General features: G+C 57.8%; 53 protein-coding genes and 3 tRNA genes (2 of these 56 running past the window's edge). 43 read left to right on the top strand and 13 right to left on the bottom strand.

The annotated features are described in order from the left end of the window. Both B9Z39_RS01115 and B9Z39_RS01120 read left to right on the top strand, forming a co-directional pair. On the top strand, positions 1-291 hold the 3' portion of the coding sequence (locus B9Z39_RS01115; RefSeq protein WP_100146202.1) for a CoA transferase subunit A. Its footprint begins 411 nt before the window's first position; 291 of the gene's 702 nt are visible here — the last part of the coding sequence; its start codon lies off the left edge, out of view; the stop codon is at positions 289-291. 9 nt (positions 292-300) lie between these two features. Further along, entirely contained in the window at positions 301-939 is a 639-nt protein-coding gene (locus tag B9Z39_RS01120; protein ID WP_100146201.1) for a 3-oxoacid CoA-transferase subunit B, read from the top strand. A 103-nt stretch (positions 940-1,042) separates the two neighbouring features. Here B9Z39_RS01120 and B9Z39_RS01125 read toward each other — a convergent pair whose 3' ends face one another. The 4 genes from B9Z39_RS01125 to B9Z39_RS01140 all read right to left on the bottom strand — a co-directional run bounded on the left by B9Z39_RS01125 (position 1,043) and on the right by B9Z39_RS01140 (position 4,044). Beyond that, the gene (locus tag B9Z39_RS01125) at positions 1,043-2,062 is read right to left on the bottom strand and encodes a tripartite tricarboxylate transporter substrate binding protein (RefSeq protein ID WP_108300431.1); all 1,020 of its coding nucleotides are present in this window, start codon (positions 2,060-2,062) and stop codon (positions 1,043-1,045) included. Between the two features lie 22 nt (positions 2,063-2,084). Beyond that, positions 2,085-2,972 carry an oxaloacetate decarboxylase gene (locus tag B9Z39_RS01130; protein ID WP_108300432.1) on the bottom strand — a complete coding sequence of 296 codons (888 nt, stop codon included), beginning with the start codon at positions 2,970-2,972 and terminating at the stop codon, positions 2,085-2,087. Positions 2,973-3,047: 75 nt separating this feature from the next. Beyond that, positions 3,048-3,121 (bottom strand) — tRNA-Gly (locus B9Z39_RS01135). Positions 3,122-3,141: 20 nt separating this feature from the next. Beyond that, a complete protein-coding gene (locus tag B9Z39_RS01140; protein ID WP_108300433.1) occupies positions 3,142-4,044 on the bottom strand; it encodes a LysR substrate-binding domain-containing protein in 903 nt (300 codons plus the stop codon). Between the two features lie 109 nt (positions 4,045-4,153). Here B9Z39_RS01140 and B9Z39_RS01145 point away from each other — a divergent pair, with 109 nt between their 5' ends. From B9Z39_RS01145 to B9Z39_RS01160, 4 genes are read left to right on the top strand one after another with little or no spacing between them, the layout of a single operon-like run. Beyond that, positions 4,154-5,017 carry a class II aldolase/adducin family protein gene (locus B9Z39_RS01145; RefSeq protein ID WP_108300620.1) on the top strand — a complete coding sequence of 288 codons (864 nt, stop codon included), beginning with the start codon at positions 4,154-4,156 and terminating at the stop codon, positions 5,015-5,017. A 25-nt stretch (positions 5,018-5,042) separates the two neighbouring features. After that, complete coding sequence (locus tag B9Z39_RS01150; RefSeq protein WP_108300434.1) at positions 5,043-6,596, top strand: Rieske 2Fe-2S domain-containing protein; 1,554 nt, start codon at positions 5,043-5,045, stop codon at positions 6,594-6,596. Positions 6,597-6,598: 2 nt separating this feature from the next. Then, complete coding sequence (locus B9Z39_RS01155) at positions 6,599-7,576, top strand: PDR/VanB family oxidoreductase (RefSeq protein ID WP_108300435.1); 978 nt, start codon at positions 6,599-6,601, stop codon at positions 7,574-7,576. 37 nt (positions 7,577-7,613) lie between these two features. Next, positions 7,614-8,966 carry an NAD(P)H-dependent oxidoreductase gene (locus B9Z39_RS01160; protein WP_108300436.1) on the top strand — a complete coding sequence of 451 codons (1,353 nt, stop codon included), beginning with the start codon at positions 7,614-7,616 and terminating at the stop codon, positions 8,964-8,966. 74 nt (positions 8,967-9,040) lie between these two features. Here B9Z39_RS01160 and B9Z39_RS01165 read toward each other — a convergent pair whose 3' ends face one another. Then, positions 9,041-9,388, bottom strand: coding sequence for a hypothetical protein (locus B9Z39_RS01165; RefSeq protein ID WP_100146193.1), 348 nt, complete (start codon positions 9,386-9,388; stop codon positions 9,041-9,043). Positions 9,389-9,506: 118 nt separating this feature from the next. Then, on the bottom strand, positions 9,507-10,979 hold the full coding sequence (locus B9Z39_RS01170; protein WP_199172948.1) for an NAD-dependent succinate-semialdehyde dehydrogenase: 1,473 nt from the start codon (positions 10,977-10,979) through the stop codon (positions 9,507-9,509). Positions 10,980-11,064: 85 nt separating this feature from the next. Here B9Z39_RS01170 and alaS point away from each other — a divergent pair, with 85 nt between their 5' ends. The 3 genes from alaS to B9Z39_RS01185 all read left to right on the top strand — a co-directional run bounded on the left by alaS (position 11,065) and on the right by B9Z39_RS01185 (position 15,598). Further along, entirely contained in the window at positions 11,065-13,689 is a 2,625-nt protein-coding gene (alaS, locus tag B9Z39_RS01175) for an alanine--tRNA ligase (RefSeq protein ID WP_108300437.1), read from the top strand. Positions 13,690-13,712: 23 nt separating this feature from the next. Further along, positions 13,713-14,342, top strand: coding sequence for a TlpA disulfide reductase family protein (locus B9Z39_RS01180; protein WP_158269438.1), 630 nt, complete (start codon positions 13,713-13,715; stop codon positions 14,340-14,342). 113 nt (positions 14,343-14,455) lie between these two features. Continuing rightward, positions 14,456-15,598: a transglutaminase-like domain-containing protein gene (locus B9Z39_RS01185; RefSeq protein WP_108300439.1), complete on the top strand. Its 1,143-nt coding sequence runs from the start codon at positions 14,456-14,458 to the stop codon at positions 15,596-15,598. Positions 15,599-15,637: 39 nt separating this feature from the next. On the opposite strand, the gene B9Z39_RS01190 is transcribed toward B9Z39_RS01185, so the two are convergent. Together B9Z39_RS01190 and trmB are read right to left on the bottom strand one after the other, a co-directional pair. Next, a complete protein-coding gene (locus B9Z39_RS01190) occupies positions 15,638-16,558 on the bottom strand; it encodes a pseudouridine synthase (RefSeq protein WP_108300440.1) in 921 nt (306 codons plus the stop codon). A 20-nt stretch (positions 16,559-16,578) separates the two neighbouring features. Then, entirely contained in the window at positions 16,579-17,289 is a 711-nt protein-coding gene (gene trmB / locus B9Z39_RS01195) for a tRNA (guanosine(46)-N7)-methyltransferase TrmB (protein ID WP_108300441.1), read from the bottom strand. 93 nt (positions 17,290-17,382) lie between these two features. On the opposite strand from trmB, the gene B9Z39_RS01200 reads away from it, so the two are divergent. Genes B9Z39_RS01200 through B9Z39_RS01230 form a run of 7 tightly spaced genes read left to right on the top strand, consistent with a single transcriptional unit; the run spans position 17,383 to position 27,357 of the window. Further along, positions 17,383-17,760 carry a nuclear transport factor 2 family protein gene (locus B9Z39_RS01200; protein WP_100146187.1) on the top strand — a complete coding sequence of 126 codons (378 nt, stop codon included), beginning with the start codon at positions 17,383-17,385 and terminating at the stop codon, positions 17,758-17,760. A 19-nt stretch (positions 17,761-17,779) separates the two neighbouring features. Continuing rightward, complete coding sequence (locus tag B9Z39_RS01205) at positions 17,780-20,251, top strand: class I SAM-dependent DNA methyltransferase (RefSeq protein WP_108300443.1); 2,472 nt, start codon at positions 17,780-17,782, stop codon at positions 20,249-20,251. Further along, a complete protein-coding gene (locus B9Z39_RS01210; protein ID WP_108300444.1) occupies positions 20,241-21,407 on the top strand; it encodes a restriction endonuclease subunit S in 1,167 nt (388 codons plus the stop codon). The genes B9Z39_RS01205 and B9Z39_RS01210 overlap by 11 nt, the downstream gene beginning before the upstream one ends. Before the next feature lie 31 nt (positions 21,408-21,438). Beyond that, a complete protein-coding gene (locus B9Z39_RS01215; protein ID WP_108300445.1) occupies positions 21,439-22,101 on the top strand; it encodes a DUF4145 domain-containing protein in 663 nt (220 codons plus the stop codon). 17 nt (positions 22,102-22,118) lie between these two features. Beyond that, the gene (locus B9Z39_RS01220) at positions 22,119-23,516 is read left to right on the top strand and encodes an RNA-binding domain-containing protein (RefSeq protein WP_108300446.1); all 1,398 of its coding nucleotides are present in this window, start codon (positions 22,119-22,121) and stop codon (positions 23,514-23,516) included. Then, on the top strand, positions 23,513-26,641 hold the full coding sequence (locus tag B9Z39_RS01225) for a type I restriction endonuclease subunit R (RefSeq protein WP_108300447.1): 3,129 nt from the start codon (positions 23,513-23,515) through the stop codon (positions 26,639-26,641). Before B9Z39_RS01220 ends, B9Z39_RS01225 begins: the two co-directional genes overlap by 4 nt. Continuing rightward, entirely contained in the window at positions 26,641-27,357 is a 717-nt protein-coding gene (locus B9Z39_RS01230) for a M48 family metallopeptidase (RefSeq protein WP_108300448.1), read from the top strand. The genes B9Z39_RS01225 and B9Z39_RS01230 overlap by 1 nt, the downstream gene beginning before the upstream one ends. Here B9Z39_RS01230 and gluQRS read toward each other — a convergent pair. The 3 genes from gluQRS to B9Z39_RS01245 are packed head-to-tail and all read right to left on the bottom strand — an operon-like array spanning position 27,316 to position 30,285. Further along, positions 27,316-28,227 carry a tRNA glutamyl-Q(34) synthetase GluQRS gene (gene gluQRS / locus B9Z39_RS01235; protein ID WP_108300449.1) on the bottom strand — a complete coding sequence of 304 codons (912 nt, stop codon included), beginning with the start codon at positions 28,225-28,227 and terminating at the stop codon, positions 27,316-27,318. The genes B9Z39_RS01230 and gluQRS overlap by 42 nt on opposite strands. Next, the gene (locus tag B9Z39_RS01240; RefSeq protein WP_108300450.1) at positions 28,228-29,298 is read right to left on the bottom strand and encodes an NAD(P)/FAD-dependent oxidoreductase; all 1,071 of its coding nucleotides are present in this window, start codon (positions 29,296-29,298) and stop codon (positions 28,228-28,230) included. It lies immediately after the preceding gene. Between the two features lie 9 nt (positions 29,299-29,307). Beyond that, complete coding sequence (locus tag B9Z39_RS01245; RefSeq protein ID WP_100146184.1) at positions 29,308-30,285, bottom strand: LysR family transcriptional regulator; 978 nt, start codon at positions 30,283-30,285, stop codon at positions 29,308-29,310. Positions 30,286-30,391: 106 nt separating this feature from the next. On the opposite strand from B9Z39_RS01245, the gene B9Z39_RS01250 reads away from it, so the two are divergent. Genes B9Z39_RS01250 through B9Z39_RS01265 form a run of 4 tightly spaced genes read left to right on the top strand, consistent with a single transcriptional unit; the run spans position 30,392 to position 32,850 of the window. Further along, positions 30,392-31,087, top strand: a complete 696-nt coding sequence (locus B9Z39_RS01250; RefSeq protein WP_100146183.1) for a pirin family protein — start codon at positions 30,392-30,394, stop codon at positions 31,085-31,087. Positions 31,088-31,125: 38 nt separating this feature from the next. Next, positions 31,126-31,527, top strand: coding sequence for a DoxX family protein (locus tag B9Z39_RS01255; RefSeq protein ID WP_100146182.1), 402 nt, complete (start codon positions 31,126-31,128; stop codon positions 31,525-31,527). A gap of 55 nt (positions 31,528-31,582) precedes the next feature. Then, positions 31,583-32,116, top strand: a complete 534-nt coding sequence (locus B9Z39_RS01260) for a flavodoxin family protein (RefSeq protein WP_100146181.1) — start codon at positions 31,583-31,585, stop codon at positions 32,114-32,116. Positions 32,117-32,154: 38 nt separating this feature from the next. Further along, positions 32,155-32,850, top strand: a complete 696-nt coding sequence (locus B9Z39_RS01265; protein ID WP_108300451.1) for a DUF599 domain-containing protein — start codon at positions 32,155-32,157, stop codon at positions 32,848-32,850. A 12-nt stretch (positions 32,851-32,862) separates the two neighbouring features. Here the strand turns inward: B9Z39_RS01265 and B9Z39_RS01270 are convergent, their stop codons facing one another. Further along, positions 32,863-33,597: a sulfurtransferase gene (locus B9Z39_RS01270; protein ID WP_100146179.1), complete on the bottom strand. Its 735-nt coding sequence runs from the start codon at positions 33,595-33,597 to the stop codon at positions 32,863-32,865. A 52-nt stretch (positions 33,598-33,649) separates the two neighbouring features. On the opposite strand from B9Z39_RS01270, the gene dnaE reads away from it, so the two are divergent. From dnaE to B9Z39_RS01310, 8 genes are all read left to right on the top strand, one after another. After that, positions 33,650-37,111: a DNA polymerase III subunit alpha gene (gene dnaE, locus B9Z39_RS01275; RefSeq protein WP_100146178.1), complete on the top strand. Its 3,462-nt coding sequence runs from the start codon at positions 33,650-33,652 to the stop codon at positions 37,109-37,111. 5 nt (positions 37,112-37,116) lie between these two features. After that, positions 37,117-37,680 carry a CDP-diacylglycerol--glycerol-3-phosphate 3-phosphatidyltransferase gene (gene pgsA / locus B9Z39_RS01280; protein WP_100146177.1) on the top strand — a complete coding sequence of 188 codons (564 nt, stop codon included), beginning with the start codon at positions 37,117-37,119 and terminating at the stop codon, positions 37,678-37,680. Between the two features lie 5 nt (positions 37,681-37,685). Next, positions 37,686-38,573 carry a DMT family transporter gene (locus tag B9Z39_RS01285; protein WP_100146176.1) on the top strand — a complete coding sequence of 296 codons (888 nt, stop codon included), beginning with the start codon at positions 37,686-37,688 and terminating at the stop codon, positions 38,571-38,573. Between the two features lie 16 nt (positions 38,574-38,589). Next, positions 38,590-39,675 (top strand): tartrate dehydrogenase, encoded by a 1,086-nt coding sequence (locus tag B9Z39_RS01290; RefSeq protein WP_108300452.1) that lies wholly within the window; start codon positions 38,590-38,592, stop codon positions 39,673-39,675. Between the two features lie 235 nt (positions 39,676-39,910). Further along, positions 39,911-40,183 (top strand): HU family DNA-binding protein, encoded by a 273-nt coding sequence (locus B9Z39_RS01295; RefSeq protein ID WP_100146174.1) that lies wholly within the window; start codon positions 39,911-39,913, stop codon positions 40,181-40,183. A gap of 16 nt (positions 40,184-40,199) precedes the next feature. Beyond that, positions 40,200-40,275: transfer RNA gene (locus tag B9Z39_RS01300), tRNA-Val, on the top strand. A 68-nt stretch (positions 40,276-40,343) separates the two neighbouring features. Next, positions 40,344-42,242, top strand: a complete 1,899-nt coding sequence (locus tag B9Z39_RS01305) for a SurA N-terminal domain-containing protein (protein ID WP_108300453.1) — start codon at positions 40,344-40,346, stop codon at positions 42,240-42,242. 13 nt (positions 42,243-42,255) lie between these two features. After that, positions 42,256-42,331 (top strand) — tRNA-His (locus B9Z39_RS01310). A gap of 306 nt (positions 42,332-42,637) precedes the next feature. Here B9Z39_RS01310 and B9Z39_RS01315 read toward each other — a convergent pair. Then, positions 42,638-42,817 carry a hypothetical protein gene (locus B9Z39_RS01315; protein ID WP_108300454.1) on the bottom strand — a complete coding sequence of 60 codons (180 nt, stop codon included), beginning with the start codon at positions 42,815-42,817 and terminating at the stop codon, positions 42,638-42,640. 175 nt (positions 42,818-42,992) lie between these two features. Here B9Z39_RS01315 and B9Z39_RS01320 point away from each other — a divergent pair, with 175 nt between their 5' ends. From B9Z39_RS01320 to B9Z39_RS01390, 15 genes are all read left to right on the top strand, one after another. Then, entirely contained in the window at positions 42,993-43,907 is a 915-nt protein-coding gene (locus tag B9Z39_RS01320) for a polyprenyl synthetase family protein (RefSeq protein ID WP_108300455.1), read from the top strand. 37 nt (positions 43,908-43,944) lie between these two features. Continuing rightward, a complete protein-coding gene (locus B9Z39_RS01325; protein WP_108300456.1) occupies positions 43,945-45,159 on the top strand; it encodes a methyltransferase in 1,215 nt (404 codons plus the stop codon). A 37-nt stretch (positions 45,160-45,196) separates the two neighbouring features. Continuing rightward, positions 45,197-46,150 (top strand): chlorophyll synthesis pathway protein BchC, encoded by a 954-nt coding sequence (gene bchC, locus B9Z39_RS01330; protein WP_108300457.1) that lies wholly within the window; start codon positions 45,197-45,199, stop codon positions 46,148-46,150. Continuing rightward, a complete protein-coding gene (locus B9Z39_RS01335) occupies positions 46,147-47,151 on the top strand; it encodes a chlorophyllide a reductase iron protein subunit X (protein ID WP_100146168.1) in 1,005 nt (334 codons plus the stop codon). The genes bchC and B9Z39_RS01335 overlap by 4 nt, the downstream gene beginning before the upstream one ends. 36 nt (positions 47,152-47,187) lie before the next feature. Next, positions 47,188-48,741, top strand: a complete 1,554-nt coding sequence (gene bchY / locus B9Z39_RS01340; protein ID WP_108300458.1) for a chlorophyllide a reductase subunit Y — start codon at positions 47,188-47,190, stop codon at positions 48,739-48,741. After that, positions 48,738-50,243: a chlorophyllide a reductase subunit Z gene (gene bchZ, locus B9Z39_RS01345; RefSeq protein ID WP_108300459.1), complete on the top strand. Its 1,506-nt coding sequence runs from the start codon at positions 48,738-48,740 to the stop codon at positions 50,241-50,243. Before bchY ends, bchZ begins: the two co-directional genes overlap by 4 nt. A gap of 143 nt (positions 50,244-50,386) precedes the next feature. Further along, positions 50,387-50,530 carry a light-harvesting antenna LH1, beta subunit gene (gene pufB, locus B9Z39_RS01350; RefSeq protein ID WP_081499349.1) on the top strand — a complete coding sequence of 48 codons (144 nt, stop codon included), beginning with the start codon at positions 50,387-50,389 and terminating at the stop codon, positions 50,528-50,530. A 44-nt stretch (positions 50,531-50,574) separates the two neighbouring features. Next, positions 50,575-50,799, top strand: a complete 225-nt coding sequence (locus tag B9Z39_RS01355) for a hypothetical protein (RefSeq protein ID WP_100146165.1) — start codon at positions 50,575-50,577, stop codon at positions 50,797-50,799. A 10-nt stretch (positions 50,800-50,809) separates the two neighbouring features. Next, positions 50,810-51,019 (top strand): light-harvesting antenna LH1, alpha subunit, encoded by a 210-nt coding sequence (pufA, locus tag B9Z39_RS01360; RefSeq protein ID WP_100146164.1) that lies wholly within the window; start codon positions 50,810-50,812, stop codon positions 51,017-51,019. An 83-nt stretch (positions 51,020-51,102) separates the two neighbouring features. Next, a complete protein-coding gene (pufL, locus tag B9Z39_RS01365; protein WP_108300460.1) occupies positions 51,103-51,939 on the top strand; it encodes a photosynthetic reaction center subunit L in 837 nt (278 codons plus the stop codon). Between the two features lie 49 nt (positions 51,940-51,988). Then, positions 51,989-52,966: a photosynthetic reaction center subunit M gene (pufM, locus tag B9Z39_RS01370; RefSeq protein WP_108300461.1), complete on the top strand. Its 978-nt coding sequence runs from the start codon at positions 51,989-51,991 to the stop codon at positions 52,964-52,966. After that, positions 52,963-54,042 (top strand): photosynthetic reaction center cytochrome PufC, encoded by a 1,080-nt coding sequence (gene pufC, locus B9Z39_RS01375; RefSeq protein ID WP_233202560.1) that lies wholly within the window; start codon positions 52,963-52,965, stop codon positions 54,040-54,042. The genes pufM and pufC overlap by 4 nt, the downstream gene beginning before the upstream one ends. 32 nt (positions 54,043-54,074) lie before the next feature. Next, complete coding sequence (locus B9Z39_RS01380; protein WP_233248888.1) at positions 54,075-54,890, top strand: hypothetical protein; 816 nt, start codon at positions 54,075-54,077, stop codon at positions 54,888-54,890. Continuing rightward, on the top strand, positions 54,883-56,415 hold the full coding sequence (crtD, locus tag B9Z39_RS01385; RefSeq protein WP_108300462.1) for a 1-hydroxycarotenoid 3,4-desaturase CrtD: 1,533 nt from the start codon (positions 54,883-54,885) through the stop codon (positions 56,413-56,415). Before B9Z39_RS01380 ends, crtD begins: the two co-directional genes overlap by 8 nt. Then, on the top strand, positions 56,412-56,638 hold the 5' end (the start) of the coding sequence (locus B9Z39_RS01390) for a carotenoid 1,2-hydratase (protein ID WP_108300463.1). It continues 637 nt past the right edge of the window; 227 of the gene's 864 nt are visible here — the first part of the coding sequence; the start codon lies at positions 56,412-56,414; the stop codon falls past the right edge of the window. Before crtD ends, B9Z39_RS01390 begins: the two co-directional genes overlap by 4 nt.

Raw genomic sequence — 56,638 nt, forward strand, 5'->3', positions numbered from 1 at the left:
GACGGCGAAACCTATGTGATGGAGCGCTCGTTGGTGCCAGAGATTGCCTTGATCAAGGCCGATGTGGCTGACCGCTCGGGCAACCTGCGCTTCAACATGACGGCACGCAACTTCAACCCCGCAGCGGCCACCGCAGGCAAGATTTGTGTGGTGGAAGTCGAGCGCATTGTGGCCACGGGTGAGTTGGCCCCGGATGACATCCATTTGCCGGGTATCTATGTGCACCGCATCGTGCACAACCCGAATCCCGAAAAACGCATTGAAAAGCGCACCACCCGCGACCGCAAATAAGGAATTGACATGGCTTGGACTCAAGACGAAATGGCCGCACGTGCGGCAAGCGAACTGCAAGATGGTTTTTATGTGAACCTCGGCATTGGTATTCCAACGCTGGTGGCCAACCACGTGCCTGACCACGTGGAAGTGTGGCTACAAAGCGAAAACGGCATGTTGGGCATTGGCCCGTTTCCCTACGAGGATGAGGTTGACGCCGACTTGATCAACGCGGGCAAGCAAACCGTGACCACCATGAAGGGCTCGGCGATTTTTGGCAGCGACCAATCGTTTGCCATGATCCGTGGCGGCAAGATCAACCTCTCCATTCTTGGCGCGATGCAGGTGAGCGAGAAGGGTGATTTGGCCAACTGGATGATCCCCGGCAAGATGATCAAGGGCATGGGCGGCGCGATGGACCTGGTGGCAGGCGTCAAGCGCGTGATCATCTTGATGGAACACGTGGCCAAGAAAAAAGATGGCACCGAAGACCTGAAAATTTTGCCCAGCTGCACCTTGCCTTTGACAGGTCTGGGTGTGGTGGACCGCATCATCACCGACTTGGCCATCATGGACGTGGTGCCCGAAGGCCTCAAGATTGTTGAGCTGGCGCCCGGCGTGTCGCGTGAGTTTGTGCAGAGCAAGACCGGCGTGCAGCTGATCTAAAGCTCACGCCCGCGCATGGCCTGTACGCATGCTGTGCCATGACAAACGCCCGACACAGTCGGGCGTTTTGCTTGAAGGGGCGGATTGAAGGGGGGGCTAGCGGTCAGTCGGCCTTGATGTTGGCGGCTTTCACCACGGTGCCAAAACGTGCCAGATCGCGTTTGATGTCTTCGCCAAACTTTTCAGAGCTGCCAGGTGTGGCCGTGATGCCCATGCCGCTCAAGCGCTCGCGCACTTCAGGATCTTGCAGCACCACATTGAGTTCGGCGTTGAGTTTGTCCACGATGGCTTTGGGCATCTTGGCGGGGCCCAGCAGGCCGACCCAAGAGTTGATGTCGAAGTCCGCCACACCGTTTTCGATGAAGGTGGGAACCTCGGGCAGTGAGGGGGCACGCTGTGCGCTGGACACCGCAACGGCGTGCAGCTTGCCTGACTTGACGTGTGGAATAGCCCCCGCAATCGCGGTGTAGACCAGTGGAATATTGCCACCCAGCACATCGGTCATGGCTTGGCCACCGCCTTTGTAGGGAATGTGAACCAAGTTGGCACCGGTGCGCATCTTCAACAATTCGCCTGCGATGTGGGGTGTGCCGCCCGTGCCGGATGTGCCGTACGACAAGCCGCCCGGCTGGCTCTTGGACAAGGCGATCACGTCTTTGAGGGTCTTGGCTTGAAAGCCGGGGTGGGACACCAAGATCAACACCGCATCACCAATCTTGCCAATGGGGGCCAAGTCTTTCACGGTGTCATAGCCCACCTTGGCAAACACGTGGGGGTTGATGACCAAGGTGCCATCAAAACCCAGCAGCAAGGTGTAGCCATCGGGTTCCGCGGCTGTCACCATCTGCGTGCCAATGTTGCCCGAGGCACCGGGTTTGTTGTCGACCACCACCTGTTGACCCAGACGTTTGGAGAGTTGCTCTGCAATCAGTCGACCGCTGGTGTCGGTCACCCCGCCTGGCGTGAAAGGCACGATCAGGCGAATGGGCTTGGTCGGGTAGTTGCTTTGCGCATGGCTGGTGGGGGCCATCAGCCCCAAGCATGCGGCACTCAGTGCCAGCAAAGCCGCTGGCAGGTGGCGTCGTTTGGGGGCAAGGGGTGAGCGTGTGGTGTGGTGTGACATGGGGTTCCTCAAAGCGGCGTGTTCAGGGTGTTTCGGGGTATGTTTTTTCAAACGCCCACACCTCTTCAAAGCCCATCAGGCGTGTGAGTTCTGCAAAGTCATACAGGGGCGTGTTGCCACCCGCAGAAGACCCGGTGTGTCGAATTTGCTGGTACACGCTGGTCATGGCCTGTACGGCTGCGAGCATGGCGCTGACCGGAAAGATCGCCAGTTTGTAGCCCAACGATTCCAGCTCGGCCTGGCTCAAGACCGGCGTGCGTCCACGTTCCACCATATTGGCCACCAACGGCAAGTCAAAGTGTTGACCAATGCGGCGCATTTCTTCTTCGGACTCGGGCGACTCGACAAACAGCACATCGGCACCAGCTTTGGCATAGGCCTCAGCCCGACGCAGTGCTTCGTCCAGCCCGAGTGAGGTGCGTGCATCGGTGCGGGCGATGATCAAGAAGTCTTTCGAGTGGCGACTGTCCACAGCCACTTGAATTTTGCGCACCATGTCTTGCATGGGGATCACACGACGCCCGGGTGTGTGGCCGCATTTCTTGGGGAACTCTTGGTCTTCCAGTTGAATCGCCGCAGCGCCTGCGCGTTCATAACCTTGCACCGTGTGTCGGATGTTGAGCAAGCCGCCGTAGCCGGTGTCGCCATCGGCGATCAGCGGTGTGCGGGCCATACCGGCCATGGCTTGCACGCGGTTGAGCATGTCCGAATAAGTGGCCAATCCCGCGTCAGGCAGACCCAGGTGTGATGCCACCGTGCCAAAGCCCGTCATGTAGAGCGCGTCAAAGCCCATGGCATCGGCCAGACGCAAAGACACCATGTCAAACACGCCAGGGGCGACGACTAAGCCAGGTTGTTGAAATCGTTGGCGCAGCGCGCCGGAGGAGGTGTGAGTGACTTGGTCATGCATTCAATGATGATTGCACAAAGCAACAAGCCCCTAAGTACTCGGTTTCCTTAGAGGCTTGTGGTGTGACACTGAATGTGGAGCGGGTGATGGGAATCGAACCCACGCTATTTGCTTGGGAAGCAAAAGTTCTACCATTGAACTACACCCGCGTAGATGCAATTGTAACGATTCAGTGGGTGGCTGGAGCGATGTCGGTTTGACTCAACAGCCATTCACGAAACGCACGCACCTTCTCTAAGTTTTTTTCCACCGCGCGGTACGACAGGAAGTGTGTCTCTTGCAAGATGGGTTCAAACTCATCGACGCCGACCACCACCAAATCGCCTCGGTTGATCTCGCGCTCTGCCAAACGCGTGCTCTCCAGCGCTACGCCCATGCCATCGGCTGCAGCCGAAATCGACATGGCAGCTCGGTCAAACGAAGGGCGCGGCCGCGTAGGTAACGCAAGCCCATTGAGTGCAAACCAGTTGGACCATTTGACGCGATTGAGCTGCGATTCAATCAACACCAGCTCGGGCATTTGCTGGCGTGCTGTGCGCTCGGGCGACAGCAGCAAGGGTGCGCACATGGGCACAATTTTTTCTTGCCCCAAAGCGTGCGACACCACGCCCTTGCGGGCAGGGGGCTCGTTGTACGAAATCACCACATCCAGTTCTTTGGTGCGTGAGAGGTCAATTTGCTCGGCCCCTGAGGTCAAACGAAGGGTGATGTCCGGGCAGGCTTTGACGAATTCGGGCAGCCTGGGGCCCAGCCACTTGACCGCAAAGCTGGCGGCACAGTAGATGGCCAAGATTTGTTCTTGCGGGGCAAGCCGCACTTCGTCGCAAGCGGTCTCAATGGTTTCAAACACGCGGCTCAAGCTCTCCAGCAAGCGTCGGCCTTCAGAGGTGAGTTCAACCCGGCGGTTTTGCCGCACAAACAGTTTGCGCCCAAAGTAACTTTCCAATTCGCGAATCTGATGGCTCACCGCCGAGGGGGTGATGCACAGTTCGTCGCTGGCCATGCTGAAGCTCTCGGTGCGAGCGGCGGCTTCAAAGGCATGCAGCAAAGAAAATTTGGGGATACGGCGCATCACTGAATTTTAGATGAGCCGTGTTCATGTTTTTGTGAATAATCATCGCTTGTCAATCATGCATTCAGACGTCACCATTCGCAGCTTCTTTCTGCCGCTAAGGAAAACCATGTCTGCTGTGCTTGATGATCAAAAACAAACCTCTTACACGTCTGCGCCTTTGAGCTTGAGCGACAAGCGGGTGTCGATTTACCAACCCGAGCAAGAGGGTTTGATTTTTCCGCAAGTGCCTGTGTTCAAAACCCATGCCCAAGCGCGTCAACATGGCAAAGAGCGCTTGGTGGCGGCTTGCCGCGCCTTTGCGCTGGAAGGTTTTGATTACGGGTTTGCGGGTCACCTGACCTTCCGCGACCCAGAGCGTCCCCATTTGTATTGGACCAACCCGATGGCGGTGCATTTCAATCAAGTGAAAGTGTCTAACCTGATCTTGGCCGACCACAACGGTCAGGTGGTGGAGGGCCAACACGCCATCAACCGTGCCGGTTTTGTGTTGCATGCGGCGGTGCACGAAGCACACCCCGAGATTGTGGCCATGTGCCACGCGCACACGGTGTACGGCACCGCGTTTGCCTCACTGGGGCGTCCGTTGGAGCCTATTTCGCAAGATGCAGCAGCTTTCTTCGAAGACCATGTGGTCATCAGCGAAGAGGCGGGCCAAGTGGCGGTGGAAGTCAAAGGCGGGCACAAAGTGGCCAATGCTTTCAAAGGCGTGAAAGCCGCCATCCACCAAAACCACGGTTTGTTGACGGCCAGTCGTCACAGCATTGAAGCAGCCGCTTTCTGGTTCATTGCCTTGGAGCGTTGCTGCAAGCAGCAAATGGCCGTGGAGGCCACAGGCATCAAGCCGCGTTTGGTGTCTCCCGAGCGATCACGCTACAGCCGTGAACACGTGGGCAGCGAATACATTGGTTGGCTGCATTTCCAGCCGATCTGGGAACACCTGTTGGCAACCCAACCCGACATGCTCAAGTGAATCACGAGACAGAAAGAGGCCTGATATGAAAAAAGAAGAGCAAATGGACAAAGCCAAGAGCGCCAGCGCTGCATCGGCTCCGGTGAAAAAACTCATCCCTTATGGCGGCTATTACGCCAAGCAAACGCTGGCCCATGACCCCGAGTTGACCGAGACAGGTCCTGGCACGCCTGCGGGTGAGTATTTCCGTCGCTTTTGGCATCCGGTCTGCATGTCGATGGAGCTGACTGACACGCCACGCTTTTTGAAAATTTTGAACGAAGAGCTGGTGGCTTTCCGCGACAAGAGTGGCCGTGTGGGCGTGCTGCATGCGCACTGCGTGCACCGCGGTGCGTCGCTGGAGTACGGCGCCATTCAAGAGCGCGGCATCATGTGCTGCTACCACGGCATGGTGTTTGACGTGGACGGCACTTGCTTGCATGTGCCCTATCCAAAGGGCGAAGAAAAAGAAGCCGAGCGCTTTGCGTGCACCATCCGCCAAGGGGCTTACAAAGCCCTAGAGCGCAATGGCTTGGTGTTTGCCTACATGGGCCCACCCGAAGAAGAGCCGCCATTCCCCGAGTGGGAATCTGACTTCACCGTGGCCCCGGGCGACGAGCTGGTGCCCTACAGCAACTTCCAGCATTGCAACTGGCTGCAAGTGCAAGACAACGCGGCGGACAACTACCACACGGCAGCGCTGCATGCGGCGTCCAGCGTGGTGGACGGACACTTCCAAGGCACGACCTTCAACGAAGTGGGCGCTGCCTCGATGGAGGTGGCACCCGACATGTTGTTTGTTCCGATTCACGAAGGCCGTGGCCTGGCCTGTGCCGGTGCACGCCGCTCGGACGATCAGCACATGTTTGTGCGTGTGCAACACCAGGTGTTGCCTAACCTGAGCCTGCACGCCTACACCTCAGAAGATGGCTTGAAGAAAAAACTCTTCAGCCGCTTCAACATCGTGCGCTGGACCGTGCCGGTGGACGATGTCAACAGCAAGATGATTGGCTGGCGCGTGTTGGGCCCCACCATCGACACACGCGGTGTGGGCGACAAGAACATGGTGGGCTATGAGGCCATCGACTTCTTGGAAGGCCAAGTGGCCATGCGTCGCCCTGAGCGCTTTGGCAAGTACAAGCTCGAAGACATGCCGCCGATCCCACCCAACCACCGCGAGCGTGCCAATTACAAAGATGCCCAGTACGCACCGGGTGACTACGAAGCCATCATCAGCCAGCGTCCCATTGCCGTGCACGCGTTGGAGAACCCCACCAAGTTTGATGCGGGTTTGTACATGTTCCGCAAGCTGTTGCGTGACGCCATCCGTGGCAGCAACCCAGGGGCCAGTGCCGAACGTTTTGCCCAATGGCTCAAAGACAGCCATGGCGCGCCCAACAGCTTTTGCTCGGGCAACGTCTTCCACCTGCCACTAGCCAAGACGGTGGAAGAAGAGGTGGCACAGCGCCGCATGCTGTCCAAGCAGGTGATTGCCATCTTGAACGAGAGCGACAAGATGTCTGGCCCAGCGCGCACCGAGTTTGTGAAGACCCGCTTTGAAGAGCTGGAGCAAACCGTGAAGAAGACTTACCACGCGTGACCATGGCCGATTCATCGAACCCTTCCACACTGCACCTTCAAATCAAACAAATTCGATGGGAAGCGACAGACATCTACGCGTTTGAACTGGTGCACCCACAGGGTCAGGCGCTGCCAGCGTTCAGCGCTGGGGCGCACATCGATGTGCACATTGGCGATGGCTTGATTCGCCAATACAGCCTCAGCAACGACCCGCAAGAAACCCATCGCTACGTGATTGGTGTCTTGCGTGATGAGGCGGGGCGTGGTGGTTCGCGCACCTTCACGGGCAATGCCCGTGTAGGGCAACTGCTCAAAGTCAGCGTGCCGCGCAACAACTTTGCCTTGGCCGCCAACGCACAGCACACGGTATTGCTGGCAGGCGGCATTGGCATCACGCCCTTGAAGTCGATGGCACATGCCTTGTCGCATGCAGGGGCTTCTTTTGCCTTGCATTACTGCGTGCGCAGCGATGACCGAATTGCGTTCAAGGACGAGTTGGCCGCTCTGCCGGGCACGCAGTGTCATGTGGATGGGGGCGACCCCAGCCAAGGGCTCAACATCGCCGCCTTGCTGGCAACGCCACAAGAGGGCACCCATGTGTATTTCTGTGGCCCACCCGGGTTCATGAAAGCCTGCAAGGCAGCCACCGCGCATTGGCCTGCGGCCCAAGTTCATTCAGAGCACTTTCAAGCGCCAGTGGCCGATGCGCCGGCAAGCCCCAATCAGGCCGCAGGTGACGGCAGCTTTGTGGCACAAATTGCCAGCACTGGGCAGACCATTGCGGTGGCGGCACACCAATCGTTGGTGGAGGCTTTGGCGGGCGAGGGCATTGAGATTGCCACCTCTTGCATCTCTGGCTTATGTGGCACCTGTAAGGTGGGCTATGTGTCGGGCGATGTGGAGCACAACGACCACATCTTGGGTGCCGATGAACAAAGCCAATGTTTGACCGCGTGCGTCTCGCGTGCTCGATCCGGCATTTTGGTGTTGGATCTTTGAGGCCCAACCATTCGCAATTGTTTTCAGGAGTTTGTTTATGTCATTGATTCAGCAACTCAAAGCCCGTGCCGCGGATCACAAACCGGTGCGCGTGGCCATCATTGGCGCTGGCAAATTCGGTTCCATGTATTTGTCGCAAGTGCCGCACACCCCCGGCGTTCACCTAGTGGCCGTGATCGATTTGTCGCCCGACCGCGCCAAAGCATCGTTGGCTCGTGTGGGTTGGTCAGAAGCTCAATACAGCGCCAAGTCTTTGGCCGAAGCCAGCAAGACGGGCGCCACCTTCATCACGGATGACGCGCAGGCTGTGATTGCCAGCGACCACATCGACATGGTGATTGATTCAACCGGCAGCCCTGCCGCAGGCGTGCACCACGCGTTGCTGTGCTGTGAGTACCGCAAGCACATCATCATGGTCAACGTCGAGGCTGATGTGCTGGCGGGCCCCTTGCTCGCGCGTCGGGCCGCACAGGCCGGCATCATTTACTCCATGGCTTCAGGGGACCAACCGGCTTTGATTGCCGAGTTGGTGGACTGGGCGCGCACCATTGGCCTGGAGGTGGTGTGTGCGGGCAAAGGCACCAAGTACCTGCCCATCTACCACCAGTCCACACCCGAGACGGTGTGGGGGCACTATGGCTTCAGCGAAGAACAGGTGGCCGGGGGCGACTTCAATGCCCAGATGTTCAACTCGTTTCTGGACGGCACCAAGTCGGCGTTGGAAATGGCCGCCGTGGCCAATGGTTGCGACTTGTTGCCACCCAGTGACGGCTTGCTGTTTCCGCCCTGTGGCGTGGACGACTTGCCGCACATCTTGCGACCCGTGAGCGACGGCGGCATCTTGGCCCAAAAAGGCACGGTGGAGGTGGTGTCTTCGATTGAGCGCGACGGTCGCCCGGTGTTTCGCGACTTGCGCTGGGGCGTGTACGCCGTGTTCGAGGCACCCAGCCCCTACGTGATGGACTGCTTTGCGCAATACGGCTTGAAGACCGACAGCACGGGCCGCTACGCGGCGATGTACAAGCCCTATCACCTGATTGGTTTGGAGCTGGGTATTTCGGTGGCCAGCATCGCCCTGCGCGGCGAAGCCACCGGGGCAACGGGGGATTGGCGAGGCGATGTGGTGGCCACGGCCAAGCGTGCACTCAAAGCAGGTGAGACCTTGGACGGCGAGGGCGGCTTCACCGTCTACGGCAAGGTCATTCCTGCGGCAGACTCTTTGCGCTTGGGCGGATTGCCCATTGGTTTGGCGCACCACATGGTGCTCAAGCGCGACATGGCTGCCGGGCAAGTGGTGTCTTGGAACGATGTGGACTTTGATACCAGCAAACAAGTGGTCAAAGTGCGCCGCGAGATGGAAGACATGTTCCGTCGTGAGTGGAAGCTTTGACACGCTGTTGAGGCTGCGCCCATGAAAAAGGGCCACGCATTGCGTGGCCCTTTTTTTATGATGCAAGCCGGTTTTTAGGCCTGGCTCAAGGCCTGACGCATGGCCTGGCTGATGTTCTCAAAATAATCGTGGGCTGCCTGCGTCGGCACCAAGTATTTGGTGCGGCGATTTTTGCCTTCAAACACGGTATCAATCATGCCCAGCTCGCGCAGCTGATCGAGTTTTCGGTGGATGGTGGCAGGCGACGCAATGATTGCCAGGCCCATGGCATCGGTCACGGTCAGAGGCTTTTCTTGTGCATGCCGAACGGCAATGACTTCGAGCAATTTCTTGGCATCCAAGTCCATGGCTGGCGCGTTTTTGCCACCTTCCAAGGCATGGATGAGGTTCAAAAATCGCAGATAGATTTGTTTGGTAGGCATGCAGAAAATATCATTTATTACAGAAACGTGATGCTCACTATTATAAGCAATCTGTAATTTTGTATACGGAAACCTTGTCTCTAAAACAGATGTTTAGAGGCCTACGTAAATACTCTATTTATTTTGCGATGTCACCAATGCACAGGTATTTCAACTCTAGATATTCGTCCATGCCGTGGTGCGAGCCTTCGCGTCCCAAGCCCGACTGTTTGACGCCACCAAAGGGCACATGTTCGGTGGCGATGATGCCCACGTTGATACCTACCATGCCGTACTCCAGCGCTTCGCTGACGCGGAAAATACGCCCCACATCGCGGCTGTAAAAGTAGCTGGCCAAACCAAACTCGGTGTGGTTGGCCGCATCGATGGCTTCTTGTTCGTGCTTGAAGCGAAACACGGGCGCAAAGGGGCCAAAGGTTTCTTCTTTGGCGCACAGCATGTCGGCGCGGGCTTCGGCGATCACGGTGGGTTGAAAGAACTGACCGTCCATCTTGTGGCCCCCTGTGAGCAGCTTGCCGCCTTTGCTGAGAGCGTCGCGCACATGGCGCTCTACTTTTTCAATGGCTGCGGGTTCGATCAGCGGGCCCTGCATGACGCCCTCGTCAAAACCGTTGCCGACCTTGAGTGCTTTGACTTTGTGGGCGAACTTTTGCACAAACTCGTCGTACACCGCGTCTTGCACATAGATGCGGTTGGCGCACACGCAGGTTTGGCCTGCGTTGCGGTATTTGCTGGCCATGGCACCTTCCACGGCGCTGTCGATGTCGGCGTCGTCAAACACGATGAAGGGTGCATTGCCGCCCAATTCGAGGGCGAGTTTTTTGACGCTGGGCGCAGACTGCGCCATCAAGATGCGGCCCACTTCGGTGGAGCCCGTGAAACTGAGGTGGCGCACCACATCGCTGTCACACAACACCTTGCCTATGGCCACGCTGTTGCTGCTGTCAGCGGTCAACACATTCAGCACGCCCGCAGGAATGCCCGCGCGCAGGGCCAACTCGGCGGCAGCCAGAGCGGTGAGGGGCGTGAGCTCGGCGGGCTTGATGACCACAGGGCAACCCGCGGCCAGCGCAGGGGCCACCTTGCGGGTGATCATGGCGAGCGGAAAGTTCCACGGCGTGATGGCGGCGCACACACCAATGGGCTGGCGCAGCACCATCAGTCGGCGGTTGTTGTCGAACTGGGGCAGGGTTTCGCCGTTGACGCGCTTGGCCTCTTCGGCATACCACTCGACAAAGCTGGCACCGTAGGTCACTTCGCCTTTCGCTTCAGCAAAGGGCTTACCTTGTTCGGCGGTCATCAGGCGGCCCAGGTCGTCGACGTTGGCCATCAACAAATCAAACCACTTGCGCAAGATGATGCTGCGCTCTTTGCCCGTTTTGCTGCGCCAGGCAGGCCAGGCGGCATTGGCGGCTGCAATGGCCGCTTGGGCCTCAGCCGTGCCCAGGTTGGCCACATCAACCAGCTTTTCGCCTGTGGCTGGGTCGTGCACATCAAAACGGCTGCTGCCTTGCACCCATTGCCCGTTGATCAGGGCATCGGTTTTGAGCAGCGTGGGGTCGTTGAGCCGTGAGAGCGGGGTGATCTTCATGGGCAGGTCTCCAAACAAGGGTTCAAGCATAGCGTGTGCATTGGGGACGCTGCGTTTGGCAGATGCCCAAACCTATAATTTGAGGATGACTACCCCCCAATTCACCGTCGCGGACATTCGCAAAACCTTTCTGGATTTTTTCGCCTCCAAAGGCCATACCGTGGTGGCTTCGAGCCCCTTGGTGCCAGGCAATGACCCCACCTTGATGTTCACCAACTCAGGCATGGTGCAGTTCAAAGACGTGTTTTTGGGCACCGACAAACGCTCTTACGTGCGTGCTGCTTCGGTGCAGGCGTGTCTCCGGGCCGGTGGCAAACACAACGACCTGGAAAACGTGGGCTACACCGCCCGTCACCACACCTTCTTTGAAATGCTGGGCAATTGGAGCTTTGGCGACTACTTCAAGCGTGAATCGCTCAAATGGGCCTGGGAGTTGTTGACCGAGGTCTACAAGCTGCCCGCAGATCGTTTGTTGGCCACGGTGTACCAAGAAGACGACGAGGCCTACGACATTTGGACGAAAGAAATTGGTCTGCCCCCTGAGCGCGTGATTCGCATCGGCGACAACAAGGGCGGGCGCTACAAGAGCGACAACTTTTGGATGATGGCCGACACCGGACCGTGTGGCCCTTGCTCAGAAATCTTCTATGACCACGGCGACCACATCCCCGGCGGCCCACCCGGCAGCCCCGACGAAGACGGCGACCGCTTCATCGAGATCTGGAACAACGTGTTCATGCAGTTCAACATGGCCGAAGACGGCTCGGTCACCCGCTTGCCCGCACCGTGCGTAGACACCGGCATGGGCTTGGAACGCTTGGCGGCCATCTTGCAGCACGTGCACAGCAACTACGAAATCGACATCTTTGACGCGCTCATCAAAGCCGCCTCGCGCGAAACAGGCTGCCAAGACCTGGGCCACAAGAGCTTGCGCGTGATTGCCGACCACATCCGCGCCACCGCCTTCTTGGTGAGCGACGGCGTGGTGCCCAGCAACGAAGGGCGTGGCTATGTGCAGCGCCGCATCATTCGCCGGGCCATTCGCCACGGGTATTTGCTGGGCCAGAAAAAACCGTTCTTCCACAAGCTCGTGCCAGACCTCGTCCAGCTCATGGGCGCGGCCTATCCCAACATGGCGTCGCAAGCAAAGCGCATCACTGACGTGTTGCGCGTGGAAGAAGAGCGCTTCTTTGAAACGCTCGAAATCGGCATGCAGATTTTGGATGCGGCCCTGGACGGTGGCGTCAAAGAGTTGCCCGGAGACGTGGCTTTCAAGCTGCATGACACCTATGGCTTTCCGCTCGACTTGTCGGCTGATGTGTGCCGCGAACGCGGCCTGAGCGTGGACGAAGCGGGCTTTCACACCGCGATGGAAAAGCAAAAGAACCAAGCCCGTGCCGCTGGCAAGTTCAAGATGGACAAGGCCTTGGACTACACGGGCGCGGGCAACACCTTTGTGGGCTACGACGACCTCAAGACAGAAGCCCAAGTGGTGGCGGTGTATCTGGACGGCACCTCGGTGGCTGAACTCAAGCACGGTCAAAGCGGCGTGGTGGTGTTGAACACCACCCCGTTCTACGCCGAGAGCGGCGGCCAGGTGGGCGACGAAGGTGTGTTGGTGAGCGGCTCTGCCCAGTTCGCGGTGGCCGACACCCAAAAAATCAAAGCCGACGTGTTTGGCCACCACGGCACCTTGACCCAAGGCACCTTGGCGGTGGGCGACCATGTGCAGGCCGAGGTGAACACCGCAGCCCGCGCCGCCACGGTGCGCAACCACTCGGCCACGCACTTGATGCACAAGGCCTTGCGCGAAGTGCTGGGTGACCATGTGCAGCAAAAAGGCAGCTTGGTGAATGCCGAGCGCACGCGGTTTGACTTTGCCCACAACGCGCCCGTGACGGACGCGCAAGTGCGCGAGATCGAAGCCCGTGTGAACGCCGAAATCTTGGCCAATGCCGCTGCGCTTGCGCGTGTGATGGACATCGAGTCAGCCCAAAAAACCGGCGCCATGATGTTGTTTGGCGAGAAGTACGGCGAGACCGTGCGCGTGCTCGACATCGGCTCCAGCCGCGAGCTGTGCGGGGGCACCCACGTCAAAGCCACGGGCGACATTGGCTTGTTCAAGGTGGTGGGTGAGAGCGGTGTGGCCGCCGGTGTGCGCCGCATCGAAGCGGTGACGGGCCAGAACGCTTTGCACTATTTGCAAACCCTGGAAGACACCGTGGCCCATGCCGCTGGCGCACTCAAAGCGCCTACGGCGGAACTCAACCACCGCATTGGTCAGGTGCTGGACCAAGTCAAGTCGCTGGAAAAAGAACTGTCGTCCCTCAAAGGCAAATTGGCATCGTTCCAAGGCGACGAGTTGATGACGCAGGCCGTGGACATCAAAGGCGTCAAGGTGTTGGCCGCCAAACTCGAAGGGGCCGATGCCAAGACCTTGCGTGACACCGTGGACAAGCTCAAAGACAAGCTCAAAACAGCCGCCATCGTGCTGGCCTCGGTCGATGGCGAGAAAGTGCACCTCAGCGCTGGCGTCACCGCCGACACCATGGGCCGTGTCAAAGCAGGCGAGCTGGTGAACTTTGTGGCCCAGCAAGTGGGCGGCAAGGGCGGTGGCAAGCCCGACATGGCCATGGCCGGTGGCACCCAGCCCGCAGGCGTGGACAAGGCCTTGGCCAGCGTGCAAGCGTGGGTGGCTGAGCGCGTGTGATGCACGTGTGCGGCGTATGCGCCGTGTCCGGTGCAAACAGCTGCCAGCCGCTGCGCCGCGCACGCCTGGTGTTCGGTTGGCTGCTGAGCCTGACGCTCACGGTGTGCACAGGCCCTGCGCTGGCGCAGTTTGACAAGTCGGCTTGGCCGGCTCACACCGCAACGCCCTTGCTGGAAGTGGTGGACATGCAAGGCAAGGTCTGGTCCAAAGCCGACTTGTTGGGCCACACGGTGGTGCTGAACTTTTGGGCCACCTGGTGTGCGCCCTGCAAAGAAGAGTTGCCGACCTTGCAAACCCTGCACGACATCAGCGACAGCAGCACCTTGGTGTTGAGCGTGAATGTGCGTGAACCAGCACCTCGCGTGGCACGTTACGTTCAAGCCACCGGACTGACTTTTCCGGTCATGCTCGACCCCAAAGGCGATTTGGCCAAACGCTGGGGTGTGACGGTGTTTCCCACCACGGTGCTGATCGGCCCCGATGGACAAGCCCGCTGGCGCGTGATGGGCGATGTGGACTGGAGCGGGCGTGACGCGCAGACTTGGTTGACCCAGCTGGCGCAAGCGCCTCGCCTTCAAGTGCCTGCCTCGGCCTCCACCCAAACGTCCGCTCCAGCTACAAACCCGGTGCCCGCGCCGACCCCCAAGCGATAATCCATCTGTTCTTGCGCGGTTGCGCAGAGCGACCTGCCTTCGGGGCATTGGTGCAGCAGCGGTTGCGCCTCGTGTGTGCCGACAGGTCTTCATCCTATTTCGGAGATCTCTTCATGACCCCCGTGCGTCGTTCCCTTCTCAAGGGGGCCGCTGCGTTGGCCACCCTTGCCGGTGTGCCCAGCTTTGTGCGTGCCCAAACCACTTCCCCCGCCACCTCTCCTGTCACTACCGAGCGCCGCTTTGCGCCCCAAGCGGGCCAGTGGCGTACCTTTGAGGTGACCACCCGTGTGGACGTTGCCGAAGCCAAAGGCCCTACGCGTGTGTGGCTGCCCGTGCCCAGCATCAACTCCGACTGGCAGCGTTCGCTGGAGAGCAGCTTTGCCAGCAACGGCACATCGCGCATGACCAGCGATGGAGAGCAAGGCGCGCGCATGCTCTACACCGCTTTCCCCGCCAATGTGGCCAAGCCGTTTGTAGAAGTTACCAGCCGCGTGCAAACGCAAAACCGTCAAGTCAATTTAGACCTTGCCGCCAGCCCAGCTTTCACGCGTGAAGACGCGGGCACGCAGCGTTTTTACACCCGTGCCACGCACTTGCTGCCGACCGATGGCATTGTGCGCACCACGGCGCTCGCAGCGACCCAAGGTGCCCACACCGATGTGCAAAAAGCCCGCGCCATCTACAACTGGGTGGTGGCCAATGCGTGGCGCGAACCCAAGGTGCGTGGTTGTGGCGAGGGCGACATCAAAGCCATGCTGGAGACCGGCAACCTGGGCGGTAAATGCGCCGACATCAACGCCTTGTTTGTGGGGCTGTGTCGCTCGGTGGGCGTGCCTGCACGCGACGTGTATGGCATTCGCTTGGTCCCTTCGGCCTTTGGCTACAAAGAGCTGTCGGGCAACCCCGCCAGCTTGAAAGGTGCGCAGCACTGCCGTGCCGAGGTGTACCTGCAAGCCCACGGTTGGGTGGCGATGGACCCGGCGGATGTGGCCAAGGTGATGCGCCTGGAAACGCCCGAGTGGATCAAACGCACCGACAACCCGGTGGTCAAACCCGTCTACAGCACCTTGTTTGGCGGCTGGGAAGGCAACTGGCTGGGCTGGAACACCGCCCACGACGTGGCCCTGCCAGGCAGCCAGGAAGACCGCTTGGGCTTTTTGATGTACCCGGTGGCGGAGACCGCTGAGGGGCGTTTGGACTCTTACGCGCCAGACAGCTTCAAGTACCAAATCACCGCCCGCGAAATCGGCGTCTGATTCGGAGCCTGATTCGCAGCGCTGATGGCGCGTGCTGGATCAGACCGCCATGCGCAAGCTTTGCCCGCTGGTGAAGCTGCGCGGCTTGCCCGTGACGGGGTCGGTGAAGGTCAGGCTGCGCGCCAACAGTTGCAGTGGCTGGCTGAAGTCTTCACCGTCTTCGGGACCGCGCAGCACCTGCGGGTAGAACTGATCACCTTCAATGGGCAAACCGAGTGCTTGCATGTGGATGCGCAACTGGTGGCGTTTGCCGGTGACGGGCTCTAGGCGGTACAACGCGCTGTTGCCTTGCACCTGGAGCAGCGACAGCGTGGTCTCGCTGTTGGGTGTGCCCTCTATTTCCTCGGAGCGAAAAAACTGTGTGGCGCAGGCTTCGATGCGGCTGCGGCGTGTCAGTGGCAGCGTCAACTCGGCGCGGTAAGGTGCGACGGCTTCGTACACTTTGTGCACCTGCCGCTCCCGAAACAAGGCTTGGTAAGCGTTGCGGTCTTGTGGGCGCACACACAACAGCACCAGGCCTGCGGTTTCGCGGTCGATGCGGTGCACAGGGCTCAAGCTGTCGATGCCCAGCTGGCGCTTCAAGCGCACCAGCAAACTCTGGCGCACATACTGCCCGCCCGGTGTGACGGGCATGAAGTGGGGTTTATCGGCCACCACCAGATGCTCGTCTTGAAACACGATGCGCTCTTGCACCGGCAAATCAGGCTCATCGGCAATGTGGCGGTAGTAGAACAAGCGCGTGCCGCTGGTGTAGGGCTGCTCGGCGTAGACCGCGTGTCCGTGTTCGTCCAGCACTTCGCCATTGCGTATGCGTGCGTCCCAGGCTTGGCGGCTGACCGTGGACAAGCGGTCTGTCAAAAAGTCCAACACCGTGGCCCAGGGCCCGGGGGGTAAGGCGACACAACTCGGGCTCACGCCGTCGCGGGTGGGGATGGTGCGCACGCTGGGTGGGCGAGCCATGGCGCATTAACCTGTAGCGCTCAGACTTTGGTGAACACCAAGTCCCACACACCGTGGCCGAGCTTGAGGCCTCGGTTTTCAAACTTGGTCAGCGGGCGGTAGCTGGGCTTGGGGGCAAAGCCGCTGGCATCGGTGGCTGTGTTTTTCAGCAAAGGTTCTGCGCTGACCACGTGCAGCATTTGTTCGGCATAGGGCTGCCAGTCGGTGGCCAAGTGCAAATAGCCACCGGGCTTGATGTGGTGGGCCAGTCGGTTCACAAATGGGCTTTGGATCAAACGGCGTTTGTGATGGCGGCTTTTGTGCCAGGGGTCAGGAAAGAAAATATGCACGCCGTCCAGGCTGTTGTCGCCCAACATGTGGTCCATCACCTCTATCGCATCATGTTGCACGATGCGAATGTTGCCAATGCCTTCTTCGCCGCAGCGCTTGAGCAAGGCACCCACGCCCGGCGCATGCACTTCGCAACACAAAAAATTGTCGTCAGGTCGGGTCTGCGCAATTTTGGCGGTGGCGTCGCCCATACCAAAACCAATCTCCAAAATCAGCGGGGCAGCGCGGCCAAACGTAGCGGTGGCATCGAGACGTTCGGGCTGGTAAGGCACCAAAAATTGTGGACCGAATTGATCGAAGGCACGGGTCTGACCGGGCCCCATGCGCCCTGCGCGCAGCACATAGGTTTTGATGACGCGCATGAAGGGGGCGTCGGGCTGTGGGGTATCGGGCGTGGTCATGGCGGAACGTGTTTGATCGAAACTCAGATTATCGCGGGCACGTGGCTTATGCTCACATCACTCAAGCCTCTAAAACTGTTGGAGCGATGTTTGATGCAAGAAGTAACTGAATTTTTTCAACGCTACCAGTCTTTGTTTGACCAACAAAACTGGACAGCATTTGCTGCGCTTTTTCATGAGCCCGCGCTCAGCGTTCGTGGGGATGGATCGGTCATGACCATCGCCACGCATGCAGAGGGCGCGCGCTTGTATGCAGCAGTGGCACAAACTTGGCGAAGCGAAGGCTATGCTCGGTTTGAGATGCAGGACTTTGACATCTTGCGCATGGGCTGCGATAGCTGCTTGGTGTCGTTTGACTGGCTCATGCTGCGTGAGGACGGATCACTCGTTCGGCGTTGGCGACAGTCGTACCAGCTGATACAGCTTCCCCAAGGCTGGCGGGTGTTGTCATCGACGTTTCACCGAGGATAGGCACTGATAATCATCGGCTATGGCCATTAAAAAATCCGACCTGTATTCCTCCCTTTGGGCCTCTTGCGACGCATTGCGCGGGGGCATGGATGCCAGCCAGTACAAGGACTACGTCCTGTTCATGCTGTTCATCAAATACATCAGCGACAAATACGCCAACAGCACCGACTTTGCCCCGGCAGTGGTCATCCCTCAAGGGTCAAGCTTTGCGGCCATGGTTGCCCTCAAAGGCAAAGCTGACATTGGCGACAAGATCAACACCCAAATCATCCAGCCTCTGATTGACGCCAACAGCAAACTGGCCCGCAGCGACTTTCCGGACTTCAACGACCCCAACAAACTGGGCGAAGGCAAGGAAATGGTTGAGCGCCTAGGCAACCTGATCGCCATCTTTCAAAAGCCCGAACTGGACTTCTCGCAAAACCGCGCCGACCACGACGACATCTTGGGCGATGCGTATGAATTCCTCATGCGCCACTTCGCGCAAGACTCGGGCAAAAGCAAAGGCCAGTTCTACACCCCCAGCGAAGTCAGCCGCATTTTGGCCAAAGTGCTGGGCGTTGGCCCTGACAACACCAGCGCCAAAACCACTGCGTATGACCCCACCTGTGGCTCAGGTTCGTTGCTGCTTAAAGTGGCTGCCGAAGCAGGCAAGCCAATCACCCTCGAAGGCCAAGAAAAAGACGTGACCACGGCAGGCCTGGCCCGCATGAACATGATCTTGCACGACTTCCCCACGGCCAACGTGCTGAGCGGCAACACACTCACCAGCCCGAAGTTCAAAGACGGCGAGCAGCTGCGCACCTACGACTACGTGGTGGCCAACCCGCCCTTTAGTGACAAAGAGTGGAGCACCGGCCTGACCTTGGGCGACAGCGGTGCCGGCGACCCCTACCAACGCTTTGGCTGGGGCGTGCCGCCACCCAAGCAGGGCGACTATGCCTACCTCATGCACATCATCCGCAGCATGAACAGCACCGGCAAAGCCGCCTGCATCTTGCCGCATGGGGTTTTGTTTCGGGGCAATGCGGAAGGCGCGATTCGCGAGGAGCTGGTCAAGTCCGGCATCTTGAAAGGCATCATCGGCTTGCCCGCCAACCTGTTTTATGGCACGGGCATTCCGGCCTGCGTGTTGGTGCTAGACAAGCAAAACGCCAACGCCCGCAAAGGCGTGATGATGATTGACGCCAGCAAAGGCTTCATCAAAGACGGCAACAAAAACAAACTGCGCGAGCAAGACATTCACAAAATCGTCGATGCGTTTGACAAGCTTGAAGATTTGGCAGGCTATGCCCGCATGGTGCCTCTCGATGAAATTGCCAGCGACAAAAACGCCTACAACCTCAACCTGCCGCGCTACATCGACAGCACAGAGCTTGAGGACATTCAAGACCTGCAAGCCCACATGACGGGCGGCATCCCTAACCGCGACCTAGACGCACTGGCCGCCTACTGGAAGGTCATGCCCGGCTTGCGCAGCATGCTGTTCAAGCCCCTGCGCGAAGGCTATGCCCAGCTACAGCAGCCCATTGCTGAAGTCAAAGCCGCCGTGTTGGTCCACCCCGAGTTTGTGGCCTTCAACGCCCAAGCCACCAGCATCTTTGCCGCATGGCAAATCCGCAACCTGCCTGCACTGCAAGGCATCCAGCCCGGCGACAAACCCAAAGCCTTGGTGGCGCAACTGGCCGAAGACCTGTTGGCCACCTTCAAGCCCGTGCCCCTGGTGGACGCGTATGACGTGTACCAACACCTCATGGACTACTGGGCTTCAGCCATGCAAGACGACGTGTATCTGCTGGTGCAAGACGGCTGGGCCAGCGCACGCACCCTGCGCGAAGTGGTACAGGTGAAAAACAAAGACAACAAACTGGTCTGGCCCGAGGCGCACGACTTTGCCATCAACAAACGCCGCTACAAGAGTGACCTGATTCCCCGTGTCTTGATGATTGCCCGCTACTACGCCGCCGAACAAGCCGCGCTGGATGCCAAACAAGCTGAGCTAGACGCCGTAAGTGCCCAACTGGCCGAACTGGAAGAAGAGCACGGCGCTGAAGACATGACTTTTGCCGGGTTTGAAAAAATCAACGAAAAAGAATTGAAAAGTCGCATCAAGGAAGTTAACCAAGACCCCGATGCCACCGACGAACTGGCGGTGCTGAAGCAATGGATCAAGTTAAGTGACGACGAATCCGACCTTAAGAAAGCTGTGAAAGCGCTGGACGCCGCGCTGGAGCAAAAAGCCTACGACCGCTATGCCACGCTGACCGAAGCCGACATCCAACAACTGGTGGTGCACGACAAATGGCTGGCCAACCTGAACGCGAGCCTGCAAGCCGAGCTGGACCGCGTGAGCCAAACCCTGACCCGCCGCATCCGCGAACTGGCCGAACGCTACGCCATGTCACTGCCTCAACTTACGAGAGATTTGGACGTCTTGGAGCACAGAGTAATGCAGCATTTGGTAAAGATGGGAGTCAGTAATGCCGCCTAGTCACGCCTTACCTAAAGGTTGGGAGCGCAGATCTATTGCAGACCTTTTTGATATTCGAGCTTCCGGTGATATTGATTGGACGCGTTGGAGTCGTGAACAAGACACTAACCATTTACACCCGGTTTATGCAAATGGACGTGCGGATTCAGGGCTTCATGGTTACGCTAGCTATGCCGTAGAAAAGGGTGATGCTATTACCTTGACTGCTCGTGGTACGTTGGGTGAGTTGGGCTTTGCATTTTTTCGATCAACAGCATTCACTCCAATCGGTAGGCTTTTAGTGCTGAGATCTAGAGGCGAGGCTGATGCAAGATTTTTCGCGAGTTACATAAATGGACTCGTTCGATTTGCTCAAGAAAACACAGGGGTGGCACAGCTAACTGCGCCGCAAATTGCTCGTTATCAGATTGACTTGCCTCCACTCGCAGAGCAACATGCCATATCTACTGCCCTCTCCGACGTCGATGCCTTGATCGCTGGACTGGAAAAACTGATCGCCAAAAAGCGCGACCTCAAACAAGCCGCCATGCAACAACTCCTCACCGGCCAAACCCGCTTGCCGGGGTTCAGTGGAGAGTGGGTAGAAGCGTGTTTGGGAGACTTGGCACGGATTCAACGCGGCGCTTCGCCGCGTCCAATTGAAAGTCCCTTTTGGTTTGATGACACCTCATCAGTCGGTTGGGTCAGAATTTCGGATGTCACCAGTGCAGGCATGTATCTAACAGAGACCCAGCAAAGGTTGAGTCCCTTGGGCATTCAATACAGTCGCCCCGTTGAACGCGGTAATCTGATCATGAGCATCTGCGCAACAGTGGGTCGCCCGGTCATCACCGAAATTGATGTTTGTATCCATGACGGATTTGTTGTGTTCGATAAGCCGCAGGCCGACAAATATTTTCTTTATTACGTTCTTAAATGGATTGAGCCAAATTGGTCCAAGCAAGGGCAAACTGGTTCGCAAATGAACCTGAATACACCCCTTATCAATGGAACAAAAATCATGCTCCCTCCAACAGATGAGCAAAAGTCTATCGCTAGTGCTTTATCGGAAATGGACGCTGACTTGACTGCACAGGAATCGCGCCTCGCAAAAACTCGCGACCTCAAGCAAGGGATGATGCAAGAGTTGCTGACTGGCCGAACTCGTTTGGTTTGAATGCCCGACATCCGAAATGATTGGAGATTGAATGACGATTAAGGTTTTGACCAAGCGCTTTGCAGAATTGGCTCTTCAACTTGAGCAGTTGGAGGCTACTCGGCAAACTAAGCATAGCCCGCACTATGGAACATATGAAGAGGTTGATCCTGAGTTGTTACTTGGCTGGCGCGTCAAGGCGTGTAGTCTCATTGGTTCTGCGTGTGGAAAAGATGGTGGGCATCTTCAGGCTTTTATGAAGGCCGAGAAGCCCGCACCAACGGCAACAAACTACACCGTTTTTCAAAGTGTTCGCGCTGTATTCCTTGCTGCAAAAGAAGATTTCGAGGGCGGTTATTTGGTGTCTGTTCGAAATCTCGTGCAAGCCGAAGTAGCAGGTAGCGAAATTGATCAAGCAACAGAACTCTGGGAGTCTGGCTACACCACAGCGGCGGCGGTTGTTGCTGGCGTCATATTGGAAACAACACTCAGATGCTTGTGTGAAGCAAATGGCCTGTCCATAGGTAAGCTGAACAAGATGAATGATGATCTGGCAAAGGCAGGCATCTACAACTCCTTAAAGCATAAAAGAATCACATCGTTAGCAGCTGTACGTAACAGCGCTGCGCATGGAAAGACTGACGAATTCGCGGCTCAAGATGTCAAAGCAATGATTGCTGATGTACAGCGTTTTGCTGAGGAAGCGTTTTCCTGAGAATCAAAGCATCCCATATGACCGAAACTGACCTCCTGCAAACGCTGGCCCGTGGTGAAGACAGCCGCCACCAGTTCAAGCGCGACGCCACCAATGCCGACGGCATGGCGGCCGAGTTGGCAGCGTTTGCCAACAGCGGTGGAGGCACGGTGTTTTTGGGTGTGGCCGATGACGGCAGCATTGCTGGGCTGGACGCAGCCGCCGTGCGGCGTTTGAACCAGCTCATCAGCAACGCGGCCAGCCAGCATGTGCGCCCGCCGCTGCACCCGCAAACCCACAACGTGCAAACCGCCCAGGGCTTGGTGCTGGTGGTGCAGGTGCCCGATGGGCTGAACAAACCTTATATGGATTTGCAAGGCCGCGTGTGGGTGAAGAGCGGGGCTGATAAACGCCATGTGACGGCGCGTGAAGAAATGCAGCGCATGTTCCAGCGCGGTGGGCTGTTGCAGGCCGATCAGGTGCCGGTGCGCAACGCCACCGTGGCCGACATCGACGAGCGGGCCTTTGGCCGCTACTTTGAGCGGCGCTATGGCCAAAGCCTGAGCGCCGCAGGCTTAGCCCTAGCCCAGTTGATGGAAAACCTGCAACTGGCGCAAGACGGTGTGCCCAACTTGGCGGGCGTGCTGCTGTTTGGCAAGCACCCGCAACGCTTGTTGCCGGTTTGCCAGATGGGCGCGGTGTGGTTTCCGGGCACGCAGTTGGGTGACACGCGCTACCTCGACAGCGAAAACTTCGACGGCCCGCTGGATGAGCAGTTTGAGCGCGGCATGGCTTTCCTCAAGCGCAGCCTGCACAAGGTGCAAGCGGGCAGGGGCTTTAACACGCTGGGCCAACTGGAGCTGCCCGAAGAAGCTTTGGTTGAGCTGCTGGTGAATGCCTTGGTGCACCGCGACTTTTTGGTCAGCGCCACCGTTCGGCTGTTTGTGTTCACGGACCGGGTGGAGATCATCAGCCCCGGCCATTTGCCCGACAGCCTGACGCCCGAGCAAATTCGCACGGGTGTGTCCAACCGCCGCAACCAAGTGCTGGCCGAGCACGCGGCGCACATCTTGCCCTACCGTGGCATGGGCACAGGCGTGCCCCGGGCGCTGGATGCTTGGCCCCAAATTGACTTGGTGGACGAGCCAGAAATCAACCAGTTTCGGGCGGTAGTTTGGCGTACTGTGCAGGCTTCGGCGGCTACTTCGGTAGAAACTTCGGTAGAAACTTCGGTAGAAACCACGCAAGTCCCGCTCAAAACCCCCGAGGCCATTTTGGCCTTGCTGTCTGAACAGCCAACCATGACCTTGTCGCAAGTCGCCAACCGGCTTGGAAAGAGCACACGGGCCATCGAAATGGCCGTGTCCAGATTGACTGAATCAGGCAAATTGAAATATGTCGGCCCTAAAAAGGGCGGTCACTGGGAGGTGATGTGAGTACAACACTGAGGCCCGAGCGGGTTACACAAAACCGAGTGATCGAGCGCATCACTCGGCCCATAGCCCAAGGTGGCTTGGGCTACGCCTATTTGGGTGAGTGGAGCAAGCGCGAGGGCAACCGCTGCATTGAGTTGGGTCTGCTGCGTGCCAGCCTGCAAAAGCGTGGCTATTCAGACGCGCACATTTCACAGGCCTTGCACAAGCTGCAAGCGGCCAGTGACGTGACAGGCGTGACCCTGTACCAAGCCAACCTGCGCACCTACCAGTTGCTGCGCTATGGTGTGCCCGTGCAAGTGACCGCAGGGGCAGCGCACGAAACGGTGCATCTGATTGATTGGGCAAGTCCCGATGCCAACGACTTTGGCCTGGCCGAAGAGGTCACGCTCAAGGGAGGGCACGAGCGCCGCCCCGACATCGTGCTCTACATCAACGGCATTGCAGTGGTCGTGCTAGAGCTCAAGCGCGGTTCGGTGGAGGTAGCAGAGGGCATTCGCCAGCTCATCACCAACCAAGAGGCCATCTTCAATCAAAGCTTTTTCAGCACGGTGCAGCTGACCTTGGCAGGCAACGATTCGCAGGGCTTGCGTTACGGTACAGCGGGCACACCCGAGAAGTTTTATGTGGAGTGGAAGCACCGCGCCACAAGCGCACCTGAGAATGCGGGCGAGGTGGTAGCGGGTAGCTTGCTGGACGAACCACTGGCACAGCTGTGCGACACAGCGCGCCTGCTAGATCTGATGCGCAACTTTGTGGTGTTTGACGCAGGCGAAAAGAAGGTACCACGCTTGCACCAGTACTTGGGCGTGAAGGCCGCGCAAGAGCGCATCAAAAAGCGTGAGGGCGGTGTCATTTGGCACACGCAGGGCAGTGGTAAAAGTATTTTGATGGTGCTGATTGCCAAGTGGTTGCTAGAGCATGACGCGCAAGCCCGCGTGTTGGTGGTGACGGACCGGGACGAGCTGGACAAACAAATTGAAGGCGTGATGAAAAACGCGGGAGTGATTGGCGCTGATTCACCGTCACCCCGCATTACCAGCCGCCGCGAGTTGGTGGACAAGCTGGTTCAGCCTGCACCGCGCTTGTTGTGTGCCTTGATCCATAAGTTCGATGCAGCCGACCTGAAAGGCGACGCGCCGCCCGTGAATGGCCGCTTCTATGTGTTTGTAGACGAATGCCACCGCACCCAAGGTGGCGATATGAACAAACAGATGAAGCGCTGGCTGTCGCAAGCCCTGTTCATTGGCTTCACTGGTACGCCGCTGCTGCGCAAAGACAAAAAAACCACGCGTGATGTGTTTGGTACCTACATCCACACCTACAAGTTTCACCAAGCGGTAGAAGACAAAGTGGTGCTGGACTTGAAGTACGAAGCCCGTACGGTGCCGCAACAGTTGACCAACAAAAAGGCGGTGGACGATTGGTTTGAAACCAAGACACGGGGCTTGAACAATTACAAAAAGTCAGAGCTGCGCCGCCATTGGGCAACGATGGAAAGCCTGATGAGTGCGGGTGAACGCAAGGGGCGCATCGTGGCCGACATCATTCACGACTTTGGCGTGAAGCCCCGTCTTGACAATAACCGAGGCACGGCCATTTTGGTGGCGGCATCTATCTACGATGCTTGCCACTATTTGCGCTTGTTCAAGAACACGAGCTTTGGGGACTACTGCGGCATCATCACCTCGTACGAGCCCAACCACAACGCCATTTCGCGCGAGCCAGCCAAGAGCGACGAACGCTACAAGTTCGACACCTACACCCAGCATGTGTTGGCCAAAGGGCAGACCACCAAAAAGTACGAAGAGGAGATGAAGCGACGCTTCATTGAAGAGCCTGCCAACTTAAAGCTGTTGATTGTGGTGAGCAAGTTGCTCACGGGGTTTGATGCGCCCAGTTGCAGCTACATCTACCTTGATAACGAGCTGCGTGACCACAACCTGTTTCAGGCTATTTGCCGCACCAACCGCCTGGATAGTGAGGACAAAGACTATGGTCACATCGTGGACTACAAAGAGCTTTTCCAAAAAGTGCAAAACGCGATTGCGGTCTACACGTCTGACGAGCTGGATATTGACGAATGCGACGGGTCTGACGGCAACGTGATCGTGAAAGATTGGCTCAAGGAGGGCAAGACACAACTAGACACTGCCCGCGAGGCGCTGAGCTATTTGTGTGCGCCCGTGTCTGCGCCCAAAGAGATGGAGCAGTTCATTCACTATTTTTGCGGCGATGCCAGCAACCCTGAGGCACTGAGCAACACCGAGCCATTGCGCATCACGTTTTACAAGTCGGTGTCCACCTTTGTTAGGGCATACGCTGACTTGGCGCAGAACTTGGCTGAAGCGGGTTATTCGCCGGCCGATGCGCAAGCACTGCAAAAAGAAGCAAATTTTTATGCCGAGGTGCGCGACGCGATCAAAAAGCATTCAGGCGAAGAGTTGGACATCAAGCCCTACGAGGCGGACATGCGCCACTTGATCAACACCTACATTCAGGCCGATTCAGCGCAGGTGTTGGGCGACTTGGAAACTTTGTCGTTGACCGACTTGATCATCAAGACTGGCGTTCACGATGCGATTGCTCAAAAGCTGAATGCCAAGAAAAACCTGTCTCGCAAGTCGATTGCCGAGGGCATCATCAACAACGTGCGTAAAACGATCATTCGTGATCGCCTGACAGACCCACGCTTTTACGATGAGATGTCTAAATTGTTGGACGACTTGATCAAACAAAAACGTGATGACACTGAGGCCTATGAAGAGTTCCTTCGCAACGCAGAGGTGTTGGTAAGAAATTTGGCCAAAGGCCAGTCAAACACGGGCCTGCCTAAGGCGCTGCAAGGCAACCGTGAGGCTATAACTCTCTACAACAACTTGGTGGATGTGGTGGCCCCTGAAGTGGATGGGCATGCACTTGCCGAGGCTAAGAGTCCGTATGGTGATGAGCGCTTGCAGTTGGCTTTGAAGTTGGATGCACTTATCAAGGCCGAAGCGCCCGCAGGTTGGAAAGGTGATGAGGTCAAAGAGCGTGTGGTGCAAAACCTGATTCACAAAGCACTTGGCAAGAGCCGTGAAACCACATTGGCGGTGTTTGAACTCGTCAAGAACCAACCGGGCTACTGATGCGCGATGTGATTGAGTTGGGTGACCTCACGATTTCGATATCGTTTAAGGCCATCAAGAATGTGCACCTGACGGTTTTGCCGCCAGACGGGAAAGTTACGCTGGTGGCTCCGTTAGGTACGCGGCCTGAAGTGGCGCGTGCTTACGCGATCACCAAGTTGCAATGGATTCGCCAGCAGCAAGGCATACTGCACGCGCAAGCCCGCGAAACACCACGCCAGTTCGTAGAGCGAGAGAGTCACTATGTATGGGGTCGTCGCTATTTGATGACAGTGGTTGAGGCGGAAATGAAACCACGCGTCAAGCTAGACCATAAGCGCATCACGTTAACGCTGAGGCCTGGGCACGATGCCGCAAAGCGGATGGAGGTGATGCATGAATGGCACAAATCTTTGTTGCATGCGTTGGTACCTAAATTGATTGCCAAGTGGGAGCCTAAGTTGGGCGTAAAGGTGTCGGGTTATTTTTTGCAGCGTATGAGAACCAAGTGGGGCAGTTGCAATCACCACGCCCGAAATATTCGCCTCAACACCGAGTTAGTGAAAAAGCCCAAAGACTTGGTGGAATACGTGGTGGTGCATGAGATGGCTCATTTGCTAGAGCCTACACACAGCGAACGGTTCGTGGCATTGCTTGATCAGCATTGGCCACATTGGCGCGAATCTCGTGCCGAGTTAAACGCCTTGCCTTTGGGGTACGAAGCTTGGCGAGAATGACGTTTGCGTCCACTGACGCAAAGCGTCTTCTACAGAGCCTGTACAGGCTGCAAGACCCAGCACTTGCGCCGCTGCATTCAAGGCCACCAGTGGATCGTGCAAGTCCAAAGCCTGCGCCCCGTTTTGCTTGCTCAACTTCTCACCGTTCTCACCCAGCACCAAGGGTGTGTGCAGGTAGCTGGGTGTGGGCAAACCCAAGGCGTGTTGCAGCACGATTTGGCGGGCGGTGTTGTCGGTGAGGTCTGCGCCACGCACGATGTGGGTGATGCCTTGTGCGCCGTCGTCCACCACCACGGCGAGTTGGTAGGCCCACAGGCCATCGGCACGACGCAGCACGAAGTCGCCCACCTCTTGCGCCACGTCTTGGTGTTGAGGGCCCAATGCACGGTCTTGCCATGTCAAGGGGGCGGCGAGTTGCAAGTCGTCGATCACACGCTGCACATTCAAGCGCCAGGCGCGCGGGGTTTTGCCGTTCAGGCCTCGGCGGCAGGTGCCTGGGTACACGGCCGCTGCATGACGTTGCCGTGCATAGCCTTGCAGGGCCTGGGCGGTTTCAATGTCTTTGCGTGAACAGCCACAGGGGTAAGCCCAGCCTTGGGCCATGAGGTGGTTCAGCGCCGTTTGGTAGGCGTCATCGCGCGTGGATTGCCACAACACCGGTCCATCGGACACCAAGCCGCAGCGCACCAGTTGTTGCAAGATGAGCTGGTCGACACCAGGTATGCAGCGCGGTGTGTCCACGTCCTCGATGCGCACCTGCCATTGCCCGCCGTGTGCGCGTGCGTCGAGCCAACTGGCCAGGGCAGCAACCAACGAGCCCGCATGCAGCGGGCCCGTGGGAGAGGGAGCGAAACGACCGATGTAGGGCAATTACAAACGGTGTGCCGATTGACACACGGTCAAAGCCAACTCCAGGCCCGACACAAAGGCGTCTTCAACGCGGTGGCCCAAGTGCCAGTCGCCACAGGTGCCCAGGCCTGTGCCTGCGTGGTACTGGTGGGACACACCCAACGGCACCAAGGTTTGGGCATAGCGCCAACGGTGGACTTCGGCATGGCTGGGCTCTGCGCGGATGCCTGTGAGTTCAGAGAACGCACGCAAGAGTTTGGCTTGCACGCGGGGTGCATCGTCTTCCAGGTGCTCTTGCGACCAGGTGGCACTGGCCTGTACGGTCCAGCGCTCGATCTTGCTGCGTTTGGGTTTGGACGATTCACGCGCCAACCAAGCCACACGGTGGTGGGTGCTGCGCGCGGCGTTCCACTGCGGCCCCAGGTGGGGCAGGTTGGGTTGGCTCGCGTTGGGGAAGGCCAGCATCAGCGTCCAGCAAGGAGCCACTTGCACCTTGGCCATGGCTTCCATGAAGTGCGTCTTGGCGACAGCGCTGCCTGAGTTGCGCAACAGCTGTTGGGCTTGCACCGATGGCATGGCCAACAACACACGGTCGTAGCCACTGTGCTTTTCTGCCACGTCTTTGCCCGTGCTGCTGTTGAGGCTGTGCACGGTCCACTGACCTTTGGCGTTGCGTTCCAGGCGTTGCACTTGGTTTTGAAAATGCAAGGCATTGCCCAGCGGTTGTGCCCAGTGGCGCACCAGCGCGTTCATGCCTGGGCTGGCTACAAAGTGGGCTTCTTTGGTGGGGCGTGCGGCTTCAAACACATGGCCCAGTGGGTCGAGCACGCGCACGGCGTTGGCGCTCCAGGGGCGGCAAATTTCCGTGGTGCCGGGCACGGTTTGCAGCGCCAACGAAAAACGGGCGTCGCGCACAGTGAAGTACTGCGTGCCATGGTCGAAGTTGCCAAACGCGCTGTCACGGGTGGACATGCGTCCGCCCGCGCCGTGGCTTTTTTCAAACACATGCACCTGGTGTCCTGCTTGGGTCAGGGTGCGTGCGGCGGTGATGCCGGCCATGCCGGCGCCGATGATGGCGATGTGAAGTGTCATAGCTGCACTCTACACGCTGCGAGAGGCTTTGGGGCGTCGGGGGTTCACCAACAAGGCAGCACGCGTGGCCGGGCTCTTGAGTTGCTTGAGCCACCACTGCAAGGCGCGCCCGCCGCGTTCGCCTTCGCTGCCATCGGGAATGCGCCAGGCGTAGCTGAGTTGCGCTTCGCGTCGTGGGCGCTCGACCTCGCGCACTTGAAGGCGTCCGGCATCGATCAAGGGCTGGGCCAGAGACTCGGGGACAAAACCCACGCCCAAACCGCGCACCTGGGCGTCAATCTTGGCGATCATGTTGGGGACGGTGAATACGTCTTGCCCTGGCAGCAAGCCAATCGTCATGCCGCTGCCGCGTTGCACCGAGTCGGCCACGGCCACCGCGCGGTGTTGGCCAATCAGCACATCGCTCAAGGGCTCCGGGGCTTTTGCCAGCGGATGCTGTGGACACACGGCAAAGACAAAACGCATTGGGCCCAGAAGGTGGCTGTGGATGCCCGCTGCAGTGCCGCTGCCGCCCGGGTTGCCGGGAATGCCAAGGGCCAAGTCCGCTTGGCCGTTGGTCAGTGCCTCCAGGGTGCCGGTGAGGGTTTCGTCGCGCAGCTTCAAGCGGGTAGGGGGTGATTGCGCCAAGAAGGCTTCGCACAGCTCCATCACGGTGATGCGATCGATGATGCCGTCCACTGCAATGGTGAACTGACTCTCCCAACCTGTGGCCACGCGGCGCACGCGGTTGGCAATGGCGTCCATGTCGGCCAACAGTCGCTCACCCTCACGCATCAGTTCATGGCCTGCGGCGGTGAGTTTGGCGTGGCGTGAACTGCGGTCAAACAGCAGCACATCCAGCGCGTCTTCAATTTGGCGCACACGGTAGGTGAGAGCGCTGGGCACCAGGCCGAGGCCTCGCGCTGCGGCGGCAAAGCTGCCTGCTTTTTCAATGGCGTGGAGCATGGCCAGCGAATCTGGGGTCAGGACGTCACGGGGAGAGGGCATGGGGTTGGGCCTGATCGTTCAAATTATTTGAATGATGCCATCAAATGAGATGCACTTGCCAGGTGTTGGTCAGGCCTACAGTTCAGGTCACAGGAGAAATCAAACCATGCTGACCCTTCGCAAATCCCAAGATCGCGGCTACGCCGACCACGGCTGGTTGCGCTCGTTCCACAGTTTTTCATTCGCCAATTACCATGATCCCGAGTTCATGGGCTGGGGCAATTTGCGTGTGATCAATGAAGACCGCATTGCACCCGGCACAGGTTTTGGCACCCATGGCCACCGTGACATGGAGATCATCAGCTACGTGCTCAGCGGCGAGTTGGCGCACAAGGACAACATGGGCAATGTCAAAGGCATTCCACCGGGCGACGTGCAGCGCATGAGCGCAGGCAGTGGCGTGATGCACAGCGAGTTCAATCACGCGCCTGAGCAAACCACCCATTTCTTTCAAATTTGGATCGAACCCAATGTACGCGGCATTGCACCGAGTTACGAGCAGCACACAGTGCCACCCGCCAGCAAACGCGGTGCCTTGAGCCGCATTGCCGGGCCAGAGGGTGCCTTGGTCAAGATCCACGCCGATGCCGCCTTGTACGCCGGTTTGTTTGACGGTGCCGAAACCGCAACGCTGGTGTTGGCCCCTCATCGCAAAGGTTATGTCCATCTGGTGCGCGGCAGCGTACACGTCAACGGCGTGGCGTTGAATGCTGGCGACGCCGCCATGCTGGATGGCGAATCGAACATCACCCTGAATCAGGGAACAGAAGCCGAGGTGCTGGTCTTTGACCTGGCATCTTGATTTTTTATTTTTCACTTCTCTTCTTAAAGGAAATTTTCATGAACAACGTTCTCAATCTCGTCGGTCGTTTGCTGTTTGTTGCTTTGTTTTTGCCCGCAGGTTTGTCCAAACTCACGGGCTTCGAAGGCACTGTGGGTTACATCGCTTCGGTCGGTTTGCCCTTGCCTCAGGTCGGTGCGGCTTTGGCCCTGGCGGTCGAAATTGTGGGCTCTGTGGCACTGATCGTGGGCTTCCAAACCCGCATTGCAGCGGCAGTGCTGGCCTTGTTTACTTTGGTCGCGACGTTCTTCTTCCACGCTTTCTGGGCGGCTGCGCCTGACCAAGCTTTTGTGCAGCAATTGTTGTTCTTCAAGAACGTGGCTGTTGTCGGTGGCTTGTTGGTGTTGGCTTCTGCGGGTGCCGGTGCTTTCAGCCTGGACGCCAAAAAGGCCGCGGAATAATTCGTACCGACAAAACATAGTCACTCTTTTTCTTTCGTTTACTTAGGACCCTCTCATGACAAAAACTGTTGTTGTTTTCCATTCCGGTTACGGCCATACCCAGCGCGTGGCTCAATTTGTGGCCGAAGGTGCCAAAGCGGATCTGATCACCATCGACGCCGATGGCAATTTGAGCGATGCCGACTGGGCGGTGGTGGATGCGGCTGACGCCATCATCTTTGGCTCGCCCACCTACATGGGTATGGCGTCATGGCAGTTCAAGAAGTTTGCTGACGCAACGTCTAAGCGTTGGTTCACCAGTGCTTGGAAAGACAAAGTGGCGGGTGGCTTCACCATCTCGGCCAGCCCAAGCGGCGACAAGTTGTCGACCATTCAGTACTTCATCACCTTGGCCATGCAAAACGGCATGATCTGGGTGGGTCAACCCGCACTGAACGATGGCAACATCAACCGCATCGGTTCTAACTCGGGTTTGATGGCGCAAGTTGGCCCCACCAGCCCCGCAGCCGACATTCCCCAAGGTGACTTGGACACCGCCAAAGCCTATGGCGAACGTGTGGCCCAAGTGGCTGCCAAGTTGCGCGGCTGAGTGTTTGAAGAGGGGAGGATTGGGGTTAGCATGATTCCATGAAAATCATTCAACTCCTCCCCTGGGCCGATTGGTTTGCACTCGGATTTTTTGTGGTGCTGTGGGCGGGCTACGCGTTGTTTGCCAAGCACTGGAGAGATGATCAAACTTCTATCCTCGCCCTGACGAATCGTTACCGTCATCTGTGGATGCTCCAGGCCACAGCGCGTGATCCACGCATGCTCGACGGCATCATCACGCAAAGCCTGTCGGCCACCCCTTCGTTTTTTTGCTCCACCACCATTTTGATTTTGGGTGGTTTGTTTGCTTTGTTAGGCACCACCGACAAAGCCGCAGAACTGGTGCGCGAGATACCGTTTGCCGAACAAACCCCCACCTTGGTGTTTGAGTTCAAGATCTTGGTGTTGGTGGTGATTTTTGTGTACGCGTTTTTCCGCTTTTCGTGGTCAATGCGTCAATACACGTTTGTCTCGTTGTTGATCGGCTCAATGCCACCTGCCAAAGACTTTGAGCAAGGGCTGGCTGATCCGGTGGTGTTTGCCAACCGGGCTGCTGCCATGACGGGCTTGGCCGCAGAAACATTCAATGGTGGCTTACGAGCCTATTATTTTTCATTCGCCGCCATGGGCTGGTTTTTTTCACCGTTGATTTTTGTGTTGACCACCATGCTGGTGGTGGCCATCTTGTACACCCGCGAGTTCCGCTCAGACGTGCTGCATTTGTTGCAGGTGTGACTGCCCAGGTGTTTATTTGACGGCACTCAAGTCAGGTGCCAGGGCTTCGCGCTCATCGAACACAAAGCAACCTCCGTTGTAGTGCGCGTCGCCCACTTCTTCAAAGTATTTGAGAATGCCGCCTTCGAGCTGGTAGACGTGTTCCAGACCGGCGTTGCGCATGTAGATGGCGGCCTTTTCGCAGCGAATTCCACCGGTGCAAAAGCTGATCACGGTTTTGTCTTGCAGCGCCGCTTTGTGCGCTTGCACAGCATCTGGGAATTCGGTGAATTTGGACAAACCCCAGTTGAGGGTGTTGTCAAACGTGCCGTGGTCAATTTCAAATTGGTTGCGTGTGTCCAGTGTCACCACTGCGCGGCCTTCGTCGTCATGGCCTTGGTCGAGCCAGCGTTTGGCCGTGGCCGGTGTGACCGCAGGAGCGCGGCTTTGTTCGGGGCGGATGCTGGGGTGGTTCATGCGAATGATCTCGCGCTTGACCTTAACCAGCATTTTGCGAAAGGGCTGTGTGGCTGACCAACTCTCTTTGGGGTTGAGATCTGCCAGGCGCGGGTCTAGGCGCAGCCAGTCCAAAAAACCGCGCACGCTTTCAGCAGAGCCCGCCAGAAAAAAGTTGATGCCTTCTTCGGCAATCAAAATCGTGCCTTTGAGTTGACGCGCGAGCGCTTGGTCAAGACAAGGTTGGTGCAAGTCGGCCGCGTCGGGCATGGCGACAAACTTGTAGCAAGAAATATTCAAAATCGTGTTCACCCAACGATTTTAAAGAGGTCGTGCGGTCGTTTGAATCCCTACAATCTGCGGCATGTTTGTTCACCTGCGCCTTCACACCGAGTTTTCTGTCGTCGATGGAACCAACCGCATTGACGAGATCGTGAAGGCTGCCGCGGCCGATGAGCAGCCAGCCTTGGCCATCACCGATCTCAACAACCTGTACGGTGCCATCAAGTTCTACAAAGAGACGCGTGGCAAAGGCGTCAAGCCCTTGGTGGGGGCAGAAATTTTTCTGGAAAGCCTGACCCAAGACGCAGCGCAGACCTCGCGCATGATTTTGTTGGTGCAAAACCACCAAGGCTATTTGAATCTGTGCGAATTGATCAGCCGTGGCTGGACGCAAAACGTCATCAAGGCGGTGGGTGTCATCAAACTGGAATGGCTCAAGGAGCTGTCGCAAGGCTTGATTGCCTTGTCAGGCGCCCAGGCGGGTGCATTGGGCCAGGCCTTGGTGCAAGGCGACACCACGCGGGCCAGCGAAGTGGCTTTGCAGTTGGCGGGTATTTTTCCGCACCGCTTTTATGTGGAGTTGCAACGCGCCGGGCGGCCCGAAGACGAAGCCCATGTGCTGGCCGCGGTGCAGTTGGCTGCGCGCTTGAGCTTGCCAGTGGTGGCCACGCATCCGGTGCAGTTCACCTTGCCTGACGACTACGAGGCTCATGAGGCGCGGGTGTGTATTTCTGAGGGCGAGATTTTGGGCAACCAGCGTCGTGTGCGACGCTTCACCCGCGATCAGTACTTCAAGTCATCGGCTGAAATGCAGGCCTTGTTTGCCGATGTGCCCTCGGCCTTGGCCAACACGGTGGAGATCGCGCGCCGCTGCAACCTCACCTTGTCGCTGGGCAAGCCGCAGTTGCCTAATTACCCCACGCCCAACGGCATGCCGATTGACGAGTATTTCCGTTTTGCCTCGCACGAAGGGCTGGAAGAACGCTTGGCCCATCTGTACCCTGATGTGGGTGTGCGAGACAAAGAGCGCCCACGTTATGTGGAGCGCTTGGAGTTCGAAATCGGCACGATTTTGAAGATGGGCTTTCCGGGCTACTTTTTGATCGTGGGCGATTTCATCAACTGGGCCAAGAAAAACGGCTGTCCCGTAGGGCCGGGCCGTGGTTCGGGTGCCGGGTCGTTGGTGGCGTATGCCCTCAAGATCACCGACTTGGACCCGCTGCAATACAACTTGCTGTTCGAGCGGTTCTTGAACCCTGAACGGGTGTCAATGCCCGACTTTGACATTGACTTTTGCCAGACCAACCGCGACCGCGTGATTGACTATGTGAAAGACAAGTACGGTCGTGATGCGGTGAGCCAGATTGCCACTTTCGGCACCATGGCCGCACGTGCGGCCATCCGTGACGTGGGACGTGTGCTGGATATGAGCTACACCTTTTGCGACGGCATCAGCAAACTCATTCCGAACAAACCGGGTCAGCACATCACGATCGCAGGGGCCATTGAGGCCGAGCCCATCTTGGCCGAGCGTCTGGACAAAGAAGACGAAGTCAAAACTTTGCTGGCGTTGGCGCAAAAACTTGAAGGGATGACCCGCAACGTGGGCATGCATGCTGGGGGTGTATTGATTGCGCCGGGCAAGCTGACAGATTTTTGTCCGCTGTACCAGCAGCCTGGCAGTGACTCGGCGGTGAGCCAGTACGACAAAGACGATGTGGAAGCCGCTGGCTTGGTGAAGTTCGACTTTTTGGGCTTGGCCACGCTGACCATCTTGGAGATTGCGCGCGACTTCATCATCCAACGCCACAAAGGCCAAGAAAACTTCGCGTTTGAGAACATTCCACTCAACGATGCGGCGACGTACCGCTTGTTCCAAGACGGCAAAACCGAAGCCGTGTTCCAGTTTGAAAGTCGTGGCATGCAAGGCATGTTGCGCGATGCGCGCCCGACACGCCTGGAAGACCTGATCGCGCTCAACGCCTTGTACCGACCGGGCCCGATGGACCTGATCCCCAGCTTTGTGGCGCGCAAGCACGGGCGCGAAGAGATTGAATACCCGCACCCCTTGGTGTCTGAGATGTTGTCGGAGACCTACGGCATCATGGTCTACCAAGAGCAGGTGATGCAGACGGCGCAGATTTTGGGCGGCTATTCACTGGGCGGCGCCGACTTGTTGCGCCGTGCGATGGGTAAGAAGAAGGCCGAAGAGATGGCCGAGCACCGCGAAATCTTCCGCGCCGGTGCGGCCAAGAACAACATACCCCAAGAAAAAGCCGACGAGATTTTTGACTTGATGGAGAAGTTCGCGGGCTACGGCTTCAACAAGTCGCACGCTGCTGCTTACTCGCTGCTGGCCTATCACACGGGTTGGCTGAAGGTGCATTACACGGCCGAGTTTTTCTGCGCCAACATGACGGTGGAGATGGACGACACCGACAAGCTCAAGGTCTTGTTTGAAGATGCGCAGAAGATGGGTTTGTCGTTCGAGTCGCCCGACGTCAACCGCGGTGTCTACCGGTTTGAACCGATTTCAGACAAAGTGATTCGTTATGGCCTGGGAGCCATCAAGGGTTCGGGCCAGCAAGCGATCGAGGCCATCGTGGCCGCACGCGAGGCCGAGGGGCCTTTCACGAGCTTGTTCGATTTTTGCCGCCGTGTGGACCGCAGCCGCCTGAACAAGCGCACGGTGGAGGCGTTGATCAAAGCCGGTGCGTTTGATAACTTGCATTTGAACCGTGCGGCCCTGCTGGCCAGCGTGGAACGCGCGTTTGACTTTGCCAGTGCCAGCGAGGCCAATGCCAATCAGGGAGGCTTGTTTGACATGATGGGTGAGGACACCCACGGTTCGAGCACGCAAGAGCCCGATTTGGTGGAGACCTTGCCATGGGGCGTCAAAGAGCGTTTGACACACGAGAAAGTGGCTTTGGGTTTTTACATCTCAGGCCACTTGTTTGACGAAGTGGAGCGTGAGGTGCGCCAGTTTGCCAAGCAGCGCATTGAAAACCTGATGGATTCACGTGAGCCACAGTTGTTGGCGGGCATTGTGAGTGACATGCGGGTGATCAATGGCCAGCGCGGCAAGTTGGCCATCTTCAAGCTCGACGACAAGTCGGCGGTGATTGAAGCCACGGCCGACGAGGCCACCATCAACACCTACCGCAATACCTTGAAAGACGATGAGTTGGTGATTGTCATGGGCAAGGCCACGCCAGATCGTTTCTCGGGCGGCTTGCGGTTTTCGATCACCCAGGTGTGGGATTTGGCGCAGGCCCGTTGCCGCTTTGGCAAATACCTGCGCGTGTTGGTCAACGGCACGGCCCCCGACATTGCCCGTTTGCTGCGTGAGCACCCCGCCAAGGTGGAGCAATCGGAGCAGGGCGAGTTGGTGCGTGGCATGGGTGTACGCTTGCGGCTGTTGCGCGAGGGCGCCAAGGCCGAGATACAACTTGGCGACAACGCCAAATTTTTCCCCAGCGATGCGGCACTGGCCAGCTGGATGGCTCAGGCCCACCAGGGTCAGGCCCAAATCGTTTACGAGTGACGCTTATGTGGACCATTCCCACTTTGATGACTTTGACCCGAATCGTGGCGATTCCGCTGATCGTGGGGCTGTTTTATTTGCCGATGGACAAGGCAGATCAAAACCTTTGGGCGACGGTGATGTTCGTGGTGTTCGCCTTGACCGATTGGCTGGATGGTTACTTGGCGCGCAAGCTCAATCAAACATCTGCTTTTGGTGCCTTCTTAGACCCGGTGGCCGACAAGTTTTTGGTGTGTGCCAGTTTGCTGGTGTTGGTTCATTTGGGGCGTGCTGATGTGTTGGTGGCTTTGATCATCATTGGTCGTGAGATTGCCATTTCGGCCTTGCGTGAGTGGATGGCACAAATTGGCGCCTCGCGCAGCGTGGCCGTGCATGTGCTGGGCAAGCTCAAGACGACGGTACAGATGGTGGCGATTCCGTTTTTGCTGTTTGATGGCATGTTGTTTGGCGTCATTGACACGGCGATGTGGGGCTTGGTGCTGATTTGGATTGCCGGTGTCTTGACCGTGTGGTCGATGGTGTACTACCTGCAAAAAGCCTGGCCAGACATATTGCGCCACGCCAAATAATCTTTATGGGAGATCAGCACAAGCTGGCCTGGTTGCGTGTCATGCCCGTCGTGTTTGTGGGCATCTGGAGCACCGGTTTTATCGTGGCGCGCTATGGCATGCCCAATTCGCCGCCGTTTACCTTTTTGGCGTGGCGTTACTTTTTCTCGATTGCCTGTTTCTTGGTGTGGATCCGCGTGGCTCGTGTTCAATGGCCTCAAGGGCGGGCGCAATGGGGGCACTTGGCTGTCACGGGCGTGTTGATGCACGCAGGCTACTTGGGGGGCGTGTGGGCTGCCGTCAAAGTGGGGATGGGATCGGGCTTGTCTGCCTTGATTGTCGGCTTGCAACCCGTGCTGACGGCGGTGTGGTTGTCCTCTCGCGGTGGTCATGTGTCACGTCGGCAGTGGTTAGGTTTGTTGCTCGGATTTTTAGGTTTGGCACTGGTTTTGGCGCGCAAATTTGAAGGTGGCGTGGAGGTGAGTGCATGGAGTTTGACGATGGCCACCATGGCTTTGCTGTCCATCACCACCGGAACGTTGTACCAAAAACGCTATGTCACGCCGTGTGATGTGCGCAGTGCCAACACAGTGCAACTGATGGCCGCTTTGTTGGTGACTTTGCCGATTGCATTGATGGAAACAGAGCAGGCGCAATGGAATGGCGAGATGGTTGGCGCGATGGCTTGGTCTGTGGTGGGGCTGACTCTTGGCGGGAGTTCACTGCTGTACATGCTGATCCAACGCGGCGCTGCGGCTTCTGTGACAAGTCTGATGTATCTGGTGCCTCCCACCACGGCGGTGATTGCTTGGTTTTTGTTTGGTGAAGCGATCACCTTCGTGACAATCGCTGGCATTGCGCTGACGGCTTTGGGCGTCAGCTTGGTGGTGCGTCCACCTAAAATTGACGCTTGATTTTTAAAGGTTGAAGATGAGTCAAAAACGAATTGCGGTCATTGCTGGCGACGGCATTGGCAAAGAGGTGATGCCTGAGGGTATCCGTGTGATGGATGCTGCTGCGCGCAAATTTGGCATTGATTTGAAGTTTGACCATTTCGATTTTTCGAGCTGGGACTATTACGAAAAGCACGGCCAGATGTTGCCTGACAACTGGAAAGACCAAATCGGTGGCCACGATGCCATTTACTTTGGTGCCGTGGGCTGGCCTGAAAAGATTGCAGACCATGTGTCGCTGTGGGGCTCTTTGCTGATGTTTCGTCGTGAGTTTGACCAGTACATCAACTTGCGCCCAGCGCGCTTGATGCCCGGCATCATTGCTCCCGTGGTACGTCGCGATGGCACGCCACGTCAGCCGGGTGAGATTGACATGTACATCGTGCGTGAAAACACCGAGGGTGAGTATTCCAGCATTGGTGGGCGCATGTACCCAGGGACAGAGCGCGAAATCGTGATGCAAGAGACGGTGATGTCGCGCATTGGCGTGGACCGTGTGCTGAAGTTCGCATTTGAACTGGCGCAAAGCCGCCCCAAAAAGCATTTGACCAGTGCGACCAAATCCAACGGCATTGCGATCACCATGCCTTACTGGGACGAGCGTGTGGTAGAGATGGCCAAGGGCTATCCAGGCATCAATGTCGACAAATTTCACATCGACATCTTGACCGCACACTTTGTGCAACGTCCTGATTTCTTTGATGTGGTGGTTGCCAGCAACTTGTTTGGCGACATCTTGAGTGACTTGGGCCCGGCTTGCACTGGCACCATTGGCATCGCACCCAGTGCCAACCTGAATCCAGAAGGCAAATTTCCGTCCTTGTTTGAACCAGTGCATGGCTCTGCCCCCGATATTGCAGGCAAAGGTTTGGCCAATCCGATCGGCCAAATTTGGTGCGGCGCCATGATGCTGGAATTCTTAGGCCACAAAGATGCGCACGATGCAGTGCTTGCCGCGATTGAAAAAGTGCTTGAGCCCAAGAGTGGTGCGCCTAAGACGCCAGACATTGGTGGGACCGCGCGCACCAGCGATGTGGGCAAAGCAATTGCTGAAGTTTTGTGAGATTTCTATCATTCGCAATTTCATCAAATCACTTAAAAAAACGACTAGAATCCGCTGCCACGCTGCGATGCCCGGTGTTTGTCTGATTGACACCCACAAGGGCCATGGCTCTAATGCCAACAGCAGCGTCACTGCCAACGCAGACTGTTTCTGAGACAAGATCAGTGATCTTTTCTTAGGGTTAAACCAGCTGTAAATTTTGATCAACATCACATCTCATTGAGAGGGGATTTTTGTGAATAAGACTGAACTGATTGAGCACATTGCCAAGCACGCTGACATTTCCAAAGCTGCGGCTACCCGTGCTTTGGAGTCCACCATTGGTGCTGTGAAGACCACCTTGAAAAAAGGCGGCACGGTTTCTTTGGTTGGTTTTGGTACTTTTGCTGTGGGCAAGCGTGCTGCACGTACGGGTCGTAACCCCCGTACTGGCGCTGCGATCAAAATCAAAGCAGCCAAGGTGCCAAAGTTCCGTCCAGGCAAAGGTCTGAAAGACGCTTTGAACTGATCTTCGGATCAAGGATGGGTGCTTAGCTCAGTTGGCAGAGCGGCTGCCTTACACGCAGTAGGTCGGCGGTTCGACCCCGTCAGCACCCACCACTTTCGAATAAGGCGAACACCACAGTTCGCCTTTTTTATTGATACCCAAAGTATGTCGAGTTCACAGCATGTTTGATTTTGTCCGTCGCCACACCCGGATCATGCAGTTTTTGCTGTTCCTGCTGATCTTTCCATCGTTTGTTTTGTTTGGCATCGATGGCTACAACCGTTTTCGTGAAAAAGGCGAGGCCGTCGCTTCCGTGAATGGACAAGAGATCACCCAGTCCGAGTGGGACAACGCGCATCGTGCGCAGGTCGAACGCATGCGAGCGAGCATGCCCAACGTGGACGTGAAGGTGTTTGACAGCCCCCAGGCCAAATACAGCACGCTGGAGCGCTTGGTGCGAGATCGCTTGTTGCAAGCTGCGGCCAGTCAATTGCGACTCGGCGCCAGTGACCAGCGTTTGGCCACTGAGTTGCAACAAAACCCCAGCATTGCCGCATTGCGTCGCGCCGATGGCACGTTAGACATGGAGCGCTATCGCCAGCTATTGGGCAGTCAGGGTATGACGCCAGAGTCTTTTGAAAACCAAGTCCGGGTTGACTTGGCATCACGCCAGGTCATGGCAGGTGTAGGGGTGACGAGTTTTGCGCCTGCTGCATTGGCCGATGTGACGCTGAATGCTTTTTATGAACAACGCCAAGTGCAAATTGTGCGCTTTGCTGCTGCTGATTTTGTGACCAAGGTCAGCCCAAGCGATGAGGACTTGCAGGCGTATTACAAAGCCCACGCAGATCGTTTTCAATCCACGGAGCGTGCCGATGTGGAATATGTGTTGCTGGACTTGGCTGCTTTGCAAAAAGGCATTGCAGTGCCTGAAGCTGAGCTCAAAACCTATTACGAACAAAACCAGTCGCGTTTGGCCGCACTCGAAGAGCGTCGGGTTAGCCACATTTTGATTGGTGCAGACAAATCCATGCCTTCTGCTGAGCGCGACAAAGCCCGCGCCAAAGCGCAAGAGTTGTTGGCCTTGGTTCAACAGTCGCCTGACAAGTTTGCAGACTTGGCTCGTAAAAACTCACAAGACCCTGGCTCTGCAGCCAAAGGGGGCGACTTGGATTTCTTTGCCCGTGGTGCCATGGTCAAGGCTTTTGAAGATGTCGCTTTCTCTTTGAAAAAGGGTGAGACCAGTGGGGTGGTGGAAACAGAGTTTGGTTTTCATATCATCCGTTTGACAGACATCAAGCAACCTAAAGTCAAGAGCTTTGAAGAGCAACGCCCGAGCTTGGAAGCTGAGGTGCGCCGTCAGTTGGCACAACGCAAATTTGCTGAGGTGGCCGAGCAATTCACCAACATGGTGTACGAGCAGTCGGACAGTCTCAAGCCCGTTGCTGAGCGCTTGAAACTTGACGTGTTGACGGCGAAAAACTTAAGCCGTGAGCCTACAGAAACAGCTACCGCGCCTTTGAATAATCCCAAACTGTTGGCGGCCGTTTTTTCTGCTGATTCAATTGAGAAAAAGCGCAACACCGAAGCGGTGGAAGTGGGCTCCAACCAGTTGGCTGCTGCGCGTGTGATTCAGTACAGCCCGGCACGCACATTGCCGTTTGACGAGGTCAAAGCCCGTGTGCGTCAACAGTGGGTGGCAGAGCAGTCTGCCGCACGTGCGCGCCAAGAGGGCGTTGCCAAGTTGGCTGAATGGAAGGCCAATGCAGACACGGCCAAACTGTCGTCAGCTGTGGTGATTTCGCGCGAGCAAACTCAGCAACAGCCCAGTGCCTTGGTGGAGGCCGCCTTGCGTGCTGACGCTCAAAAGCTGCCCGCGTGGGTGGGTGTGGACCTTGGGACCAGCGGTTATGCCGTGGTTAAAGTGGAAAAAATCATGTCACGTGAGGGCGCCGCAGCTCAAAACCGTGACCGTGAACGTGCGCAATACGCCCAGTGGTGGGCATCGGCAGAAGGTTTGGCCTATTACGGCTTATTGAAAGAAAAATTCAAGGTCGAGATCAAAACTCCTCGGTTATAATCTTGCCTCTACGGTGGCTGTAGCTCAGTTGGTAGAGTCCAGGATTGTGATTCCTGTTGTCGTGGGTTCGAGCCCCATCAGCCACCCCAAATAAAGCAAGCACTTAGAGCGGAAACGCCTAAGTGCTTTTCTTTTGGCCGTTCTCCATGTGACGATGGATGTCACTGAATTTCAGAGATGGGTTCGGCTGTGATTAAAACGGCCAAGCTATGAAACGTCGAGAGGACAAGTCCATCTCAACCAGCACATACAAACAGTTCTTTGCTGTCCCCACATGTATGTGAAGCCGCCTTTCCATTTCTGATCGGGGGGGCGCGGTATGCAATCGTCGCTCAACTAAGTTGTTTGTCCTCAACCCGTAGTGCGTTGACCGCAATTCGCTGCTCACCCTAAGCTTAGGTGGTTTCGTTTTGAGTGTTGGCGTCTGTCGTTTGCGTCGATGCCGCCTGCTTGCGAGTTTGCTCCAAAGCCCGCTGCTGACGGGTTTTTTCTTGTGCCTTGCGCACATCGTGCATTTGCCAAAAAGCAAACACAAACACCAACCCAAAAATACCTAACTCCAACCAAATGCCCATGGTGCGCCCCCTTGGGTGGGCATGGTAGCTGGGCTTGCTCGCGCATGGTGATTCTGTAATTTTGTGTTCATCATGAGGGTCAGTGTCAATTAGGATTGACAGCAAAAATATTAAGACTATATTGACACTTGTATTTGTCAGTTTCAGTTGACAAGTCTTCCGTATCGGAGGTTCCATGAGTTTATTGACACGCACCGAGCAAGCCTTGCGCATCCATTTCGAGCAAGCGGTGGGGGACGGGGCGCCGCCGCGTTTGGTCGCTGCGATGCGGCATGCGGTTTTTTCGGGAGGAGCCCGCATTCGGCCCCAGTTGTGCATGGCGGTCGCCGCAGCATGCGGTGACGATGCGCCCGAGTTGACCAATGCCGCTGCGGTGGCCCTAGAGCTGATGCATTGCGCTTCGCTGGTACACGACGATATGCCTGCTTTTGACAATGCCGATACGCGGCGCGGTCGCCCCTCTGTGCACAAAGCATTCAGCGAACCACTGGCTTTGTTGGCTGGGGACGGACTGATCGTCATGGCCTATCGGGTCATGCTGCAAGCCGGAGCTCCGCACACCGAGCGACTTTTGACCTTGATGGACAACTTGACGCACGGCGTGGGCTTGCCCCATGGCATCGTGGCTGGTCAGGCCTGGGAGTGCGAAACCAGTGCCGACCTGGGGCGATATCAAAGGGCCAAGACCGGAGCGTTGTTCGTTTCAGCGACCCGCGCGGGCGCACTCAGCAGTGGCCATCCCCCCGAACCTTGGACACCCCTGGGGGCGTATTTGGGTGAGGCGTATCAAGTGGCAGACGATATCCGGGACGTGATCGCCGATGCTGCCAGCTTGGGCAAGCCAGTTGGTCAGGACGTGTTGCATGCGCGGCCCAGCTCAGCACAAGCGCTAGGCCTGGAAGGGGCCATCGCACATTTTGACCGCCTGATTGACCAAGCGGCTTCATCTATCCCTCCTTGCTCTTACCGTGACATGTTGTGTCAGTTGGTGCAGCACGAAGCTGAACGCTTGGTGCCCAAGGCGCTGTGCGATGGTTATTTCAAAGCTCATGCGAGCTTGGCCTCTGGCCGAGTCAGCACGCCGCACTGAGCGCGGGCTGAATACCTCCTCACGCGAAAGAATCCACATGTCTCAGCCACTCGATCTGACCACTGTCGCCGGCCATCGTGCGAGGACCACATTCAAAGACCTCTGGCAAGCCCAGCTTGAGCGCTGGTATGCGCATCCGGGCTTGTACCGGTGGTCTTTGAGCAACCCTTTGACCCGCTGGCTCACGCGCCGGCGCACACACAAGCTGTTTGACCTCATGTCCGGTTTTGTGCACAGCCAAGTTCTGCTGGCGTGTGTGCGTCTGGACTTGTTTCGGGCCTTGCACCATGCTCCCGCCGATCTGGCAGAGCTAGCGCGTCGCACAAAGCTCGCTCCCAGTGTTTTGCAGCGCTTGCTCCTGTCTGCCGTGGCCTTGGGCCTGTTAGAGCAACGCAGTCATGGGCGTTATGGCCTCGGTCCCTTGGGCGTGCCACTCGCACAACATGAGGGCATTGCTCAAATGATTGAGCACAACCATTTGCTCTACCAAGACATGCAGGACCCATTGCACTTCTTGGGCGACGCTTGGCGCGGTGGCATGGCCGATTACTGGCCCTATGCGCATGTCAAATCCGCACCCACACCTGACGCGAACGGTGTAGACAAGTTCACCCGGTACTCCGAGCTGATGGCGGCCTCTCAAGGCTTTGTGGTGCAAGAGATTTTGTCGTCGTATTTTTTTTGCGAACACCGCTGCGTACTCGACGTGGGGGCAGGCCGGGGTCGGTTTGTGAGCGAGTTGGCCGTGCATGCGCCACACCTGAACTTCATGATGTTTGACTTGCCCCCCGTGCTGTCGTTGGCGCGCGAAAACCTTCAAGCCAAGGGCTTGAGTGATCGGGTCAGCCTGCACCCGGGAAGTTTTCTGGATGACCCTTTGCCTCAAGGGGCTGACCTCATCAGCTTGGTCCGTGTGGCCCACGACCACCCCGATGCCGTGGTGCGTCAGATTTTGCAAAAAGCCTACGACGCCTTGCCTGTCGGGGGCACTATTTTGGTGGCCGAGCCGATGGCCCTGTCCGAGCCTGGAGGGGGCTCAAACGACGCCTCGGTCGATGCTTATTTCCATTTTTATCTGCTGGCCATGGGGGATGGACGCCTGCGCACCCCGCAAGAGTTGATGGACATGATCAAAGCGGCTGGCTTCACCCATGTCGAGCGGGTGCCCAACGCCATGCCCATACACGCCCAGATACTTTTGGGGCGTAAATCTAAGTGTTTACCCGTTGGTATTGAAAAAAGTGTCAATTAACTTTGACATATGACAATGTAAGGTAAAGAATACAGCTATGAAATCTCAAGCCGTCGTTTTCAACAGCCCCAAGCAATTGAGCTTGCAGGCCTTGGACTTGCCTGATTTGCAGGCTGGGCAACTGGAGGTCGCCGTCGAATACAGCGGCATCAGCACCGGGACCGAGCGCATGCTTTGGGACGGCAGCATGCCGCCATTTCCAGGCATGGGATACCCCTTGGTGCCGGGCTACGAAACGGTGGGTCGTGTGGTTTGTTCGGCCACAGACACCGGCGTGCAAGAAGGGCAGCGCGTCTTCGTGCCAGGTGCCAATTGTTTTTCTGGTGTCAAAAGTTTGTTTGGGGGTGCGGCTTCACGCTTGGTGGTCACGGCTCAAAAAGTCATGCCAGTGGCCGACCATTTGGGTGCCCAGGCTGTGCTGCTGGCGCTGGCTGCCACGGCCTACCACGCGGTGTCTGGTGGTGGGCAGCAAGAACCCTTTGCTGCGCCAGAGCTGATCATTGGCCATGGCGTCATGGGCCGTTTGCTGGCGCGTCTGACCGTGGCTGCCGGGCTGCCAGCACCTACCGTGTGGGAAACCCAGGCCGCGCGTTTTGCGGGTGCCCAGGGCTACACCGTGATTCAACCGCAAGACGACCCGCGTCGCGACTATGCCGCGATTTACGACGTGAGCGGTGACGGCAGCCTGCTTGACAGTCTGATCCAGCGCTTGCGCCCCGGCGGCGAACTGGTGCTGGCTGGTTTCTACAAACAAGACCTGAAATTTGCCTACGCCCCAGCCTTCATGCGTGAAGCACGCATGCGCATCGCTGCCGAGTGGAAGCGCCCCGATTTACTGGCCGTCAGCGAGCTGGTGCACACCGGTCGTTTGTCCCTTGACGGTTTGATCACCCACACCCAGCCATCGACACAAGCTGGTTCTGCCTACGAGACCGCCTTCGGAGATGCGAGCTGTCTCAAGATGATCCTGGATTGGAGTGCTTCCGCATGAACACCGACACCACCACACAACCCATCAAGTTCGTAGAAGTTCTGCGCCGTGAGGCCGATGTCGAGCCCGACACCGTGAGCACGAGCGAAGTGACCAAAGAGACGCAAATCATTGCGATCTACGGCAAGGGCGGTATTGGCAAAAGCTTCACGCTGGCCAACCTGTCTTACATGATGGCCCAGCAAGGCAAAAAAGTGCTGCTCATCGGTTGCGACCCCAAGAGCGATACCACCAGCTTGCTGTTTGGCGGCAAGGCCTGTCCCACCATCATCGAGACCTCTTCGCGCCTCAAGCTATCGGGCCAGGCGGTGAGCATTGGCGACGTGTGCTTCAAACGCGATGGGGTGTTTGCCATGGAACTCGGCGGCCCTGAAGTCGGTCGTGGCTGCGGCGGTCGTGGCATCATCCACGGCTTTGAAACGCTCGAAAAACTCGGCTTTCACGACTGGGGCTTTGACTACGTCTTGCTCGATTTTCTGGGCGATGTGGTGTGCGGTGGTTTTGGTTTGCCGATTGCCCGCGACATGTGCCAAAAAGTCATTGTGGTAGCCAGCAACGACTTGCAGTCCCTCTATGTGGCCAACAACGTGTGCTCGGCGGTGGAGTATTTCCGCAAGCTCGGTGGCAACGTCGGCGTCGCCGGCATGGTCATCAACAAAGACGATGGCACAGGCGAAGCCCAGGCCTTTGCCAGCAACGCTGGCATTCCGGTGTTGGCCTCCATCCCGGCCAACGAAGACATCCGCCGCAAGAGCGCCAGCTACGAAATCATTGGCCGCCCTGACGGCGAATGGGGACCGCTGTTTGCCGAGTTGGCCAAGAACGTGGCCGAGGCGCCACCCCAGCGTCCCAAGCCACAAACGCAAGATCAACTGCTGGGCTTGTTCAGCGCCGATGTGGTTGGGCGCAATGTGGTGCTCGAACCAGCCACCGTGTTTGACATGGTGGGCAAAGACGAAAACATCAAACCCTCGCTGGAAGTCGTCTACGACGCTGCCTAAACGCAGCCACGCCAAGACAACACACAGGAACAGGCCATGACACGCACCATCCCGATTCACCCAAGCCCGCAAGCTGCCAACCCAGCAGGCCTGCAAGGCGACGGCGTGGGTTGCCATGCAGGCACCGAGGCCATGGTGGCCGCCGCCAAAGAGGCCGGCAAATCCGACGTGCTCGATCAATACGCACGCGATTACCCGCGCCAGCCAGACGCGGGTCCGCACGATCAGCCACAGAGCATGTGCCCTGCCTTTGGCTCGCTTCGCGTGGGCTTGCGCATGAAGCGCACGGCGACTATCTTGTCGGGCTCGGCATGCTGCGTGTATGGTCTGACGTTCACCTCGCATTTCTACGGTGCGCGCCGCAGCGTGGGCTACGTGCCCTTCAACTCTGAGTCACTGGTCACGGGCAAACTGTTTGAAGATATTCGTGAGGCCGTGCATGCGCAAGCTGATCCGGCCCAGGTTGACACGGTGATCATCATCAACCTGTGCGTCCCCACCGCCAGTGGTGTGCCTTTGCAACTGTTGCCCAAAGAGATCAACGGCGTGCGCATCATCGGCATCGATGTACCGGGCTTTGGCGTGCCCACCCATGCAGAAGCCAAAGATGTGCTGGCGGGTGCGATGTTGAAATACGCCCGCGAAGAAATCATCAGTGGCCCAGTGGCTGCCCCTCGCGCCGGACGTGGCAGCAAACCCACGGTGGCCTTGCTGGGCGAAATGTTCCCGGCCGACCCCGTCATCATTGGGCAGATGCTCGAGCCCATGGGCTTGGCCGCAGGCCCCGTGGTCCCCACACGCGAATGGCGTGAGCTGTATGCCGCGCTCGATTGCAGCGTGGCTGCCGCCATCCACCCTTTTTACACCGCCAGCGTGCGCGAGTTCAAAGCTGCGGGACGTCCTGTGGTGGGCTCCGCGCCTGTGGGCCTAGAAGGCACACAAGACTGGTTGCAAAACATCGGTCAGGCCGCTGGTTTGGCGCAGTCTCAGATCGATTTATCGCGCAACCAAGCCTTGGCGCAAATGCGCGGACTGCTGATGCAAAAGCCAATTTCAGGCCGCATCACGCTCAGTGGCTACGAGGGTTCTGAATTGCTGGTGGGCCGCTTGCTCATCGAGTGCGGTGCCGACTTGCGTTACGTGGGTTCGGCGTGTCCAGCGACCGATTGGAACGCGCATGACATCGCTTGGTTGCAGGCCAAGGGCGTGCAAGTGCAAATGCGCGCCTCGCTGGAGCAAGACCTTCACGCCATGTACGAGTACCGGCCCCAGTTGGCCATTGGCACGACACCGGTGGTGCAAATCGCCAAGCAAAACAGCGTTCCCTCGCTGTACTTCACCAACCTGATTTCTGCACGTCCTCTGATGGGCGTGGCGGGTGCGGGTTCCTTGGTGCAAGTGGTGCAGGCGGCCATGGGCAACCAAAGCCGCTTCGACGCGATGAAGAGTTTCTTTGGCGACGTGGGCGCAGGCCATGCGGCGGGCATCTGGGAGTCCGTGCCCAAAGATCGCCCAGAGTTCAAGACCGAAACCCGCCGCCAGCTGGACAAGCTGCTGAAAAAACGCAAAGCCGAGGAGATGGGGTCATGAGCCAGCCAAATCTGCCCAAGTCACCTTTGATCCTCGACCACGACCGTGCAGGTGGTTACTGGGGTGCGGTGTATGTGTTCACCGCCATCAAGGGTTTGCAAGTGGTCATCGACGGCCCCGTGGGTTGCGAAAACCTGCCGGTCACCTCTGTGTTGCATTACACCGATGCACTGCCGCCGCATGAACTGCCCATCGTGGTGACCGGCCTGGCCGAAGAGCAACTGGGCCGCGAGGGCACCGAAGGTGCCATGAAACGTGCCCACGCCACACTCGACCCCGAACTCCCCGCCGTGGTGGTGACCGGCTCCATCGCCGAAATGATTGGGGGTGGCGTGACACCTGAGGGCACCAACATCGCCCGCTTTTTGCCACGCACCATTGACGAAGACCAATGGCAATGCGCCAACCGCGCCATGTATTGGCTGTGGAGCGAGTACGGCCTGCGCAAAGTGCCTGCTCGCAAACCATTTGCCGAGCGACCTGCGGGTGAAAAGCCCCGCGTCAACATCATTGGCCCCTCATACGGCACCTTCAACAGTGCCAGTGACTTGGCCGAAATTCGCCGCCTCGTTCAGGGCATTGGTGCCGAGGTCAACATGGTGTTCCCCTTGGGCAGCCACTTGGCCGATGTGTCGCGCCTCGTTGAAGCCGATGTGAACATTTGCATGTACCGCGAATTTGGTCGCATGTTGTGCGAGGCGCTGGAGCGTCCCTACCTGCAAGCTCCCATTGGCATGCACAGCACCACGCAGTTTTTGCGCAAGCTCGGACAGTTGCTCAACCTTGATCCAGAGCCCTTCATCGAGCGTGAAAAGCACACCACCTTGAAGCCCCTGTGGGACTTGTGGCGTTCGGTCACGCAAGACTTCTTTGCCACCGCCAGCTTTGCGGTGGTGGCTGGAGAGACCTATGCACGCGGTCTGAAAAATTTCCTTGAATTTGAGATGGGCCTGCCTTGCCGTTTCAGCGTCTCGCGCACCGCAGGCACCAAGACCGACAACGCCAACGTGCGCGAAATGGTCAAAACCCAAACGCCTCTGATCATGTTTGGCAGCTACAACGAGCGCATGTACCTGAGCGAGATCTCGGGGGGCAGTCCCATGCGCGCAGCGTTCATTCCGGCGTCGTTTCCGGGCGCCATCATTCGCCGCCACACCGGCACGCCCTTCATGGGGTACAGCGGCGCCACCTACGTGGTGCAAGAAGTCTGTAACGCGCTGTTCGATGCCCTGTTTCACATCCTGCCCTTGGCCACCGAGATGGACAAAGTCGAGGCCACGCAAGCGCGTGGCGTGGCACCCCCCAATGCCAACTGGCAAGACAAGGCCCAGCAGCGTTTGCGCGATGTGGTGCAAAGCCAGCCGGTGCTGGTGCAAATTTCTGCGGCCAAGCGTTTGCGCGATCAGTCAGAGCAACTGTCGCAAGCACAAGGCCTGAGCGAAGTGACCGAAGACCATGTCAACGCGGCCAGCCGCGAACTCGGTTTGGGAGTGGCGGCATGAAGGTCGACACACGTTTTTACACACCAACGGGTGGCGCAAAGCGCGGCCCCTTGTTCAAGATGTCGTGGCCTTTGGCTGCGGATGCCTATCTGCGCGGGCTGTGCGCATCCCGGGCCGCAAGGCCTCGTTAACAGGAGCAAAAAATGTCCACAAAGACATCTATTTCCGGACTCACCGATGAGGAAGCCCAGGAGTTCCACCATTACTGGATGCAAGGTGCCGTAGGCTTTACAGCGGTCGCTGTATTGGCGCACATCTTGGTCTGGGCGTGGCGTCCCTGGTTCTGATTCAGAGCCTGATTTTTAAACCCTAGATTGACGGAGACACTGTCATGCAAAACACAAGCCATCTCAATGAGGACCATCCGCGCGAGGATGAATCTCAAGCGTATTGGACTATTTTTTTCATCAGTTTCGGATTTCTCTTCGCGCTCGTCGTACTGGCCAAACTGGTCGGCGTTCAGTGGCGTGATCTGTTGCCCGGTGCAGAGGATGCCAAGAGCATGAGCCATGGCGTGAAAGCTGCGGTGTACACCTTCATGTCCAACATCACTTAGGAGATTCACCATGTGGAGAATTTGGCGACTTTTCGATCCTTTGCGTGCCATGGTATTGCAAGGCATTTTCTTGTTTGGTTTGGCCGCGATGATTCACCTCATCTTGCTCAGCACGAACAAATTCAATTGGCTAGACGGCGCGAAAAAACCCGTAGCAGCATCGGCGCAAAACTCGCCGCTGCCGACTTCGGTGGCTTCGCTCACCTTGCCCAAGTCCTGATCCAGGACTTGCCGTTCAGATGCCGTCATTGAACCCGTGTCAATGCGGCATCTGTTGATCCACTGAAGCAGGAGGACCCAACCATGGCCATGCTAAGTTTTGAGAAAAAGTACCGTGTCCGCGGAGGTACCCTGCTGGGTGGTGATTTGTTTGACTTTTGGGTCGGACCGTTTTACGTCGGCTTCTTCGGCGTGACAACCTTGTTCTTTTCGTTCCTGGGCACGGCGCTCATTTTGTGGGGAGCCTCACAAGGCCCGACCTGGAACCTTTGGCAGATCAGCATCGCACCGCCTGATTTGTCTTACGGCCTTCGCCTTGCGCCTCTGATGGAGGGCGGGCTTTGGCAATTCATCACCGTTTGTGCGTTGGGGGCCTTCGGCTCTTGGATGATGCGTGAGGTCGAAATCTGTCGCAAGCTGGGTATGGGCTATCACGTCCCTGTGGCTTTCGGTGTCGCGATTTCAGCGTACTTCACGTTGGTGGTGATTCGCCCTGTGCTCATGGGCGCTTGGGGTCACGGTTTTCCGTATGGCATCTACAGCCACCTCGACTGGGTGTCCAACGTGGGCTACCAGTACCTGCACTTTCATTACAACCCGGCGCACATGATTGCCGTGAGTTTCTTCTTCGCCAGTGTGTTTGCCTTGTCGCTGCACGGTGGCCTGATCCTCTCGTCTACCAACCCCACACCGGGCACCGTGGTCAAGACCCCCGAACACGAAGACACGTTCTTCCGCGACATCATCGGTTACTCCATCGGCACCTTGGGCATCCACCGATTGGGTCTGTTTTTGGCCTTGGCTGCTGTGCTGTTCAGCGCCTTGTGCATCGTGCTCAGCGGCCCATTCTGGAGCCGTGGCTGGCCTGAGTGGTGGAGCTGGTGGCTGAACATGCCGATCTGGTCCCAGTGGCCAACCTGAGCTCAACACACAGCACAGACCGAATGCAAAGAATTGAGGAGTACAGCGAATGGCCGACTATCAAAACCTATTTACCACGGTGCAAGCCGTGGGCCCTGTGCACCAAGGGGTGGAACTTGGGCACGGCAACAGCCCACGCACCGGACAACCCCTGATCAACTACTGGATCGGCAAGCTGGGCAACGCCCAACTCGGGCCCATCTACCTCGGTGGACTCGGACTGGCTTCGCTTTTTTGCGGCTTGATCGCCTTCACCTTGATCGGCATGAACATGCTGGCCTCGGTCAACTACGACCCGATCCAGTTTGTGCGTCAGCTGTTTTGGCTTTCCCTCGAGCCACCGCCTCCGAGCTACGGGCTGAGCATTCCACCGCTCAACCAAGGCGGCTGGTTCTTGATCGTGGGCTTGTTCTTCACAGCCTCGGTGATGCTGTGGTGGGCGCGCACCTACCGCCGTGCGGTGGAGCTGGGCATGGGCACGCACATCGCGTGGGCTTTTGCTGCGGCCATCTGGTTGTTCCTGGTGTTGGGCTTGTTCCGTCCGATCCTGATGGGCTCTTGGGGCGAGGCCGTGCCTTACGGCATCTTCCCCCACTTGGACTGGACGGCGGCTTTCTCACTGCGCTACGGCAACTTGTTCTACAACCCCTTCCATGCCCTGTCGATCGTGTTCTTGTATGGCTCCGCCTTGCTGTTTGCCATGCACGGCGCCACCATTTTGGCGGTGACCCGCTTTGGTGGTGAGCGCGAGATTGAACAAATCACCGACCGTGGCACAGCCTCCGAGCGAGCTGCCTTGTTTTGGCGCTGGACCATGGGCTTCAACGCCACGATGGAGTCGATCCACCGCTGGGCGTGGTGGTTTGCGGTGCTGTGTCCCATCACCGGCGGCATCGGCATTTTGCTGACAGGCACCGTGGTGGACAACTGGTACTTGTGGGCCATCAAGCATGGCGTGGCACCACCTTATCCCGAAATTTTTCCAGCGATGGTTGACCCCGCGCTGGCTACTGGAGTGAAGCCATGAGCACACACACCATGACCTCTTGCAGCCCACGCTTGCGCACCCCATGGGCGGCGCGTCTGTTGCAAACCATCGGCCTTGCGCTGGCCGCTTTGTTGTTGAGCGGGTGTGAGCGGCCCAGTCCCGAATCGGTGCAAAGCGGCTACCGCGGTACTGGCATGGTGCAGGTCTACAACGTCCGCTTGCTGGACGCGAAAACCGAGAAGAACCAACCGCCCATGGCCATTCCTTCGCCCGGCTCTGACGGCCCGAAGGCATCACAGGTCTACAAAAATGTGAAGGTGCTGGGCAACTTGAGCGTAGGCGAATTCAACCGCCTGATGGTCTCTATGAGCAGTTGGGTGGCACCTGAAGAAGGTTGTGCCTATTGCCACCAGCTGCCCAACTTTCAAGAGGACAGCAAGTACACCAAAGTGGTGGCGCGCAAGATGATTCAGATGACGCAACACATCAACGCCGACTGGAAACCCCACGTCGCAGAGACGGGTGTGACGTGCTACACCTGCCACCGCGGCCAGCCTGTGCCCAGTGCCATCTGGTTCAAGTCCGATCCTCAGCCCAAAGGCGCCAACTTCATCGGCGACAAGGCGGGGCAAAACACGCCTTCGGCCGTGGTGAATTTGTCCTCGTTGCCCAACGATCCGTTCACACCATTTTTGTTGGGTGAGGAAAAAATCCGCGTCAATGGGCCGACCGCGCTGCCGTCTGGTAACCGCCAGTCGATCAAGCAAGCCGAGTGGACCTATGGGTTGATGACCCACATGTCAACGTCTTTGGGCGTGAATTGCACCTATTGCCACAACACCCAGTCGTTCCAAAGCTGGGAGAAAAGTCCGCCTCAGCGCACGACGGCTTGGCATGGCATACGCATGGCGCGTGATCTCAATACGAGCTACATGGAATCTTTGACCGACGTGTTCCCAGACCATCGCAAAGGCCCCACGGGTGATGTGCCCAAGCTCAACTGCGCCACGTGCCACCAAGGGGCCTACAAGCCGCTCAACGGGGCACCGATGGCCAAGGACTTTCCTGAGTTACTCAAACCGGCTTTGGTAACCACCAAAGTTGCAACCAAATAGCCGTCCTCAGCCAACTTGCCGGACGCCCCGTCATGGACACCCTTGCACCTCTTCACGACCCCTTGTCAGGCGTGGTGGTCGTGTTGCTTGCTGATTTTTTGCGACAGCATCAGGGGTGGGGTTGGTTACGCTTGGTGGCAGGCGCATCTCCCTACAAAGAAGTGCCGGGCTTGACGACTGTCAAGGTCATGGGCAGTGGCCACGGTGGCGGCTTTAGCTTGCGGCCCAGTGCCACCCACCAGGGACTCATCTGCACGTTCACGCACTTTGACTTGGCCATGAAATTTCTCGGCAGTGCTTGGGTGCAGGCCTACCGTGACCGTGCCCGTGAACTTTGGAGCGGTGTGCTGAGCGTGCAATCGGCCAGAGGCCAATGGGACAAACAAGCCTGGCTCGCCACTGCGCCCGACGCACTGGATGGACAAGTCGACCCACAGGGTCCGTTGGCGGTGCTGACACGGGCCAGCATTGTGCCCACCAAAGCCATGGCTTTTTGGCGTTATGCGCCCGCCGCACAAGCCGGACTCAGCCAGTCCAAAGGCTGCTTGTTATCCATGGGGTTGGGCGAGGCACCGTTGGTGCGTCAATGCACTTTCAGCCTGTGGCAAGACACGGCGTCCATGTTGCAGTACGCCCATCAGGGCGCGCATCAAGTGGCCAGCGCCGCAGCCTACAAGCACCAGTTTTTTTCGGAATCGATGTTTGTGCGCATGCAGGTTCTTCACATGTCCGGCGTTTGGCAAGGCCGGGCTTTGGAGATGCCAAGCGCACCCGCACGCGCCGATGCATTGCCCTTGCCAACGGAGCCCGCTTTGGGTTTGCATGACTTGGAGCCCAGCCATGTCTGAGCACAAGGTGGTCATTGTTGGGGCGGGTATGGGCGGCTTGAGCAGCGCCTTGTTGCTGGCGCATCAGGGCCTGGATGTCACGGTGGTCGAAGCCGCGGGCGAGCCCGGTGGCAAAGTGCACAGCCGCGAGGTCGACGGTGTGGCCATCGACAGCGGGCCCACGGTGTTCACCATGCGTTGGGTGTTTGACGCCTTGCTGCACAGCGTGGGCACCAGTGTCGAAGCAGAGATGCAGATCACGCCTTTGCAGGTGTTGGCACGCCACTTCTGGCCCGATGGCAGCCAGTTGGATTTGTCTGCCGATGCGCGCCTCAGCGAAGCAGCCATTGCCGCTTGGTCGGGTGGTGACGAGGCGCGGCGTTTTCAAAAATTTTGCCAAACCACGCGCGCGCTGTATGCCGCGCTGGAAGGGCCGATGATCCGTGCTCAGCGCCCCAGCATGGGCGGCTTCATGGGGGACTTAGGTTTCAAAGGCTTGGGCGTGCTGGCCCAACTTGGCCCCATGCGCAGCCTGTGGCAGCAGCTGGGCCACCAATTCACCGACCCACGCTTGAGCCAATTGTTTGCCCGCTACGCCACCTACTGCGGCTCATCGCCTTGGCAGTCGCCTGCCACCCTCATGCTGATCGCTCAGGTTGAGATGGATGGTGTCTGGTCGGTACAAGGCGGCATGGTCGGCATGGCTGAGGCGCTGGTCCGCGTGGCCCGCCGCCGTGGCGCGGTGTTTCGTTATCACAGCACGTGTCAGCGCATCGAAAAGCGTCAGGGCAGGGTGTGTGGCGTGCGCTTGCAGTCGGGCGAGTTTTTGCCCGCAGACCGTGTGATTTTCAATGGCGATGCCGCTGCTTTGCGACAAGGTTTGTTGGGTGACGAAGCGCGCCAAGCTGTACCTAAAGCATCGCCGCCGAGGTCTTTGTCGGCCTTGACGTGGTCCATGCACACCGCGACAGAAGGGGTGGCACTTGACCGCCACAACGTGTTTTTTCAAAACACTTACGCCAGTGAGTTCGAGGACATCTTCGAGCGCCAGCGCCTGCCGCAACAACCCACCGTCTATGTCTGCGCACAAGATCGGCCTGCGCCACTCGCACTCGGCCAAGCCGAGCGCATTTTTTGTTTGGTCAACGCCCCTGCCAGCGGTGATGGCAATGCGATCACTGAGGAGGCTTTAGAACAATGCCAAACACACACCTTTCAACACCTGCGTCAGCTGGGCTTGCAATTGCAACCCACGGCGACTCACAGCCTGCGCACCACGCCGCAGGATTTCCATCGGCGTTTTCCAGCCAGTGGGGGAGCCCTGTACGGGCAGGCGACGCACGGCTGGACCAGCATCTTCAGCCGACCTGGCTCCAACACGCCCCTGCCGGGCCTCTTTCTGGCTGGGGGCAGCGTGCATCCGGGGCCGGGCGTGCCGATGGCGGCCTTGTCCGGGCAGCGGGCGGCCGAGGCCCTGATGGCGAGCCTCGCTTCGACCAGCATGTTCCAGATGGGGGCTACCTTTGGTGGTACGTCGACGCCATGAGTGACGACGGCCAACACGGCATCACCCTCATCGCGTTTGTGGGCAGCGTGTTCTCGCCTTATTACGCCTGGGCTCGCCAACGTGGCCGTGCAGACCCAGACAACCATTGCGCATTGAACGTGGCCCTCTACAGCAAAGGCCATGGACGTTGGGCGATGACCGAGCGAGGTCACAGACAGTCGGCGCGCAGTGCCCAAGCGTTCGTCATTGGTCCGAGTCAGTT

Source organism: Limnohabitans sp. JirII-29 (assembly GCF_003063395.1).
Lineage (GTDB): Bacteria > Pseudomonadota > Gammaproteobacteria > Burkholderiales > Burkholderiaceae_C > Limnohabitans.

Excerpts from the sequence above, each read along its gene's own strand:
- B9Z39_RS01120 (WP_100146201.1), top strand. The coding sequence starts at position 301 with ATGGCTTGGACTCAAGACGAAATGGCCGCACGTGCGGCAAGCGAACTG.
- B9Z39_RS01125 (WP_108300431.1), bottom strand. The coding sequence starts at position 2,062 with ATGTCACACCACACCACACGCTCACCCCTTGCCCCCAAACGACGCCAC.
- B9Z39_RS01130 (WP_108300432.1), bottom strand. The coding sequence starts at position 2,972 with ATGCATGACCAAGTCACTCACACCTCCTCCGGCGCGCTGCGCCAACGA.
- B9Z39_RS01140 (WP_108300433.1), bottom strand. The coding sequence starts at position 4,044 with ATGCGCCGTATCCCCAAATTTTCTTTGCTGCATGCCTTTGAAGCCGCC.
- B9Z39_RS01145 (WP_108300620.1), top strand. The coding sequence starts at position 4,154 with ATGTCTGCTGTGCTTGATGATCAAAAACAAACCTCTTACACGTCTGCG.
- B9Z39_RS01150 (WP_108300434.1), top strand. The coding sequence starts at position 5,043 with ATGAAAAAAGAAGAGCAAATGGACAAAGCCAAGAGCGCCAGCGCTGCA.
- B9Z39_RS01155 (WP_108300435.1), top strand. The coding sequence starts at position 6,599 with ATGGCCGATTCATCGAACCCTTCCACACTGCACCTTCAAATCAAACAA.
- B9Z39_RS01160 (WP_108300436.1), top strand. The coding sequence starts at position 7,614 with ATGTCATTGATTCAGCAACTCAAAGCCCGTGCCGCGGATCACAAACCG.
- B9Z39_RS01165 (WP_100146193.1), bottom strand. The coding sequence starts at position 9,388 with ATGCCTACCAAACAAATCTATCTGCGATTTTTGAACCTCATCCATGCC.
- B9Z39_RS01170 (WP_199172948.1), bottom strand. The coding sequence starts at position 10,979 with ATGAAGATCACCCCGCTCTCACGGCTCAACGACCCCACGCTGCTCAAA.
- alaS (WP_108300437.1), top strand. The coding sequence starts at position 11,065 with ATGACTACCCCCCAATTCACCGTCGCGGACATTCGCAAAACCTTTCTG.
- B9Z39_RS01185 (WP_108300439.1), top strand. The coding sequence starts at position 14,456 with ATGACCCCCGTGCGTCGTTCCCTTCTCAAGGGGGCCGCTGCGTTGGCC.
- B9Z39_RS01190 (WP_108300440.1), bottom strand. The coding sequence starts at position 16,558 with ATGGCTCGCCCACCCAGCGTGCGCACCATCCCCACCCGCGACGGCGTG.
- trmB (WP_108300441.1), bottom strand. The coding sequence starts at position 17,289 with ATGACCACGCCCGATACCCCACAGCCCGACGCCCCCTTCATGCGCGTC.
- B9Z39_RS01200 (WP_100146187.1), top strand. The coding sequence starts at position 17,383 with ATGCAAGAAGTAACTGAATTTTTTCAACGCTACCAGTCTTTGTTTGAC.
- B9Z39_RS01205 (WP_108300443.1), top strand. The coding sequence starts at position 17,780 with ATGGCCATTAAAAAATCCGACCTGTATTCCTCCCTTTGGGCCTCTTGC.
- B9Z39_RS01210 (WP_108300444.1), top strand. The coding sequence starts at position 20,241 with ATGCCGCCTAGTCACGCCTTACCTAAAGGTTGGGAGCGCAGATCTATT.
- B9Z39_RS01215 (WP_108300445.1), top strand. The coding sequence starts at position 21,439 with ATGACGATTAAGGTTTTGACCAAGCGCTTTGCAGAATTGGCTCTTCAA.
- B9Z39_RS01220 (WP_108300446.1), top strand. The coding sequence starts at position 22,119 with ATGACCGAAACTGACCTCCTGCAAACGCTGGCCCGTGGTGAAGACAGC.
- B9Z39_RS01230 (WP_108300448.1), top strand. The coding sequence starts at position 26,641 with ATGCGCGATGTGATTGAGTTGGGTGACCTCACGATTTCGATATCGTTT.
- B9Z39_RS01240 (WP_108300450.1), bottom strand. The coding sequence starts at position 29,298 with ATGACACTTCACATCGCCATCATCGGCGCCGGCATGGCCGGCATCACC.
- B9Z39_RS01245 (WP_100146184.1), bottom strand. The coding sequence starts at position 30,285 with ATGCCCTCTCCCCGTGACGTCCTGACCCCAGATTCGCTGGCCATGCTC.
- B9Z39_RS01250 (WP_100146183.1), top strand. The coding sequence starts at position 30,392 with ATGCTGACCCTTCGCAAATCCCAAGATCGCGGCTACGCCGACCACGGC.
- B9Z39_RS01255 (WP_100146182.1), top strand. The coding sequence starts at position 31,126 with ATGAACAACGTTCTCAATCTCGTCGGTCGTTTGCTGTTTGTTGCTTTG.
- B9Z39_RS01260 (WP_100146181.1), top strand. The coding sequence starts at position 31,583 with ATGACAAAAACTGTTGTTGTTTTCCATTCCGGTTACGGCCATACCCAG.
- B9Z39_RS01265 (WP_108300451.1), top strand. The coding sequence starts at position 32,155 with ATGAAAATCATTCAACTCCTCCCCTGGGCCGATTGGTTTGCACTCGGA.
- dnaE (WP_100146178.1), top strand. The coding sequence starts at position 33,650 with ATGTTTGTTCACCTGCGCCTTCACACCGAGTTTTCTGTCGTCGATGGA.
- pgsA (WP_100146177.1), top strand. The coding sequence starts at position 37,117 with ATGTGGACCATTCCCACTTTGATGACTTTGACCCGAATCGTGGCGATT.
- B9Z39_RS01285 (WP_100146176.1), top strand. The coding sequence starts at position 37,686 with ATGGGAGATCAGCACAAGCTGGCCTGGTTGCGTGTCATGCCCGTCGTG.
- B9Z39_RS01290 (WP_108300452.1), top strand. The coding sequence starts at position 38,590 with ATGAGTCAAAAACGAATTGCGGTCATTGCTGGCGACGGCATTGGCAAA.
- B9Z39_RS01305 (WP_108300453.1), top strand. The coding sequence starts at position 40,344 with ATGTTTGATTTTGTCCGTCGCCACACCCGGATCATGCAGTTTTTGCTG.
- B9Z39_RS01315 (WP_108300454.1), bottom strand. The coding sequence starts at position 42,817 with ATGGGCATTTGGTTGGAGTTAGGTATTTTTGGGTTGGTGTTTGTGTTT.
- B9Z39_RS01320 (WP_108300455.1), top strand. The coding sequence starts at position 42,993 with ATGAGTTTATTGACACGCACCGAGCAAGCCTTGCGCATCCATTTCGAG.
- B9Z39_RS01325 (WP_108300456.1), top strand. The coding sequence starts at position 43,945 with ATGTCTCAGCCACTCGATCTGACCACTGTCGCCGGCCATCGTGCGAGG.
- bchC (WP_108300457.1), top strand. The coding sequence starts at position 45,197 with ATGAAATCTCAAGCCGTCGTTTTCAACAGCCCCAAGCAATTGAGCTTG.
- B9Z39_RS01335 (WP_100146168.1), top strand. The coding sequence starts at position 46,147 with ATGAACACCGACACCACCACACAACCCATCAAGTTCGTAGAAGTTCTG.
- bchY (WP_108300458.1), top strand. The coding sequence starts at position 47,188 with ATGACACGCACCATCCCGATTCACCCAAGCCCGCAAGCTGCCAACCCA.
- bchZ (WP_108300459.1), top strand. The coding sequence starts at position 48,738 with ATGAGCCAGCCAAATCTGCCCAAGTCACCTTTGATCCTCGACCACGAC.
- pufB (WP_081499349.1), top strand. The coding sequence starts at position 50,387 with ATGTCCACAAAGACATCTATTTCCGGACTCACCGATGAGGAAGCCCAG.
- B9Z39_RS01355 (WP_100146165.1), top strand. The coding sequence starts at position 50,575 with ATGCAAAACACAAGCCATCTCAATGAGGACCATCCGCGCGAGGATGAA.
- pufA (WP_100146164.1), top strand. The coding sequence starts at position 50,810 with ATGTGGAGAATTTGGCGACTTTTCGATCCTTTGCGTGCCATGGTATTG.
- pufL (WP_108300460.1), top strand. The coding sequence starts at position 51,103 with ATGGCCATGCTAAGTTTTGAGAAAAAGTACCGTGTCCGCGGAGGTACC.
- pufM (WP_108300461.1), top strand. The coding sequence starts at position 51,989 with ATGGCCGACTATCAAAACCTATTTACCACGGTGCAAGCCGTGGGCCCT.
- pufC (WP_233202560.1), top strand. The coding sequence starts at position 52,963 with ATGAGCACACACACCATGACCTCTTGCAGCCCACGCTTGCGCACCCCA.
- B9Z39_RS01380 (WP_233248888.1), top strand. The coding sequence starts at position 54,075 with ATGGACACCCTTGCACCTCTTCACGACCCCTTGTCAGGCGTGGTGGTC.
- crtD (WP_108300462.1), top strand. The coding sequence starts at position 54,883 with ATGTCTGAGCACAAGGTGGTCATTGTTGGGGCGGGTATGGGCGGCTTG.